Genomic DNA, 57,671 nt, shown 5'->3' with positions numbered 1-57,671 from the left:
GGGGTTTCGCATCGCAACGCGGCAGAGCAAGGCATTGCCCGACAGCGCTGGCGAGATGTTCGAGCTGCCCACTGATCGTGCCTGGCTGAGTTTCATCCTCGACGACTTGCCGCGGCTGCGCGCCGAGGGCTGGCAGATCGAGATGAGCGAAGATTTCGGTTTTGATGTCACGCCGGTGGATGACTGGTACGCCACTGTCACCGACGAGCCCGAGCGCGACTGGTTCGATCTGGAGCTGGGCATCATCGTCAACGGCGAGCGGCTGAGCCTGCTGCCGATCCTGATTAACCTGCTGCGCACCCATCCTGAATTGATGACCGCCAGCGGCATCGCCAAGCGCCGCGACGACGAGCAACTGCTGGTGCAGCTCAACCATTTCACCCAGCGCGGCGGCGTGCCGATTCAGGTCGCCCTGCCCTACGGTCGGCTGAAGCCGGTGCTGGCGACGCTTGGTGACTTTTATTGGCGTGAAGACGGCAACAACGCGATCCGCCTGAACACCGCTGACGCTGCAAGGCTGATGCAGCTCGATGACCTGCCGCTGATCTGGCAAGGCGGTGATCGGCTGCGCCAGTTCTCCGAACGGCTGGTGAACATCAAGGATGCCCGAGGTGAGGCGCCCCAGGGCCTTAACGCGACGTTGCGACCCTATCAGCTTGAAGGCCTGAGCTGGATGCAGGCGCTGCGCGAACTGGAGGTCGGCGGCGTGCTCGCCGATGACATGGGGCTGGGCAAGACACTGCAGACCCTGGCGCATCTGCTGGTGGAAAAGCAGGCCGGACGCCTTGATCGCCCTGCGCTGGTGGTAATGCCCACCAGCCTGATTCCCAACTGGATGGACGAAGCGAAGCATTTTACGCCGCAGCTCAAGGTACTGGCCCTGTTTGGGACCCAGCGCCATCAGGATTTCAAACACCTGCAGGATTACGACCTGATTCTGACCACCTATGCCCTGCTGCCGCGGGACGTGGAAGTCCTCAGCCAGCAGTTGCTGCATGTGTTGGTGCTCGACGAAGCGCAATACATCAAGAACCCCAACAGCAAAGCGGCGCAGGCGGCGCGTCAGCTGAATGCCCGTCAGCGCCTCTGCCTGAGCGGCACGCCGCTGGAAAACCACCTGGGCGAGCTGTGGTCGCTGTTCCATTTCCTGATGCCCGGCTGGCTGGGCGATGCCAAGCAGTTCAACAGCAACTACCGCAACCCGATCGAGAAGTTTGGCAATGAACAGCGCCTGGAGCACCTCAACGCGCGGATAAAGCCGTTTCTGCTGCGTCGGACCAAGGAACAGGTGGCGACCGAGTTGCCGCCCAAGACCGAGATCGTCCACTGGGTCGAGCTCAACGATGCCCAGCGCGACGTGTACGAAACCATGCGCCTGGCGATGGACAAGAAGGTCCGCGACGAGATTACCCTCAAGGGCGTGGGGCGTAGCCAGATCATCATCCTCGAGGCGTTGCTCAAGCTGCGTCAGGTCTGCTGTGACTTGCGGTTGGTGAAGAGCGCACCGCTCGGCCCGCGCCAGTCGAGCTCGGGCAAGCTCGACAGCCTGATGGAGATGCTGGAAGAGCTGTTTGCCGAAAACCGAAAGATCCTGCTGTTTTCGCAGTTCACTTCGATGCTGGAGTTGATAGAAGCGGAACTCAAACAGCGCGGGATTGCTTACTCCCTGCTGACCGGCAAGACCAAGGACCGGCGTGTCCCGGTGCAGGATTTCCAGAACGGCAAGCACTCGATCTTCCTGATCAGTCTGAAAGCGGGTGGCACGGGCCTGAACCTGACGGCAGCCGACACGGTGATTCACTACGACCCTTGGTGGAACCCGGCGGCAGAGAATCAGGCCACCGACCGTGCGTACCGAATCGGTCAGGACAAGCCGGTTTTCGTCTACAAGATGATCGCCCGTGGCACGGTGGAGGAGAAAATCCAGCACCTGCAGCAGGAAAAGTCTGCGTTGGCAGCCGGTGTGCTCGATGGCCGCACGGCCGGAGACTGGAAGCTGCAGGACGATGACATCGCTGCGCTGTTCGCGCCGTTGCCGGCAGCGCCGAAGAAGGCGAAGCGGTAAGGCGAAGCTGGCTGCGACGCGAATCTACAGGAGCCGGCGTGCAGGCGAACCGCGATAGCACCGCAACGTTGAGGGTGAATGGGATGACGCGTTCGCCAGCAAGCCGGCTCCTACAGATGGAGGTGTGTCAGCTACGGCGCGGTTGAACGGCATGACGCCGTTCGCCAGCAAGCCGGCTCCTACAGATGGAGGTGTTTCAGCTGCGGCGCGGTTGAACGGCTTGACCCGTTCGCCAAGCCGGCGAACGCGGTGGGTCAGGTTGGGCGATATCGCGGGCTGGTATTTTTCGCGGGCAAGCGCGCTCCTACAACAGATCCAGGCCGCCCAAGGAATCTGCGGCATATAGAAACCTGCGGCCTACACGAATCTGTAGGAGCCGGCTTGCTGGCGAACCGCAATAGCACCGCAACGGCGGGGTGACTGGCTTGACGCGTTCGCCAGCGAGCCGGCTCCTACAGATGAAGGTGTGTCAGCTGCGGCGAGGGTGACTGTCCGCCGGGTTCGCCAGCAAGCCGGCGATCATCCGGCGGGTTTATCCGGCTTCAACCGGCGGCGCGGGCTTCGTCTTCCGCCCATTTCACGTAGCACACCACCACAGGCATTTCGTGCTCGGCGCAGAAATCGATCCAGCGCAGCTGGTTGTCCTGCAGCCGATCGCCCGGGCCTTTGACTTCGATCATCCGATAGCGGCGTTGCTCGGGGTAGAACTGGATCAAATCGGGCATGCCGGTGCGGTTGGCTTTGATGTCTTGCAACAAACGTCGGAACCAACGTTTGAGGTGCTGCGCCGGCAAGCAGTGCAGCGCCTGATCCAGCAGTTCCGGGGTCAAGGTGCCCCAGAAAACAAAGGGGGATTGCAGGCCAAACTTGCTCGCATAGGTATCACGGATCGCTGCTTCGTAACCCTGATCGTCGAGCTTCGCCAGGCATTGATCGAACAAGGCCGCGCGCCGCTGGTAGAAATCCGGACTGTAAAGATCACTCGGCGCGCTGTGGAAGGGATGAAAAAACGCTCCCGGCAGCGGTGCAAAGATGGCCGGCCAACAGAGCAGCCCGAACAATGAATTGACCAGCGCGTTCTCGACGTAATGCACCTCGCTGCCCTCTTCCGCCAGGTGCTGCTGGATCAGCCGCTCGACGCTGTGATCCGGGAGTGGCAACACGCTCAAGTCGAGCCGGCTGACCGTGCGTTTGGCTCTTTTTTGCACGCTGCCCTCGCCCAACTTGCGTTTCAGGCGAGGTTCGATCCGCAACAAATGCTGGGTTTCCTCATCGTTTTCGGGGGTCGACCGCGCGTTGAGCAACAGCGTCATCGCTTCACTGAACTGCTCACTGCGCTCCAATACGCGGATACGGCGCACCCGGGCGCCGGGGTAGCTGGACTGGGCATAGACACTGAGCGCCAGGGGCCAGTCCTGCTCGCGCTCGGCCTGCTGTCCGATCTTGAACAACAGCTTGGCACGCCGCATGGCCAGCCAGGGATTGTCGGTCTGAACCGCCAGAGCCTGTTCGGCCAGCTCGGCCAGCGGCAGCCCCGCATCCAGCGCCTGACGGCAAGTGTGCAGGTGCACGCAGATGTCGATGTCAGCGCGCTGGTTGATGCCACGGGACTCGACTGAAAACTCTACTTTTTCGTAGCGATAAATGCCCAGGTCCGCCAGGACAAACTCCGACCATTCCTGATAGAGATTGCCGAAATACAGCAAGCGAAGCCGATCACACAGCGGCATCACCTGAAGCGCAAAGACCACTTCCTCGAACCCGGCAAACCATTCTTCCAGTCGCTGAGGCGACCCATACAGGGGCAGCAGGCGCTGCAACAGGTCGGATTTTTTCTCGGCGCTTTTGACGCCATGGGCCTTGAAACACTGGCCCAGTTCGTCTTTGCGCAACAAAGCGAACAACGCGTGCAAATCAAGCGGCGGCTGACCGTCGACCCAACCGGACGCCAGCAACGGAGCGGCAGCGAGCCGGACATCGCCAATCTCGGCGTAATCGAGTTTGCTGGCCCGAAACAGCGTGCCCTTGCGCATGACCATTCGCACCAACAGGGCCTGAGCCGGCTGCGGCAGCCGCGCAAAGTCGTTGATAAACCCACGCTCGTCATCATCAAGCAGGTCGTCGTAACGCTGGGCGATCCAGTTCAGCACCTGGCGGAAGTTTTCCAGGTAGTAAAACGGATTGTCGAGGGGAGAAATACTCACAGCGAGGTCACGTAGAGGCGGCCGAGAAAGGCCTCAGGATACTGGTTATCCGTACAGATTCCAGCCCTGCCCGGCTTAGGAGGCCGCTGGCCCGATCAACGGCGGCGCTGAGCAGTTAGACTTCGCCTACCCATTTTTGAGGAGGCAGCCATGCCAGTGCCCGAACAACCCCTGGTTTACCTCGCCGGTTTCGACGTGTTTCGCGCTGATGCCGTCGAACACGGTCGCTACCTGAAAAGCCTGTGTGAGCAGCACGGCCTGCTGGGTCTTTATCCCTTCGACAATGAGGTGCCGTCCGGGCTAAGGCCTGATGAAACGGCTGCGATCATCTGCAGCGCCAACATGGCGATGATCAGACGATGCGATGCGGTACTGGCTAATCTGAACGTATTCCGGGGTGCCGAGCCGGATTCAGGCACGGTGTTCGAGGTGGGCATGGCCGTGGCGTTGGGCAAGCCGGTCTGGGTTTACTTTGAGGGCAGCGGGTCGCTGCGCGAACAGATCGCCCACGACGCAGAGGGGTTCGATGCGCAGGGGTTTCAGGTGGAGGATTTCGGTCTGCCGCGCAACTTGATGCTGGCCTGCACCTGGACCGGCAGCAGCGCGACGCCAGAACAAGCGATTGCAGCGCTGGCTGCGTTTATGGCTGACGAGCGCAACATCCTGTAGAAGCGCGCTTGCCCGCGAAGACGGTGTGTCAGTTACGCATGTTTAGCTGACACGAAGCTTTCGCGGGCAAGCGCGGTTCTACAGTTGTCTGCGGCAACCGCTGGCTGCATAGCGCGTAGTTCTGCGCATTCAAAAGCAATAAGAGTGGGCGCGAGACTGACTAGCTCAAATTGGCCGACCCGATGTCCAGCTTGTCGGCGTCGGCGAAGCCGTCAAGGTCGAGCTCGGTCAGATCAAGCTCGCCCTCGGGGTCGCGGTCTTCGTCTGAATCGGCGTCATTGAGCGGCGATTGATCACCGCCGTGATGCAGGTCATCGTCACTCGCAGCATAAGGTCCAACGGGTGTTCCAAGCTGGATGTGTGGTTTCGGCATCTTGCTGCTCCGTGGATAAAGGGTCTCTGCGCAGGCTAACCCAGCTGACCGCCGAAAAGCACGGCTCGGGGCATTGTTCAGGACCAATTGAGGAACGAGCCGCCGTCATCGCGCAGCATCTGCACCATGGCGTGGGCGGCGGGCGACAGGTAGCCCTCGCGGCGCAACATCACGCAGATCGTCCTTGCCATGGTGGTCTGCTCCAGCACTACCTCGCGCAGGTCCTGCATGTTTTTGCCGAACTCGAGGGTTTCCCTGGCAATAAAACTCAGCAGGCTGGTCTGAGCGATGAGACGCGGCAGCAGCGAGATGGAATTGGCTTCAATCTGCACCTCCGGCAACGGCAAATCATGACGGGCAAAGGCGTCGTCGACCCAGATGCGTGAGGACACCCCGGCCGGCGGCAACACCCAGCGGTAGCGGCACAGATCTTTCATCTCAAACGGTGCCTTGAAGATGGGATGGTTTCGGCTGGCAATCACCACCGCCTCGTCCGTGAGAATCGGGTAAAACGTGAACTCCTCCTCGGCGCTGCGCTGGGCGCAAATGATCATGTCCAGATGCCCGGAGCGCAGTTGCTCGCGCAGCATGTCGTCCTGGCCGATGACCAGCTTCAGTGTGACCTGCGGCGAGCGCTTGAGCAGCGTATTGGTCAACTCCGGCAACAGGTATTCGGCCATGGTCGCCGCACAGCCCAGACGGATATCGCCTACCGCGCCACTGGCAAAATCGCGCACCTCACGCTGGGTCTGGGCGATGCTTTGCTGCAGCACCTTGCCCCGGGCCTGCAACAACTCGCCGACCGGCGTCAGTTTGATTCTGCGGCCATCGCGCTGAAACAGCTTGGTCCCGAAGGACTCCTCCAGTCGCTGAATGCTCTTGGTCAACGCCGGCTGGCTGCGATTGAGTCTTTCCGCTGCGCGCCCCAGATGACCAAGCTCGGCGATGGTTTCGAAGTAGGTGAGGTCACGCAGGTCCATATATCAACCAAAGTTATCGATTCATGATTATTAGAAAATAGACTTGATCGATTCAGCTGTCGATACTTCGGCTCATTGGAACTGCACCCGGCACGGAAGCACCGCTCAGGACTGTCCTTTCAGGAAAAGCCAATGCTCTGGAGATCCGCGTTGCCCCGCCCCGCCTCGTTCGCCCTCGCCCAACAGCCACCGCTCATACAATGGTTGTTGCTCATTCTGATGGCCGGTAGCGCTGGCCAGCTGTTCAAGTACTTCAACGTCCCCGCCGCGCTGTTTCTCGGCCCTATGCTGGTGGCGATCGGCTTGGGCGTCGCCGGGGCCAGCATTCGCTTGAACAAGCATGTGTTTCGTCTTGGGCAGGGCACGGTAGGCGTGCTGGTCGCCCACTCCATGACACTGGGCGTTCTGCTCACCGCGATGGAGTCCTGGCACGTCATGGTGTTTGCCACGGTGCTCACCGTTGCGTTAAGCGCGGTGGTGGGGATTGCCATGGCCCGCTGGGGCGGCATACAAAGCAGCACCGCCGCGTGGGGCACTTCGCCGGGCGCGGCGTCTGCCATGGTCGCGATGTCCGAGGACTATGGCGCGGACTCCCGGGTGGTGGCGACCATGCAGTACGTACGAGTGGTGTGCGTGGTGATGGTCGGTGCGCTGGTCAGCCGGTTGATCGGCGCAGACGCCGGCGGCTCGGACGCCCACAGCACCGAGGCGCTGCTGCACGGCATGAACCTGCTGAACCTCGGTTTGAGCCTGCTGGTGATCGCGGTCGGCGTAACACTTGGCAGTCGCTTGCCTGCCGGCGCCTTGCTCGTACCTTTGCTGCTCGGCGGCGCGCTGCAATTGAGCGGCCTGCTGCAGATCACCCTGCCCACCTGGTTGCTGGCCATTGCCTACGGCGCGATTGGCAGCTACATCGGCTTGCGCTTTGATCGCATCACCATCAACTACGTCTGGCGACGGCTGCCCGCGATGATTGCCGGTGCGCTGGTGCTGATTCTGTTGTGCGCACTGTCGGCCTGGGTCATCGCCGAGATGATGGGCAAGGATTTCCTCTCGGTGTATCTGGCCACCAGTCCGGGCGGGCTGGACGCGATGGCGATCATCGCCATCGATACTCACTCGGACGTGGGCTTTGTGCTGGCCATGCAGACGTTGCGGTTGTTCGGGGTGATTGTCAGCGGTGCGTATATCGCCCGACAGGTTATCCGGCTCTCGCAACGATTTGCGTGAGCGTGCCATCAGGCCTTGTGACGGGTCTGGCGTCTGGATTGAATCTTCAGCGCACCTGTGCCCTCCAACGCTTCACACGCATTGGAGGAGAACGCGATGGCCACGCTGAAAATCGCCACGTTCAATATCAACGGCATCCGCGCGCGTTTGCCGATTCTGCTGCAGTGGCTGGAAACCGAAAAACCCGACATCGTTTGCCTGCAGGAGCTGAAAGCGGCCGACTCGGCCTTCCCCGCGGATGACATTCGCAACGCCGGCTATGGGGTGATCTGGCAGGGGGAACCGTCCTGGAACGGCGTAGCCATTCTTTCCCGTGACAGTGACCCATTGGAGATTCGCCGGGGCTTGCCCGGGAATGAAAAAGACACTCACAGCCGCTACCTGGAAGCCGCGGTTCAGGGCGTGATCGTCGGCTGCCTGTACCTGCCCAATGGCAATCCTCGGCCGGGACCGAAATTCGACTACAAACTGGATTGGTTCGAGCACTTGATCAAGCACGCCGATTCCTTGCTTAACAGCGAGCATCCCGTGGTGCTGGCCGGTGACTACAATGTCATTCCCACCGACGAGGACATCTACAACACCCGCTCATGGCTCAAGGATGCGCTGCTGCAACCGGAAAGCCGGGAATGCTTTCAGCGGCTTCTCGACCAAGGCTGGACCGACGCCTTGCGCGCGAAATTCCCGGACGAGCGGATCTACACGTTCTGGGACTATTTCCGCAATCACTGGAAGACAAACTCAGGCTTGCGCATCGACCATCTGCTGCTGAGCAAGGGCCTGAAGCCCAAGCTCAAAAACGCGGGCGTAGACCGCTGGGTCCGTGACCTGCCCCACGCCAGCGACCATGCGCCGACGTGGATCGAGCTGAAGGTTTAATGGGGGCGTGCGGATTGAGCAACAACCCATGGTCTGTGGGAGCCAGCTTGTCGGCGAATTGCGGCGGGTCAGGCGCGATCAATGCCACGGGCACCATGCATTCGCGAGCAAGCTCACTCCTACAGCGACCGCGCCCGTTCAAGCGCATCGCCGTCGCCTGAAGAGCCGGTTCGCCAGCAAGCCGGCTCCTACAGTTAGCTTCGGTGCGCGTGAGCAACAGCGTTTTAGTGACCACCGCGCAACACCAGGCCATCGCAACACCTGTAGGAGCGCGCTTGCCCGCGAATCGTCGTCAGGATCAACAAAATAGTTACCTGACCCACCGCTGTTCGCGGGCAAGCGCGCTCCTACAGTGGAATTTCGGCAATACGGACCCTTCGCGGCGGACACGGCCTTGTAGGAGCCGGCTTGCTGGCGAACGCGGCCGTGCAGACGCATCGCCTTCTTCTGGCGAACGCGACCGGGCAGAAGCATCGCCTTTTTCTGGCAGAGCCGGTTTGCCAGCAAGCCGGCTCCTACAGTGGTTTTCGACCATGCGGATCAGGTGTGCGGATGCCGTTCCGCGAATGGGGGTTTAACCCACCCCGACATCTTGCGGCAGGCAAAGGCCTTGCAGGGCCCTTGCCGTTACGACCTGTTCGCCAACGCCGTCGCCAGGCTCTGTTCCAATGGCAAGACCGGCAACAGGGTCGCCTGGTAGGCGTGGTAGAGGTCCGGCTTGCCGGGCCAGATGTCGGCGCTGGGTTGGTTCTGCGGGTTCAATTCATGGCGCCAGCTGCCGTTCTCACGATCAATGAACAGCGTTTCGTTGAATTCCCAGAACGTGCGATACCAGTCCTCATAACCTTGCTCATGAGTGCGTTGCAGCAGCGCGGCGGCGGCTGCGGCGGCTTCGGCGTGGGTCCAGTGCAGGCGGTGACGGACCACTGGACGATTCTCCCAGTCGAGGGTGTAAACGATGCCCGGTGCGCCGTCGACGTCCCAGCCAAAGCGGCAGGCGTTTTCGAATAATCCGCGGGCGTCCTCCAGCAGCCAGGCCGGCGCATCAAGGCCGGCTTTGCGTCGCGCGGCCTCCAGATGCAACACCAGTCGCGCCCACTCGAAGGCATGACCGGGCGTGGTGCCATAGGGCCGGAAACCATCGTCGGGCTTGTCGACGTTGTAGTCCCGGACCGGTTGCCATTGCAGGGTGAAGTGCTCGATTACCTGATGCTGGTTGCCGGCGGCATGCTGGTGGATGACCCGCTCGACGATGCTCAGCGCCCGGTCCAGCCAGCGGGCATCGCCAGTGACATCGGCCAGGGCGAGAAAGGCTTCGGTGCTGTGCATGTTGCTGTTGGCACCGCGGTAGTGTTCTTCGTGGCTCCAGTCACGGTCGAAAGACTCGCGCATGGCGCCTTCTTCCTCGCTCCAGAAGCGCGTCGTAATCACATGAATGGCCTGCTCCAGCAGCGCCTGAGCGCCCGGGCGGCGTGCGACCACCGCCGAGCTGGCCGCCAGCGCGACAAAGGCGTGCAGGTAAGCAGCCTTGCCTTTGTCGGCGCTGTGCTCCAGGGGCTTGTCGAACCAGCCGCCATGCTCGGCATCACGCAATGGCCCGCTCAGCGCCGCGATGCCGTGATCGACCAGCGCGGCGCAACCGGGAATGCCGTTGATATGCGCCATGGCGAAACTGTGGGTCATGCGTGCGGTGTTCATGGTCTCGGCCACGGCATCTGCGGCGAGGCGGCCATGGTCGTCCAGATTGCCGAAGCCTTGAGGCAGCCTGGCAGCCTTGGCAAACATCAACAGCCGATCGCCCTCCTGCGCCAGCCAGGCTTTGTGGCCTGGGGAGCGCAGCCAGCCGCTGAAATCGCGATTCACATCATCCATTGCTCTTCACCTGTGTCGTCGGCAGGTTCGGCCCGCCAGGAATTATTAGTCGTGGCGAATGATGCAAGCCGAGGGCAGCCACAGGCAAGTGAATGAGGTGAAAGGGTGCCGTTTGCAGGAGCGGCTTTAGCGGGGAAGACGTCGTCGTCACACTGCAAAACCGAGGGTGTTCAAACCGGCCTCTTCCCGGCTAAAGCCGGTCCCACTCGCGCAGCATTACGGCGTGGGACCGGGTCTGGCCAGCCACTCGCGCTGCGTTACGCTGTGGAACCGGCTCTGGCCAGCTACTCACACAGCGTTGCGTGTGGGACCGGCTTTAGCCGGGAAGCTGTGTTGAAACCAGGGTCAGACGCGGAAGCGGGTGACGACCTGATTCAGTTCTGCCGCCAGCCGTGACAGCTCATTGCTTGACGCACTGATCTGGTTTGCGCCGGACGACGACTGCATCGACAGGTCACGGATGTTGACGATGTTGCGGTCCACTTCGCGGGCGACCTGGGCCTGCTGTTCGGCGGCGCTGGCGATGACCAGGTTGCGTTCGGATATCTCGTTGATCGACGAGGTGATGCGGTGCAGCGACTCACCAGCGCCTTGGGCCAACTCAAGGGTTTCAGTCGCACGTGACCGGCTGACCAACATCGATTCCAGCGCTTCGCTGGAGCCGGTGCGCATGGTCGACACCATCTTGTCGATTTCCAGCGTCGATTGCTGAGTGCGGTGGGCCAATGCGCGCACCTCATCTGCGACCACGGCAAAACCGCGCCCGGACTCACCCGCGCGCGCCGCTTCGATCGCGGCGTTGAGCGCCAGCAGATTGGTCTGCTCGGCGATCGAACGAATCACGTCGAGCACTTTGCCGATGTCCTTGGACTGATCGGCCAGGTTCTGCACCAGTGCGGAAGTGTGCTGCACGTTACCGGACAGCGTCTGGATCGAGTTGACCGTGTCGATGACGCGGCTCTGGCCGTCGCGGGCCGCAGTGTTTGATTCGCTCGACGCCTGGGAGGTCGAAACGGCGTTGCGCGCCACTTCCTCGACCGCCGAGGTCATCTCGTTGACCGCCGTGGCCGCCTGTTCGATTTCGGCATTTTGCTGGTGCAGGCCGCGATGGCTGTCTTCGGTGACCGAATTCAGCTCGGTGGCCGCCGACGCCAGCTGGCTCGCCGAGTTGCCGATCAGGCTCAAGGTCGAACGCAGGTTGTTTTGCATCTGTTGCAACGCGCTCAACAGCCGTGTGACTTCATCTTTGCCCTCAACGCGAATGTCGTGGGTCAGGTCGCCCTTGGCCACGTATTCGGCAGCGTCCACCGCTTCCTGCAGCGGCCGGATGATGCTGCGGGTCAGCCACAGCGCCAGCACGACGGTCGCCAGCGCGGCGATCAGCACGAACACCAGCACCACGTTGCGCGACTGGCCATATTGCGCTTCAGCGGCCTTGCCTTCGAGCTCGACCTGGTGCGAGTAGAAGTCGCCGAGGTCGCCCAGTTGCGAGCCGGAATTGTCGACAGCGGTTTTCATGTCCACAAGCAGCAGCTTGTTCAGCGCCTTGAGGTCGCCGCTTTCGGCCAGCACGAAAGATTGGGTCAAACCGCGCTGGTAATCAGCCAGGGTGGAGCGGAATTTGTCGTACAGCGCCTTCTCTTCCGGGGTGTCGATGAACGTGTCGAGGCTGGTGAGCTTCTCATTGAGGATCTTTGAACGCGCGTCCATCTGCCCTTTGTAGACGCTCACGTTTTTCGGGTCGGTGTCCAGGGCCATGCGCAACGAGATCGTGCGGATGCGCAGCATGGCTTCGCGAATGTCGTTGACCAGCCGCATGCTCGGCATCCAGTTGCTCTCGACCGCGACCTCACTTTGGCGAATCGTCGACATCTGGCTCAGCGCAAACCAGCCGAGCAATGCGACCAACAGGGAAATCAGGGTAAACCCAAGGCCGGCGCGGCGGGCGATGGTCAGATTGCGTAGGTTCATAGCTGTTGGCTCATTGTTATGGTGGCTGTATCGGTCGGCGCCGTGCGGGTCGGAATGTGTCGGCAGCGCTCAGGCAAAGTCGTCGTATGACTACCGCATATCGACGCCTCAGCGAGCTTCTTGAGTGTCTGACGATGAAGAATCCGAACAGCTGTTCGAGAAAACTTCGAACGCCGCCAGCTTGAGCGGTCTAGAACCCTGAGCCCGTTCGATTATTTTTGAGGAGGTTACTCATGCATCTGGAAGGTTCCTGCCATTGCGGCGCCGTTGAGTTCAGCCTGAGCAGCGCGCATCCCTATCCCTATCAGCGCTGCTACTGCTCCATCTGCCGCAAGACCCAGGGTGGCGGCGGCTACGCGATAAACCTTGGCGGCGACGCCAAGAGCCTTAATGTGAAAGGCAAAGACAGCATCGCCATCTATCACGCCAAAATGCGCGACGCAGACCACCATCAGACCCACACCAGCAGCGCCGAGCGGCATTTCTGCAAGCAGTGCGGCAGCGGACTGTGGCTGTTCAGCCCGGAGTGGCCCGAATTGATCCATCCGTTTGCGTCGGCCATCGACACCCCCTTGCCAACCCCACCGGAGCACACGCATCTGCTGCTGAACTCCAAAGCTTCGTGGGTGGAGGTGGCCGCGGGGCCTAATGACCAGCAGTTTGAAGAATTCCCCGAAGAGTCTATTGCAGACTGGCACGAGCGGCTCGGTCTGACGCGGTGAGGCTAGACCCGGCTCACTGACGGCCATGAGCGCGGATTTTGCAGCGCGCCGAGACGGCACAGGCGCTGCAACGCCCGTCCCGTGCGCCTGTAATTCGCTGAACCTCTCGCGCTACGGCCCACTCCCAATAAAAAGACCAAGAGGAAGTGCACATGCCACTGCATCGAGTCGCTCACCTGTCCGATCTCCAACGAGACCGCGGTTTGCAGGTGGAATTTGGCGAAACCCAGGCGCTGCTGGTTCTGCACGGCGATGACGTCCGCGCCTTCCAGGCGTTCTGCCCCCATGCCGGTGCCCCCCTGGCCGATGGCGCGATCTGCAACGGTCATCTGATCTGCCCCTGGCACAAGGCGGAATTCGCGGTCGATGACGGCCACCTGTGCGAGCCGCCCGCGCTGGACGCGTTAATTCGATATCCCACTCAAGTCATCGACGGTCAGATCCATGTTGATGACCAACGCATGGTTGCGCCTGAGCCCACGCAAACGAAAGATGCCAGGCGCTTTGTGATCATCGGTGCCGGGGCGGCCGGCACCGCTGCGGCGTGTGCGTTAAGGGAAAAAGGTTTCACCGGTGAGCTGTTGCTGATCGACAGAGAAGCAGCGCCAGGATACGACCGTACGGCGCTGAGCAAATTTGTGCTCTCGTCGGACATGGCACCGGATGAGGTGCCGGCCCTTCGCGAAGAAGATTTTTACCAGCACCAGCGAATCGAGCGGATTCATGGCGAAGTCATGAAGCTGGACGCACTCAATAAGCGCCTGACCCTGGCCGACGGCCGCCGCTTTGACTACGACGCGGCGCTGGTCACCACCGGCGGCGAACCGCGTGCGTTGTCTCTTCAGGGTGCGGATCTGCCTCAGGTGCTGACTCTGCGCTGCCGTGATGACGCCAGCCGGATACTTGCGACGATCAAGCCCGGCGATCATGCGTTGATCGTTGGCGACAGCTTTATAGGACTCGAAGCCGCATCGGCGCTGCGCACCCAGGGCGTGCGAGTGACCGTGCTTGCCCGCCATGAGGTGCCTTTCGCCAGCCAGCTGGGCGAGCGCATCGGCAAGGCGCTGCGCACGCTCCATGAGCAAAACGGCGTGCTGTTCCGCACCCATGTCGATGTCAGCCGATTTGAAGGGGACCAACAGGCTGGCAGCAACGTGCTGCGCACGGCGGTGTTGAGCAACGGAGAACAGTTACCGGTGGACCTGGCGTTGATCGGTGTGGGCGTGAACCCGGTGACGCACTTCATCGACGGCATCGAGCGACAAGACGACGGTTCACTGGCCGTTGATGGCGGCATGCGCGCCGGCAAAGACCTCTGGGCCGCGGGTGACATCGCCACCTTCCCGCTCAACGAGCGACCCTCGCGCATCGAACACTGGCGTCTGGCCCAGCAGCAGGCGCGTATCGCTGCAGGCAACATGCTGGGCGAGAAACAGCACTACCACGACGTACCGTATTTCTGGACCTACCACTTTGAAAAACGCATCGACTATTTGGGCCATGCCGAGGAATGGGACGAGATCCACTACCTCGGCGAACCTGAGCGCTTCGATTTTCTGGCGCTGGTGTGCAAGCAGGGCCTGGTCGCGGCCGTCATCAGCTGCGAACGGGAACGACCCACCGCGATGCTGGCCGAACGCTTGAAGCAACCCTTGTTCAAAGACGAAGCACTGATGCTGATCGAGCGGTTCGGGGCTTGAACCGCCGCTGCATCACACTGGCTTCAAACCATTCATTCATCCAAAACCGGAGGGCACCATGCCTAAAGAATCCACTCGTGAAGACCTTGACCACAAACCTGAAAACGCAGGCAAGGTGGGCGAGGAACACAAACAGGCCAATCAAAGCGGGGAGCAGCAGCGCCCGCCCGAGCGCGAACACCCGGCTGACGAAACCGACGACAAGCCATGAGTGCCTGATGGACCTGGCTAGCCGCGACTGGCGGCCTGCCGGGGGTGTTCTTGCTGCGGGTCTCGGCGGACGGACTCGGTCTGCGACGCTTTATCTACCTTCAGCCACCATGCCTCTCCGCGGCTGGGGTATTGAACGTAAAAAGGCTGCCCCATTTCGGGTGTCGTGATGGAAATGCTGCGGTCCCAGGCCAGCGCCAGAATCCGGTCGAAGGGTTCGTGCCAAGCGTGCATGGCCAGGTCGAATGTGCCGTTGTGGATCGGCAGCAGCCACTTGCCGCGCAGGTCGATGTGCGCCTGCAAGGTCTCTTCGGGTTGCATGTGCACATCTGGCCAGTCAACGTTATAGGCGCCGGTCTCCATCAGGGTCAGGTCGAATGGCCCGTATTGCTCGCCAATCAGCTTGAAGCCGTCGTGGTAGCCGGTATCGCCGCTAAAGAAGATGCGCTGCTCATCGGCGAGCATCACCCACGAGGCCCAGAGCGTCTGGTTGCCGTCGCGCAAGGTGCGGCCGGAGAAATGTTGGGCCGGCGTTGCCACGAACCGAATACCGTGGATGTCCGTCGACTCCCACCAGTTAAGCTGCTGGACCTTGTGGGCCGGTACACCCCACTCGATCAGCGCATCCCCAACCCCCAATGGCGTAATGAAATGCTCGGCCTTGTCCTTCAGGGCCAGGACGGTCATGTGGTCGAGATGGTCGTAGTGGTTGTGCGACAGGATCACGGCTTTGAGCGGCGGCAGGTCATACAGGCTGATTGGCGGCTGATGAAAACGCTGGGGGCCTGCCCATTGCACCGGCGAAGCACGCTCGGCAAACACCGGGTCAGTGAGGAAATAGGCACCGCGCAGTTTCAGCAAAACAGTGGAATGTCCCAGCCGATACACCGTGTTGTCCGGCGCTGCGAGCAATTGCTGACGCGACAACGGCTGCACCGGAATCTCCCCGGCCGGGCGCGTGTGACGTGGCTTGTTGAACAGGGCGTTCCAGAAGATGCGCAGGGTTTTGAGGGTGCCAGAGCGCGCCATTGGCTTGCGATTGAAATAACGGCCTTCCCGCTGAGTCAAAACAGGTAACGCAGGCGTGGTGTCGAGGTTTTTTTCAATCGTGGCCATGAGGCTGACTCCATGTAACGGGTGGGAGTGAAGAGCTAGAAGCTGCAAGCTGCAAGCTGCAAGCTGCAAGCTGCAAGTGCGAAGCGGGCAGCGTATGGATAATCGCTGCCACACGCTTCAAGCTTGAAGCTTGAAGCTCGGAACTGCACTTACACTACACAGTGTAGTTTCAAGCTTGCACGATCAGGAAAGGGAAGTAAACTGCTCGGTGTAATTTTCTTGCCGTGCCGTTGCGTCGCCCCGTCTTATCTCACAGAAGCGAATCCATGACTGTCCCATTGCGATTAACCGACCGAAAGCGCGAAGCCATTGTTCAGGCGGCGATTGCCGAATTCCGCGACAACGGGTTCGAGGTTACGAGCATGGACCGGATCGCCGCGCGTGCGGAAGTCTCCAAGCGTACCGTCTACAACCATTTTCCCAGCAAGGAAGAACTGTTTTCGGAAATGCTCCATCGTCTCTGGTCCACCGCTGCGGCTCAGGCCGATACCACCTACAAACCCGACGTCCCGCTGCGTGACCAGCTCCGTGAGTTGCTCGACGCCAAAATGAAAACCCTCGGCGACAGCAACTTCATCGACCTGGCGCGAGTGGCCATCGGCGCGACGATTCACTCCCCGGAACGCGCGCAAACATGGGTCAGCCGGCTCAATCAACGCGAAGAGACCTTTACCGTGTGGGTACGCGGCGCTCAACAGGACGGTCGCCTGAAGGCTGTCGAGCCCGTATTTGCCGCGTCACAGATTCACGCCTTGCTCAAGGCATTTGCCTTCTGGCCGCAAGTCACCCTCAACGAACCGCTGCTGCCCCCCGACAAACAACGGGAGGTGGTGGAATCAGCGCTGGACCTGTTTCTCTGTTGGTATGAAGTGAAGACGCCCCAGACTCGGGTTTAATCCATCGACGCCGTGACTCGCTCGACAATCTGGCGACGCGCCAGCAAACCCGGCATGGCACGATCAGTCGCAACGGCCAGCACATTGGCCGGTGCGGTGTCCGGACGGCCTGAATCAAAAGGCGGTGCCGGGGCGTATTCCAGCTGAAGCTGAATGGTCCGCGACTTGTCTGCATCGAACACTTCGCCGATCAAGGTCAGTGCGAAATCGATCCCTGCCGTGACACCCCCGCCCGTCATCAGATTTCCGTCACGGACCACACGCTCCTTCACCGGGATCGCGCCGAACTGCTCCAGCAGCGAATGAGACGCCCAGTGGGTTGTGGCGCGACGGCCCTTCAAGAGTCCGGCGGCGCCCAGCACCAGCGCACCGGTGCAGACCGATGTGACGTACTGGGCGGTAGAGGCCTGGTGCCGGATGAAGGCCAGGGTTTCCGGGTCCTCCATGAGGGCATCGACCCCTACCCCACCCGGTACGCAGATCACATCGAGGTCGGGGCAGTCGGCGAAGGTAACGGTTGGCACCATTGTCAGGCCTGTGCTGGACAGCAGCGGCTCAAGGTCCTTCCAGACCAGGTGCACGACCACGCCGGGCATGGTGGCGAAAACATCGTAAGGCCCGGTCAGGTCCAGTTGCTGGACTTTCGGGAAGACCAGCAGGCCGATATGCAGGGTCATGGCGTGTTCCTTGTTGTGAAGAGTGTGGTCTGAAAAGTGGTGAAAAGGTGCGGGTGAGCTCGGGCTCACCAGGCAGCCATTGGACGAATGCACTCTAACGAGCTAGCCTCTGGCGGATACGCCATAAAACCCACAATTCACGCCAATCTTCTGACCGAGGCCGTCATGCCCCATCAACCCAGGCCGGTACACGTGCTGGCGTTTCCCAACGTTCAGTTACTGGATGTCACCGGCCCGCTGCAGGTATTTGCCTCGGCCAATCAGCAGGCGCTTGAAGCCGGGATCAAAACGCCTTACCGGCCTGAAGTGATTGCCCGTGAAGACGGCAGCATCACGTCTTCGGCCGGCCTGGGCCTGGTGACTCATCCGCTCCCAACCAGCGCGTCGGATACGTTGATAATCGCGGGCGGCGGCGGGGTTCACGCTGCGTCGCTGGACCCGCAACTGCTGGAATGGATACGGAGTCAAGCGGCCAGTGCACGACGTGTGGCGTCAGTCTGTACCGGCGCTTTTTTGCTCGCCGCGGCCGGTGTTCTGGACGGCCATCGAGTGGTCACGCACTGGGACAGTTGCGACGTGCTGGCCCAGCGTTTCCCGGCCCTGCGCGTTGACCCGGACCCGATCTTTATCAATGAGGGCAGTCTGTGGACCTCGGCCGGGGTGACAGCGGGGATCGACCTGGCGCTGGCAATGGTCGAGGCGGACCTGGGACGCGACATCGCGCTGGCTGTCGCGCGGGACCTGGTGGTGTTTATGAAGCGCCCTGGTGGGCAGTCGCAATTCAGCACGGCACTTTCAATGCAGCACCAGACGCGGGATCAAAACAGCCGCTTCCGCGATCTTCACGCCTGGATCCTCGAAAACCTGACCAGCGACCTGTCGGTGGCCTCCCTGGCAGCACAGGTGGGGATGAGCGAGCGCAGCTTTGTCCGCCACTACCGCGCTCACACCGGCAACACCCCCGCGCGGGCCATCGAACAATTACGCGTCGAAGCGGCCCGGCGCCTGCTGGGCGACAGTACCCTGCCGATCAAGCGCATCGCCGATAGATGCGGATTTGGCACTGAAGAGACGTTGCGGCGCAGTTTCATGCGCGCCGTCTCGGTGACACCGCAGGCATATCGGGAGCGGTTCAGCACGCAATGACTCCGTGATCGTGATCCCTGTCTAGAAAATAACTTTCATAAATTGAAATCTCAAACCTGTTTCGTGTAAGTTAATTTCCACCACGAAATCAGAGATAACAATAATGACCTCCTGTGATCGTCCTGCCCCTGCACTTATTTCGCCGTTTATGGCGCTTGCGACACCCACTGCCGAGATCGTTTTCAACGTTTGCGTGCGCACCGGCTAGCCCCCGGCGCCGTTCAAGCCCTGACCTCTTCTTTCTCAGCAAGGAATCCGTTGCATGCCTCCGTCAACCGGCCTGTCTCTGTTGGTCTATGCCGTCGTCGCGATCATCGCCTTGATCGTGCTGATTGCGCGCTTTCGTCTTAATCCGTTCATTGTCATCACGCTGGTCTCGGTCGGCCTTGCGCTGGTCGCCGGGATGCCGGCCAATGCCGTCGTCGCCTCCTACGAGGGCGGCGTCGGCAAGACGCTGGGGCACATCGCCCTGGTCGTCGCCCTGGGCACCATGCTTGGCAAGATGATGGCCGAGTCCGGCGGTGCCGAGCAGGTGGCGCGCACGCTGATCGACCGCTTCGGCGAGCGCAATGCACACTGGGCCATGGTCTGCATCGCCTTTCTGGTGGGGCTGCCGCTGTTCTTCGAAGTCGGCTTCGTGCTGCTGGTGCCCATCGCGTTCACCGTCGCGCGCCGGGTCGGCGTGTCGATTCTGATGGTCGGCCTGCCGATGGTCGCCGGCCTCTCGGTGGTCCACGCGCTGGTCCCGCCCCACCCTGCCGCCATGCTCGCGGTGCAGGCCTACCAGGCGTCGGTCGGCCAGACCCTGTTCTACGCCATTCTCATCGGCATCCCGACGGCGATCATTGCCGGCCCGGTGTACGCGCGCTTTATCGTGCCGCGCATCCACTTGCCCGATGAAAACCCGTTGGCAAAGCAATTTCTCGACCGCGAACCCCGCGCGCAGTTGCCCGGCTTCGGCATCACCATGGCGACGATCCTGCTGCCCGTACTACTGATGCTGCTGGGTGGCTGGGCGAACCTGATTTCCACCCCGGGCAGTGGCTTCAACAGTTTCCTGCTGTTCATCGGCAACTCGGTTATCGCCCTGTTGCTGGCGACGTTGCTTAGCTTCTGGACGCTGGGCATCGCCCAGGGCTTCTCCCGAGACTCGATCCTCAAGTTCACCCAGGAGTGCCTGGCGCCCACGGCCAGCATCACCTTGCTGGTGGGCGCTGGCGGCGGTCTGAACCGTATTCTGGTAGACAGTGGCGTGACCAACGAGATTGTCGGCCTGGCGCAGGATTTTCATCTGTCGCCGCTGCTGATGGGCTGGCTGTTTGCGGCCTTGATGCGCATCGCCACCGGTTCTGCAACGGTGGCGATGACCACAGCGTCCGGCATCGTTGCCCCTGTGGCGCTGGGCCTCGGCTATCCCCACCCCGAACTGCTGGTGCTCGCGACCGGCGCGGGCTCGGTAATCTTTTCCCACGTCAACGACGGCGGATTCTGGCTGATCAAGGAGTACTTCAACATGACGGTGGCACAGACTTTCAAAACCTGGACCGTGCTGGAAACACTGATTTCAGTCATCGCCTTCGTGCTCACCCTCGGGCTGGCGCAGGTTATCTGAGTGGACATTCTTTACCAGATCCGCGCGCGTCAGGAGTCTTTCAGTGCCGGCGAAGGCCGCATCGCCAGGCTGATATTGAGTGACGTGGCGTTTGCGGCCAGCGCCAGTCTTGAGGACCTTGCCGCCCGTGCCGAGGTCAGCAGTGCGACGCTGTCGCGCTTTGCCCGTACGGTCGGCTGCAAGGACCTGCGCGATTTGCGCCTGCAACTGGCCCAGGCCAGCGCCGTGGGCAGCCGCTTTTTGGCCTCGGGGCAAGCGCCGGAGCAGTCCGCTTTTTTCACCCAGATTGTCGGCGATATCGAGACGACGCTGCGCCAGCACCTGGCCGGTTTCGATGAGTCGCGGTTCCAGGCCGCCGTGTCATTGCTGACGCCGGCGCGGATGATTCACAGCTTCGGGATGGGCGGCGCTTCCAGCCTGTGCAGCGAGGAACTGCAAACCCGCCTGGTGCGCCTCGGCTACCCGATAGCGGCGAGCCGCGATCCGGTAATGATGCGCCTGATTGCCGCGACCCTTGGCCCCGAGCACAGCATCATTGTCTGTTCGCTCAGCGGCCGCACCCCGGAATTGCTCGACGCCACGGAGCTGGCACGCAGCTACGGCGCGAAGATTCTCGCTATCACCCTGCCCGGCTCGCCTCTGGCTGCGTTGGCCGATGTGCTCTTGCCATTGCAGATCGCTGAAACCCAATTCATCTATAAACCCACGGCTGCCCGCTACGGCATGCTGCTGACCATCGACGTGCTGGCGACCGAACTGGCGCTGACCGCGCCGGACGCCAACCGCGAGCGGCTGCGGCGGATCAAGCTGGCGCTGGACGACTATCGCGGCGGCGACGACCTGCCCCTTGGAGACTGACCCCATGCTTTACGACCTGATCATTCGCGATGCGCTGGTGATCGACGGCAGTGATTCGCCGGGCTACCGAGCCGACGTGGCGATTCGCGACGGACGCATCCAGCGCATCGGCGACTTGCACGACGTCTCCGCCAGCGAAGAGCTCAACGCCGCCGGGCGGGTGCTGGCGCCGGGCTTCATTGACGTTCATACCCACGACGACACGGTGGTGATTCGTCAGCCTCAGATGCTGCCGAAGATCACCCAAGGGGTGACCACCGTGATTGTCGGCAACTGCGGCATCAGCGCGTCGCCGGTGTCACTGGCGGGCGACCCACCGGACCCGATGAACCTGCTCGGCCCTGCGGCGGCGTTCGCTTACCCGCGCTTCATCGACTACCGCAACGCGGTGGATGCGGCAAAGCCTGCGGTCAACGTGGCGGCACTGATCGGCCATACCGCGCTACGCAGTAATCACATGGATGACCTGATGCGCACGGCGCACCCGGAGGAAATCAGTGCCATGCGCGCGCAGTTGCGCGAGAGCCTGACCGACGGTGCCTTGGGGCTATCCACCGGGCTGGCTTACGCCTCGGCTTACTCGGCCGAAACCGATGAGGTCAAGCAACTGGCCGAGGAGCTGACGGCGTTCGGCGCGGTGTACACCACGCACTTGCGCAGCGAGTTCGAGCCGGTGCTGGAGGCCATGGACGAGGCATTCGAGATCGGCCGGCATGCAAAAGCTCCAGTGGTGATTTCCCACATGAAGTGCGCGGGCGCTGGCAACTGGGGCCGCAGCCCGCAACTGCTGGCCGCCCTGGAAAACGCCGCATTGACACACCCGGTAGGCTGCGACTGCTACCCCTATGCGGCCAGCTCTTCGACGCTGGATTTGAAACAGGTTACCGATGCGTTTCGGATCACCATCACCTGGTCGACGCCGCACCCGAATCAGGGAGGGCGTGACCTGAAGGACATCGCCGCTGAGTGGGGACTTTCACTGGTGGAGGCCGCGCGCAGAATGCAACCCGCTGGCGCGGTGTACTACGGCATGGACGAAAACGACGTACAGCGGATCATGAAGCATCCGCTGTCGATGATCGGCTCGGACGGACTGCCGGAGGATCCGTTTCCACACCCACGGCTGTGGGGGGCGTTCCCCCGAGTACTCGGGCATTTCAGTCGCGACCTTGGACTGTTTCCGCTGCACACCGCCGTGCACAAAATGACCGGGCTCACCGCCACGCGCTTCGGGCTGCACCAGCGCGGTTTGGTGCAGGAGGGCTACTGGGCGGACCTGGTGTTATTCAACCCGGAAACGGTACGTGACGTGGCTGATTTCAAAGAGCCCAAGCGTGCAGCCGAAGGTATCGATGCGGTGTGGGTCAATGGCCATTTGAGTTATGCAGAAGGCACCCCCCAGGGCGAGCGGCAAGGAAGGTTCCTGCCACGCAGCGGGTCGTTGGTGGAGGGGTTCGGGTTATCGAAATGATCTGCACACGATTGCCCGCGGTACGGGTCTATCGCCTGGATTAGACCTGTGGGAGCGCGCTTGCCCGCGATGCAATCTATCTGTTGTCGCTGCATGGCCTGACACAACCCATTCGCGGGCAAGCGCGCTCCTACACTGCATGAATGCGTTTGGATGAGCGGTTTCTACCCTATCCGAAAATCCCGGCCGAACACAGGTTCGTAGGAGCCGGCTTGCTGGCGAATGCAGTGTGTCAGGCGAGATCTTCCGGGTTGCCCCACCGCATTCGCCAGCAAGCCGGCTCCTACAGCTGGAATCCGGTGCGGAAATGCCCTATCGAGCCGAACCGCGAAGCCCCAATTCCGAATCCCGAATCCCGAACCCTGAGCCTCGAATGCCGAACCCGAATCACGATAAACGCCGAGCTTGCCCCCATCAGCCCACCACCTTCTTGATCGGCCAATAATCAGCCGAGCACTACCCCTCGGCACTCCCCAAACCCGATGCTGACTTCACCTTCCTTGCGGCAGCGAGCTTTGAGAATGATCTCGTCGCCGGCCTCAAGAAACGTCCGCGTTTCGCCGTTAGGCAACGCAATCGGGTGTTTCCCGCCCTCGGTCATTTCCAGCAAACTGCCGAACTGGCCTGGCTCGGGGCCTGAAAGCGTGCCGGTTCCGAACAGATCGCCCGCCTGCAACTTGCAGCCATTGACGCTGTGGTGGGCGACCATTTGCGCGACGGTCCAGTACATGTTCAGCGTGTTGCTCAAGGCAAGCCGGTGGGGCGGCGTGCCCTGCTCTTTCATCTGCACCGTGAGCAGGAACACCTCAAGATCGATGTCCATTGCGCCACCGTTTTGATCCGCCTCGTCGAGCAGATACGGCAACGGTTGCGGATCCCCCGCCGGACGCGTCGGCTGAGCCGAGCGAAACGGCGCCAATGCCTCGGCGGTCACCACCCAAGGCGAAATGCTGGTTGCGAAACTTTTCGACAGAAACGGTCCCAGCGGCTGATATTCCCACGCCTGAAGGTCGCGAGCTGACCAGTCGTTCAGCAGGCAGAACCCGGCGATGTGTTCGCCGGCCTTGCCAATGTGAATCGGTTCACCGGCCTCGTTGCCCTGGCCGATCCACACGCCCACTTCCAGTTCGTAATCCAGACGCTTGCTCGGACCGAAATCCGGGACTTCGGCACCTGGTTTCAGGGTCTGACCGCTGGGACGTCTGACCGGCATGCCGGAAACGCCCAGCGTTGACGCCCGACCGTGATAGGCAATAGGCACGTATTTGTAATTCGGGAGCAGCGGATTGTCAGGTCGAAAAAGTTTGCCGACGTTCATCGCGTGGTGAATGCCGACGTAAAAATCGGTGTAGTCGCCCACCTGCGCCGGCATGTGCATCTGGCAGTCGGCCATCGGCACCAGCAGCCGTGAGCCCATGGCCTGGAGACGTTCACGCTGCAGGCTTTTTTCATCCAGCAGGTGCAGCAACTCGGTGCGCAGGGCTTGCCGGGATGAGCCGCCAAGGGCGAAGAATTCGTTCAAGTGACCGCGGCTTGCAGCCTCCACGGCCACGCGCGCAGCGCCGTTGAACAGGCTGATCTCATGAGCGGTTTGCAGATCGAAAATGAAATCACCGATGGCGACACCGCCGCGCCTGCCGAAACCGGGACGGCTGAACACTCCGAACGGCAGATTTTGCAGCGGGAAGTCGGCGTGATCGTTCGCGCTGGTGACCCAGCTGCGGGGGTGAGAGGCTGTGTTCATCGGTGGCTGTCCGTGTCAAAAGGCTTGAAGGTTCTGGCGATACCCTCCCAGCAGGCATCGTAGTCGCTTTGCAGCTGCGGGCATTCCAGCGCGTGGTAACTGGGCCTGAGCACTTTGCCGGTCTCGAACATGAAGGCCATGGTGTGTTCGATCTTGTGCGGTTTGAGCTCGGCGGCCATGGCCTTCTCCGCGCTGGCATTGTCCGGGCCGTGGGCACTCATGCAGTTGTGCAGCGACGCCCCGCCAGGCATGAAACCCGCTGCCTTGGCGTCGTAGGCGCCATCGATCAGCCCCATGAATTCGTTCATCAGATTGCGGTGAAACCACGGCGGCCGGAAGGTATTTTCCGCCACCATCCAGCGCGGAGGAAAAATCACGAAGTCAACGTTGGCCTGGCCTTCCACCGCGCCCGGCGAGGTGAGCACGGTGAAGATCGACGGGTCAGGATGGTCGTAGCTGACTGTGCCAAGGGTGTTGAACAGGCGCAGGTCATAACGGTACGGAACGTTGTTGCCGTGCCAGGCCACCACATCGAAAGGTGAATGCGCCAGCTGCGTGCCCCACAGTTCGCCGAGAAATTTCTGCACCAGCACGGTGGGTTGCGCGCTGTCTTCGAAGTGCGCATGCGGGACCTGGAAGTCGCGCGGATTGGCCAGGCCGTTACTGCCAATGGGGCCGAGGTCCGGCAGGCGCAGTACACCGCCGTGGTTCTCGCAAATATAGCCGCGCGCCGTACCGTCGAGCAGCTCGACGCTGAATTTCAGGCCACGGGGCAGGACAACGATTTGCTGCGGTTCGACCTCCAGCAACCCCAGTTCGGTGGTGATGCGCAGTCGACCCTGTTGCGGCACCACCAGCCACTCGCCGTCGGCATTGAAGAATGCCCGCTGCATGGAGCGGTTGGCGGTGTAGACGTAGACGCTTACGCCCTCAGCCTGTTCGGCACAGGCAGTGCTGGCCAGGGCGTGCAGACCGTCGATGAAGTCAGTGGGTTCAGCCGGAATGTCGAACGCATTCCAGCGCAGGCGATTTGGGGTGACCGGGCCTTGCTGCTGGCCCGCGATCTGCCGCTCAAGGCGTTGATAACGCGGATGCGCGGCGGACGGCTGGATGCGGTAAAGCCAGGTGCGCCGGGCTTCGGCACGCGGTACGGTAAATGCGGTGCCGGAGAATTGCTCGGCGTACAAACCCAGTGGATGGCGCTGCGGTGAGTTCTGCCCGTGGGGCAAGCCGCCGGGCAGCGCCTCGCTGCTGAATTCATTGCCAAAGCCGCACTGGTAGCGCAAGGCACTGGAGACGGAGTTTGTCGGCATCGCGACCTCGTATTGTTATGTGACGCAGATTATGCGTAAACGGCTTACGCATAACGTAATTTGAGTTTGCAGGAGGGTCAAGCTATAAAGCAGCCTTTCCAGACCGGGGGCCTCCCTTCCATGACCGACGATTCCACCCCCGCAACAGCGCCCCGCCAGCAGAAGGTCCAGTCGGCGGAAGTCGGCGTCGGCATTCTCAAGGCCCTCGCCGAGTTGTCCCCAGCGACGTCGCTCTCGAAGCTGGCCGAGCACGTCGACATGCCCGCCAGCAAGGTGCATCGCTATCTTCAGGCACTGGTGGACAGCGGCTTTGCCGAGCAGGACCCGGCCAGCAATCACTACCGTCTGGGGCGCTCGGCCTTGCAGGTCGGCCTGGCGGCGCTGAACCAGCTGGATGTGCTGAAGACCTCTGCGCCAGCGCTTATTGCGCTGCGCGACGAACTCAACGAAACCTGCTTTCTCGCGGTCTGGGGCAACAAGGGACCGACGGTGGTGTATGTCGAGCAGTCATTGGGCGCCGTCACCCTGGTCACCCAGATCGGCTCGGTGTTGCCATTGCTCAGCTCGTCCACGGGGCTGGTGTTTGACACCTTCCTCTCGGCATCCGAAACCGCGTCCTTGAGAAAGGCCGAGTCGGCCGCGTTGACCGTTGCGCAGTTGAAGGAGATTGATCGGCACGTTCGAGAGATCCGCAGCACTGGCGTGCATCAGATCCACGGCCTGCTGATGGCGGGCGTCAACGCCGTGTCGTCGCCGGTGTTCGCCATGGGCAACAAGTTGGTGGGCGTAGTGACCGTTGTTGGCTCGGCGTCGGTGTTCACCGATCAACGCCAGGCCATCGCCGCGCAGAAACTGCTGCAGACGGCGCAGGCCATCAGCCTGCGGATGGGCGGGGAAATGCCGCAGTTGGAATGATCCGTCAGAATCAGAATGGCAGGACCGTGTGCATCTGGCAGGACCGGCTTTAGCCGGGAAGGCGTCGGCGGTTACGCCACAAAATTGATGGTGTTCAAACGGGCCTCTTCCGCAAATGGCCTGAGCGCGACCACCGATGCCGGTCGGTCAAGGCAGCGGGTGTGACACACATTTGTAGGAGCCGGCTTGCTGGCGAACGCGGTTTACCTGACGTCGTCATTAGCGTCCAACCGGGTTCGCCAGCAAGCTGGCTCCTACAAGGTGTGCGGACCTTTGAACTCAGGTCAATCTGCGGTCAATACCCCGCGCCGCACCTGGTCGCGTTCGATCGATTCAAACAGCGCCTTGAAATTGCCCTCCCCGAATCCATCGTCGCCCTTGCGTTGGATGAACTCGAAGAACACCGGCCCCATCAGGGTTTCCGAGAATATCTGCAGGAGCAAGCGCTGGCTGCTCCCTTCCGAATTGCCGTCCAGCAAGATGCCCCGCGCTTTCAGCTCATGCTCGGGTTCACCGTGGTTGGGCAGTCGCCCTTCCAGCATTTCGTAGTAGGTATCAGGCGGTGGCGTCATGAAGCGCATGCCCAGCGCTTTCAGCCGGTCCCAGGTATCGATCAGGTTTTCGGTGAAGAACGCGACGTGCTGAATCCCCTCGCCGTTGAACTTCATCAAGAACTCTTCGATCTGCCCAGCCCCCCTGGACGATTCCTCGTTCAAGGGGATGCGGATCATGCCGTCCGGTGCGGTCATCGCCTTGGAGGTCAGCCCGGTGTACTCGCCCTTGATGTCGAAATAGCGAAGTTCGCGGAAGTTGAACAGCTTCTCGTAGAAGTTCGCCCAATAGGCCATCCGGCCGCGATAAACGTTATGAGTCAGGTGGTCGATGAACTGCAAGCCCGCGCCTTTCGGATGGCGGTCGATGCCGTCGATGAACACGAAGTCAATGTCATAGATCGACGTGCCTTCGCCGAAACGGTCAATCAGGTACAACGGCGCGCCGCCAATGCCCTTGATGGCCGGCAAGCGCAGCTCCATGGGCCCGGTGCCGATTTCGACAGGCTGCGCGCCCAGCTCAAGGGCGCGCTTGTAGGCCAGTTGCGAATCCTTGACGCGGAATGCCATGCCACACACGGAAGGACCATGCTCGGCGGCAAAGTAAGACGCTTCACTGTTGGGTTCGTTGTTGAGGATGATGTTGATCGCCCCCTGCCGGTACAGGGACACGTTTTTGGAGCGGTGATGGGCGACTTTGGTGAAGCCCATTATCTGGAACACCGGCTCAAGGACATTGGGCACGGGCGAGGCGAATTCAATGAATTCGAAGCCCATCAGGCCCATCGGGTTTTCGTAGAGATCGGTCATGGTCTTGCTCCTGCTGAATAGTGAGAGGCACAGCGGCTCGGATCACGATTCAGCGGGTGGCGCGCAGGGAATCCCCCGCACGCTGCGGGCAAGGAAGTCGCCAAAGATTAACTGCAGACCGAAGCTTTTCATGGGGGAAGGTTACTCCGGCTTGTCCGATTGCGCATCGGGATGGGCAATCCGAAATGCCGGGTGCTGCAACGCCAGCGCTTCAACCCGGCAGACGCGCGGGAAGGCGCTCAGGTCCACATTGAAGCGCCGGGCGGCGTATACCTGAGGCAGCAGATACACATCGGCCATGCCCACAGCCCCAAAACAAAAGCCGCTGTTGCCGATCAAGGCTTCGACGGCCGTGAATCCTTCCGTGATCCAGTGACCGATCCACGCCGTCACGTCGCCGTCGTCATGGCCCATTCCGCGCAAGCGATTGAGCACCGCGACGTTGTGCAGCGGATGGATGTCGCACCCGATCAAGGCGGCGACCTGCCGATGCCGGGCACGCGCAAGCAAGCCGGCGGGCAGCAAGGCGGGTTCAGGGGAAAGTTCTTCGAGGTATTCGATGATCGCCATCGACTGAATGATGACTGCGCCCTCGTCGAGCCGCAGCGAGGGCACCCGGCCCTGAGGGTTAAGCGCCAGGTAATCGGGCTGACGATGCTCGCCCCCGTCACGGATCAGGTTGACCGCGATCGCATCAAACGCCAGGCCCTTCAGCGCCAGAGCAATGCGCACCCGGTAGGACGAGGTCGAACGGTAATAGGTGAAAAGATCCACGGGCAGGGCCTGTCATTGTTGTTGTTTTGGTCGTCGCTGGGGTGGAGCTCGCGTAAAAGACTTACGCAATGCGTAAACTGCGGTAATGCGTGAGGGCTGTCAAGTTCAAGTCCAGCCCTCCAGCCGCAGGGTGGCGCGCACCAGGCGCTGCTCCTCACTCTCGATCTCGCGCAGGTTTTCACAGATGTTCTGGATATGCGCCACCGCCGCCTTGCGCGCCTGCTCCGGCAGGCGTCCGGTCACCGCGTTGTAGAGCCGCGCATGGTGACGGTCGATCTGGCGCTTCTGGGCGTCACGGTGATAGAGGTTGTTGACCGAGGCGAACACGGTATTGAGCAACAGGTCTGTCAGCGATCGCAGGGTCTGCACCAGCACCGGGTTGTGAGAGGCCTCGCAGATGGCCAGATGAAACGCATGGTCGAGACGCGCGTGCTCGGATGCTGCCAGCGGGTGATCGTGGGCCGCCACCAACGCCTCGTAAGCGCGGGTGATCAACACGAAATCGGCGTCGGTGCCGCGCAATGCTGCCAGGCGCGCCGATTCGCCTTCGAGCAGGCTGCGCACTTCGAACAGGTCGTAGAGGGTCCGCGGCTGGGAGGCAAACAGGTGCATCAGGGGCGAAGCCGCTGTCAGACCCAGGCCACCCATCTGCGCAACAAACGAGCCCTTGCCGTGGCGTGTTTCGATGATCCCTCTGGCGCGCAGCAAGTGCAGCCCCTCGCGCAGGGCCGTGCGCGACACGCTCAGTTTTTCAGTCAGCCGCCGCTCGGAGGGCAACAGCTGGCCGACCTTCAGTACCCCGTCGACGATCAGCCGCTCAATCCGCTCACTGACCACATCGGCCACCTGTTGCGGGCGTCGGGATGGGTTGCTTTCCATGGTGATTTCCTCGGTTAAAGCCGGCCGGCCCCGCCGCGTCGGCGCAAGACCCGATCTGTTAAAACCCGCGTGATGGTGAGTGCGGTTTGTTATCCACCGCCGATGTAGCTGACCAGATTTGTCATGCATCGCCAATGGACCTGACCAACCACACCCCTCTGTAGGAGCCGGCTTGCTGGCGAACGCGATTCCTCATCCACCGCCGATGGAGCTGACCAGGTTTGGCATGCACCGCCAATGGACTCGACCAACCACATCCCTCTGTAGGAGCCGGCTTGCTGGCGAACGCGATTCCTCATCCACCGCCGATGGAGCTGACCAGGTTTGTCATTCACCGCCAATGGACCTGACCAACCACATCCCTCTGTATGACCCGGATGGAGCTGACCAAACGCATTCCTCTGTAGGAGCCGGCTTGCTGGCGAATGCGATTATTCCGCCACCACCGTGCCGAATGCCAGACTGCATTCGCCAGCAAGCCGGCTCCTACGAACGCGGTTATTCCGCCACCACCGTGCCGAATGACAGACCGGGTTCGCCAGCAAGCCGGCTCCTACGAACGCGATTATTCAGCCGACACCGTGGCGAATGACAGATCGGATTCGCCAGCAAGCCGGCTCCTACGAACGCGGTTATTCCGCCACCACCGTGCCGAATGACAGATCGGATTCGCCAGCAAGCCGGCTCCTACGAACGCGGTTATTCCGCCACCACCGTGCCGAATGACAGATCGGGCTCGCCAGCAAGCCGGCTCCTACGAACGCGATTATTCAGCCGACACCGTGCCGTATGGCAGATCGGGTTCGCCAGCAAGCCGGCTCCTTCAAATTGTGCGGCTACAACGCCTACATTGCCTTAAGAGCGAGAGTGCGCCTGCGGCGAACTGGTAAGACCATCCACGCCGGCTAAATCGCAGGGTTGGCAAGCTGGAGGCATTTCCCTGAAAAATATGGAGAATTACGCAACAACCCAAGTATCAGCCCCAAGAAACTGGTTCGACCAGTACTCCACGCGGTAGACACTAAGCCCCGCCGAGCCAATGATGCAAGTCAGCCACTCAGGTTCCGAAACCGGGTTCCGATGAGTACGGCCTCCAATAAAAACAAGACAGGGTTGCAGACCCATCATGAATATCCTGTACGACGAACGCGTCGACGGCGTCTTGCCGACCATCGACAAACAGCAATTGCTCCAGGCCCTGCAAGCGCGCCTGCCCGATCTGGACATCCTGCACCGCGAGGAAGAGCTGCGCCCCTACGAGTGTGATGGCCTCTCCGCCTACCGCACCACGCCAATGCTGGTGGTGCTGCCGCAACGCGTCGAGCAGGTGCAAACCTTGCTCAAGGTCTGCCACGAGCGCGGCGTGCCAGTGGTTGCGCGCGGTGCCGGAACCGGGCTTTCAGGCGGCGCCCTGCCGCTGGAAAAAGGCGTACTGCTGGTCATGGCGCGGTTCAACAAAATTCTTCACATCGATCCGGCCGGGAGATACGCCCGTGTGCAGCCCGGCGTGCGCAACCTGGCCATCTCACAGGCCGCCGCGCCGCACGATCTTTACTACGCGCCTGACCCTTCTTCACAGATCGCCTGCTCGATCGGCGGCAATGTCGCCGAGAACGCAGGCGGCGTGCATTGCCTGAAATACGGCCTGACCGTACACAACCTGCTCAAGGTCGACATCCTGACCGTTGAAGGCGAGCACATGGTGTTGGGGTCCGATGCGCTGGATTCGCCGGGCTTCGATCTGTTGGCGCTGTTCACAGGCTCCGAAGGCATGCTCGGCGTGATCACCGAAGTAACGGTCAAACTGCTGCCCAAACCGCAAGTGGCGCGGGTACTGCTGGCCGCCTTCGATTCGGTGGAAAAAGCCGGGCGCGCTGTCGCCGACATCATTGCCGAAGGCATCATTCCCGGCGGCCTGGAAATGATGGACAACCTGGCCATTCGCGCTGCCGAAGATTTCATCCACGCGGGCTACCCCGTCGAGGCCGAAGCCATCCTGCTGTGTGAGCTGGACGGTGTGGAAGCGGATGTCCACGACGATTGCGACCGGGTCCGCGCCGTGCTGCAGCGCGCCGGTGCGACCGAAATTCGCCAGGCGAAGGACGAAGCCGAACGCGTGCGCTTCTGGGCCGGACGCAAGAACGCGTTCCCCGCCGTCGGCAGGTTGTCGCCGGATTACTACTGCATGGACGGCACCATCCCGCGTCGGGAATTGCCGGGCGTGTTGAAAGGCATTTCCGCGCTCTCGGAGGAATACGGCCTGCGCGTCGCCAACGTGTTCCACGCCGGGGACGGCAACATGCACCCGCTGATTCTGTTTGATGCCAACCAGCCGGGCGAGCTCGATCGCGCCGAAGCGTTGGGCGGCAAAATTCTCGAACTGTGCGTGAAGGTCGGCGGCAGCATCACCGGCGAGCACGGCGTCGGGCGCGAGAAAATCAACCAGATGTGCGCGCAGTTCAACAGCGATGAGCTGACGCTGTTTCATGCGGTAAAGGCCGCCTTCGATCCCGCCGGCACCCTCAACCCCGGCAAGAATATTCCGACGCTGCATCGCTGTGCCGAATTTGGTGCCATGCACGTGCACATGGGCAAAGTGCCTTTCCCTGAACTGGAGCGCTTTTGATGGATGCTCAACGCCTGTCACCCCTTGTGACCCAGGACCGCGACGCCAGCGACGCGCTGCTCGAACAGGTCAACCAAGCGATTCAGCTGGCCCTGCCGCTGCGCATTCAGGGCGCCAACAGCAAGGCCTTTCTGGGCCGCGAGGTGGCCGGTGAAAGGCTCGACACCCGCGCCCATTGCGGCATCGTCAGCTACGACCCGACCGAACTGGTCATCACCGCACGTGCCGGCACGCCCTTGTCAGTGCTGAATACTGCGTTGGAGCAAGCCGGCCAGATGCTCCCATGCGAGCCACCCACGTACAGCGATGGCGGGGCTGGCGACGCAACGGTTGGCGGCATGGTCGCCGCAGGTTTGTCCGGGCCGCGCAGGCCGTGGTCCGGCTCGGTGCGGGACTTCGTCCTCGGTACGCGAGTGATCACCGGTCTGGGCAAGCACTTACGTTTCGGTGGCGAGGTGATGAAGAACGTCGCGGGCTACGACGTGTCGCGCCTGATGGCCGGCAGCTTCGGTTGCCTGGGCTTGATCACCGAAGTCTCGCTGAAAGTCCTGCCACGGCCGCGACTGTGCACCAGCATCACCCTGGAAATGGACAGCACCACCGCCCTCGCCCGTCTTGCGCAATGGGGGCAGGAGCCCTTGCCGATCAGCGCGGCCAGCCACGACGGCCGCGTATTGCGGTTGCGCCTTGAAGGCGGCGAAGGCTCGGTGGCAGCGGCTCATGATCGGCTGGGTGGCGAATCCATCGACCCGGCTTATTGGCGCGCGCTCAATGAGCACCGGCTGGATTTTTTCACCGACGGCCGTCCGTTGTGGCGCCTGTCGCTGCCGGTCAGCACCGGGGCGCTGAATCTGCCGGGCGACCAGTTGATTGACTGGGCGGGCGCGCAGCGCTGGCTGAAATCCGACGCCAGTGCCAGCGAGATACGCCGGATCGTCAGTGCCGCGGGCGGTCACGCCACCGGCTACAGCCACGGCCTGGACGACAGCCCGTTTCACCCCTTGGCCACGCCGCTGCTGCGCTACCACCGCCAGCTCAAGGCGCAACTTGACCCGCACGGAATTTTCAATCCGGGCCGGATGTACGCGGAGATCTGAACCATGCAGACGACCCTGAGCGACCACGCCAAAAGCCTGCCGCGTGGCGAAGAAGCCGAAAGCATCCTGCGTAGCTGCGTACATTGCGGCTTCTGCAATGCCACCTGCCCGACCTATCAATTGCTGGGCGATGAGCTGGATGGCCCGCGCGGGCGTATCTACCTGATCAAACAGGTGCTGGAAGGCCACGAAGTCACGGAGAAAACCCAGCTGCATCTGGACCGCTGCCTGTCCTGCCGCAATTGCGAGACGACCTGCCCTTCCGGCGTCGATTACCACAACCTGCTGGACATCGGCCGGGCGGTGGTCGACGCCGCCGTGCCGCGCCCGCTTGGCCAGCGGCTGTTGCGTGAGGGCTTGCGCGCGGTGGTGCCGAACGCCGCTCTGTTTAAAACGCTCACTCAGTTGGGCCATTCATTCAAGCCGCTGTTGCCAGGCGCGCTTAAAACGAAACTGCCGGACACCATCCGTCCCGCCAAGGCTCGGCCAATGGCGCAACATGCGCGGCAGATGCTCATGCTCGAAGGCTGCGTGCAGCCGGGTTTGTCCCCGAATACCAATGCGGCCACGGCGCGGGTACTCGACCGCCTCGGCATCAGCACTGTCTCGATCGCCCAGGCAGGGTGCTGCGGCGCGGTGGATTACCACTTGAATGCCCAGGAACAGGGCTTGCAGCGCGCCCGTCGCAACATCGATGCATGGTGGCCCAGCGTGCAAGCCGGTGCGGAAGCGATCGTGCAGACAGCCAGCGGCTGCGGCGCCTTCGTCAAGGACTACGGTCACCTGCTGCGCGACGATCCGGCTTATGCACAAAAAGCCGCCGTAATCAGCGAGCGCACCAAAGACCTGGTGGAAATTCTGCGCGCCGAACCGCTGGAACAGCTTGGCGGTTGCACCCGCCAGACCCTCGCCTTCCACTGCCCGTGTACGCTGCAGCACGCACAGAAGCTTGGCGGCGCCGTCGAATCGGTACTGACTCGGCTGGGCTTCAACCTTACACCGGTGCCCGACAGTCACTTATGCTGTGGCTCGGCGGGTACTTACTCGGTCACCCAGCCCGTGTTGGCAACGCAGTTGCGCGACAACAAGATGAACGCGCTGGAAAGCGGCAACCCGGACGTCATCGCGACGGCCAACATTGGCTGCCAGACGCACCTGGCCAGCGCAAACCGCACGCCGGTGATGCACTGGATCGAACTCGTCGAGGACGCACTGCCTCCAACCTGATTGCCCCGCGCACCCGCGCCACGGAACATGACGCTGCTGACCCCTTTCAAGTCCAGGAGAACCGCATGAAAACCAAATCCGTACTGACGCAGACCGAAGTCACCCAGATCCTTGCCGCCGCCCGCACCGAGGCTCAGAACAACGGCTGGGCGGTGTCGATTGCCGTGACCGACGACGGCGGCCACCTGCTGGGCTTCGAGCGTCTGGACGGCTGCGCGCCGATTGGCGGTTACATCGCCATCGAGAAAGCCCGCACCTCAGCGCTGGGCCGCCGCGAATCCAAAGGCTACGAAGAAATGGTCAATGGCGGGCGCACCGCATTCGTGACGGCGCCGCTGCTGACTTCGCTGGAAGGCGGCGTGCCGATCATTGTCGATGGCCAGACCATCGGCGCCGTGGGTGTGTCCGGCGTCAAGGCCGACCAGGATGCACAAGTGGCCAAGGCCGGCGTTGCCGTGGTGAGCGCTCAGTAGAGCGGTTGCGAGAACCTGCTCGCGCCCGCACCTGAACGTGCCAACTTAATTCATGATGGAGACCGAGATGACCGAGTTCGTCAATTGCCACAACCTCAAGGTGGCCGCCAGCCTCAAGCGCTTTGTCGACGAGGAGGTGATCCCCGGCACAGGTTTGACCCCCGAACTGTTCTGGGCCGATTTCGATTCACTGGTCCATGACCTTGCGCCCGTCAACCGAGAGCTGCTCAAAGAGCGTGATCGCCTGCAGGCGCAACTCGACAAGTGGCACAAGTCCAACGCCGGCCCGGTGACCGACATGCCGGCGTACATCGCGTTTCTTGACAGCATCGGCTACCTGAAGGCGGTGCCCGAGCAGGTCGCGGTCTCCACCAACAAGGTGGACATCGAAGTCAGCGAACAGGCCGGTCCGCAACTGGTCGTGCCAGCGGCCAATGCCCGCTACGCACTGAACGCTGCGAATGCGCGCTGGGGGTCGTTGTACGATGCGCTCTACGGCACCGACGCAATCCCTACCGCCAACGGCGCCGAGATCAAGGCCGGTTACAACCCGCTGCGTGGCGAGAAGGTCATCGCTTTCGCCCGTGCGTTTCTGGATGAAGCGGCGCCATTGGCCTCAGGCTCCCACGTTGGCGCCAAAGCGTATGCCGTCGACAGTGGCGAGCTGCTGGTCACCCTGGCCGATGGCAGCCAGTCGCGTCTGGCCCAGCCGGAAAAATACGTCGGCTACCAGGGCGAGCCGCTTAAGCCCCAGGCCATCCTGCTGAAGAACAACGGCCTGCACATCGAGATCCAGATCGACCCCGCCAGCCCCATCGGTGGCACGGACCCGGCCGGAATCAAGGACCTGCTGCTGGAAGCAGCGCTGTCGACCATCATTGACTGCGAGGACTCGGTGGCCGCGGTGGATGCCGAAGACAAGCTGGTGATTTACCGCAACTGGCTGGGCCTGATGAAGGGCGACCTGACCGAAGCACTCGTCAAGGGCGGCAAGACCATCACGCGGCGCCTGAACGCCGACCGCCAGTACACCGCAGCCGACGGCAGCGAAATGACATTGCACGGGCGCTCGCTGCTGTTCATCCGCAACGTCGGCCATCTGATGACCAACCCGGCGATTCTTTACGACGGCGACAGGGAAATCCCGGAAGGCATCCTTGACGGCGTCATCACCAGTCTGATCGCCCTGCACGACCTGCACCATCGCACCAACTCCCGTGCCGGCAGCGTCTATATCGTCAAACCGAAGATGCACGGACCTGACGAAGTTGCGTTCGCCAACACGCTGTTCAGCCGTATCGAAGATGTGCTCAAGATCCCGCGCAACACGTTGAAGATGGGCATCATGGACGAAGAGCGGCGCACCAGCGTCAACCTCAAGGCGTGCATCGAAGCTGCTTCTTCACGGGTGGCGTTCATCAACACCGGATTCCTCGACCGCACCGGCGACGAGATGCACAGCTCCATGGAAGCTGGCCCGATGCTGCGCAAGGGCGACATGAAAGCCACGCCGTGGATCAAGGCATACGAGCGCAACAACGTGCTGGTCGGTCTTGCCTGCGGGCTGCGTGGTCGCGCGCAGATCGGCAAGGGCATGTGGGCGATGCCGGACCTGATGGCCGACATGCTGGAACAAAAGATTGGCCATCCCAAATCCGGGGCCACTACCGCCTGGGTCCCCTCCCCGACCGCGGCCACGCTGCATGCGTTGCACTACCACAAAGTGGATGTCAAAGCCGTGCAGCAGGAGCTGGAGCAGGTCGATCTGGACAGCATCAGCGAGGACATCCTGCTCGATCTGCTCAGCATCCCCGTCGTCGACGAGGCCAAGTGGAACGAGGATCAGATTCGCGAAGAGGTGGAGAACAACGCTCAGGGGTTGCTTGGCTACGTGGTGCGCTGGGTGGAGCAAGGCGTGGGCTGCTCGAAGGTGCCGGACATTCACAACGTAGGGCTGATGGAAGACCGCGCGACACTGCGCATTTCCAGCCAGCACATCGCTAACTGGCTGCGTCACGGGGTGGTCTCCGAGGACTACGTGAAAGACGCTTTGAAGCGCATGGCGAAGGTGGTCGACCGGCAGAATGCCGGCGATTCGGCCTACACGCCGATGGCGGGCAACTTTGAAAAGTCGGTGGCGTTCCAGGCCGCGTGTGCATTGGTGTTCAAAGGCCGCGAGCAGCCGAGCGGGTATACCGAACCGCTGCTGCACGAGTTCCGGCTGGCGTTCAAGAAAGCGCATTGATCGCCAGGCTGCCTGCCTCCCCCGACGCCGGGGCGGTAGGCGCTGCCAGTGCCTCATATTCTGGCGAACGACGGGGTACCCCAGACACCGCGTTCGCCAGCAAGCCGGCTCCTACAGATTATGCGTTCGCCGCAAAACCACTGTAGGAGCGCGCTTGCCCGCGAAAAGGTTTTAAAGCCCGACACTCATCCGGCTGGCCAACCCGTCAGGTGCTTTCCCGCACCACCAATTCAAACCCCAAATCCACCTGCGCCTGCTGAACGGTGCCGTCCAGCAAACCGAGGAGCAATTGCGCGGCGCGCTGTCCGACTTGTTCACGCGGGGTGCGGATAGAGGTCAGCCGGGGGACCATGTGCGCCGAGCCCGGCAGGTCGTTGAAGCCGATCAACGACACCTGCTGCGGAATCCGGATGCCCCGCCGCAGCGCCTCCAGCGTCGCCCCCTGGGCCAGGTCGTCGTTGCAGAAAAACACGCCGTCCACGTCCGGGTGTTCTTCGATAAGACGGCCAAACAGTTCGCTGCCCAAACCGATGGACGACGGCAGCGGCGAGGCCACTTGCAGCGTTTCGTCATACAGCCCCTGGTCTTCCAGCGCGCTGCGAAAGCCCACCCCGCGCTGAAGCACACGAGGGTCCAGTTGCGCCGCGACATAGGCCAGACGCCGCCGGCCTCGGCTCAACAAATGCCGCGCCGCCTCAGCCCCCGCCTGTTGCTGGGAAAATCCCACGCACGGCTCGGCACGAGACGGGTCCAGTTCCATCATATGCACGCAGGGCAAACCGCTCGCAGCCAGCAACTGCTGCGCCGCCGCACTGCGGTCAAAGCCGGTCAGCAAGATGCCGCGCGGTCGCTGGGAAAGATGACTGCGCAACAGGTTCTCTTCTTCTATGGGCGAGTAGTGATAGTTGCCGATCACCACTTCGAGCCCGCGGGGCCGCAGCACGGTTTGAATGGCCTCAAGGGTTTCGATAAACAGCTGGTTGGACAGCGACGGCACCAGCACCACAACCGACTGGCTTTGCGACGATGCCAGAGCCCGCGCAGCAGGATTGGCGACATAGCCTAGACTCAACGCAGCAGCGCGGACTTTTTCAACCAGCTCCGGCGCCACCGTGGCCACGCCGCGCAAGGCACGGGAGGCAGTAATCGGCGACACAGCGGCGAGTTTTGCGACTTCATTCAGGGTGGGACGACCGGTGGAACGGGAACCAATTCGTGTCATGCTTTGCCAACTGATTGGAAGAAAGCGGCGGGGGTTGCGATTGTCTCGGATGGGCTCTAAGGTAGCGCTATCTCACGGAGGCCCGCAACTTTTCGATCGCTCCAACGACTGGATCGGTGCATCTCATGGATCAGCGAGATACCCATAACAATGACTACACCTGGAAACAGTCTTGCCGGACTTGCACACCATTCGGCGAAGACAGCGCTGTCTCCGGGACGAGGTTTTTATGACTACTGCTCCACAAGCTATTTCCGCCATCGTGGTAATGGGTGTTTCCGGCTGCGGCAAGAGTGCCGTCGGTGCTGCCATCGCTGAGAACAGCGGCGGCCGCCTGATCGAGGGTGATGCGTTCCATCCTCCTGCCAACATCAAAAAGATGAGCGACGGCCATCCGCTCAACGACGAAGACCGTGCCGGCTGGCTCACCCGCCTCGGCGAGGAAGTCGCCGCAGCACTGGCCAATGGCGAAAAGCCTGTCCTGACCTGCTCCTCCCTCAAGCTCATCTACCGCGACCGTCTGCGTGCAGCCGTGCCGGGTCTGGGTTTCGTGTTTCTGGAGCTGACCCGGGAACTGGCCACCGAACGGTGCGCTCACCGCCCCGGGCATTTCATGCCGGCCAGCCTGGTCGACAGCCAGTTCGCCACCCTCGAGCCTCCGTACAACGAAGACCGCACGTTGGTCGTGGATGCCACAAAGCCGATCGAGACCATCGGTGTTGAGGCAGCCAGCTGGTGGCGCGATTCGCAACTCCAATCTGCCAGTGCTCTCACCGGCTCTTGATCACTGATCAGGCGTGAGCGACAAAGATAGCGCTGTCTCTGACGGACCTGCCCGGTCAACAGGCAGGCCCCCAACCAACGGCGCTGAGCAGTAGCTCCAAAAAAACAAAATACAACGGAGAGACACCCCCATGTTTGGTATGACTCAAGAGACGTATCTGCTGGTCGATGCGTTGGTGACGATCATCGGCCTTGTGCTGTTGATCACCAAGTTCAAAGTCCACCCTTTCATCGCCTTGACCATTGCCGCAGGTTTTCTCGGGCTGACCTCCGGGATGCCAGTGGAAAAAGTGATGAAGTCGTTCCAGGACGGCTTCGGCGGCGTGCTGGGCTTCGTCGGTATCATCCTCGGCCTGGGCACCATGCTCGGCAAGCTGATGGCCGACTCCGGCGGCGCCGACCAGATTGCCCAGACGCTGATTCGTCGCTTCGGCAAGGATCGCGTCCACTGGGCCATGATGTTTTCGGCGTTTCTAGTGGGTATCCCGCTGTTCTTCGAAATCGGCTTCGTGCTGCTGATCCCGCTGGTGTTCATCGTTGCCCGCCGCAGCGGCGTGTCGATCGTCAAGATTGGGATCCCGTTGCTGGCAGGCCTGTCTGCTGTTCACGGCCTGGTGCCGCCGCACCCGGGCCCGCTGCTGGCTATCGGCATCTTTAACGCGGACATCGGCAAGACGATTTTCTACGGCCTGATCGTAGCGTTCCCGACAGCCATCATTGCCGGCCCGATCTTCGGCAAGTGGATTGCCAAGCGCATCCCGGGCAATCCTTCGCAGGAGCTGATGGACCAGATTGCAAAGGAGTCGACCAACGAAAACCTGCCAAGCTTCGCCATCACCCTGGTGACGATCCTGTTGCCGGTGTTCCTGATGCTGCTCAAGACGTTTGCAGACGTTGCCCTGCCAGCCGGTCATATCTTCCGCATCTGGATGGACTTCATCGGTCACCCGATTTCGGCCCTGCTCTTCGCCCTGCTGCTGGCTTTCTACACCTTCGGTTCGGCACGCGGCTTCAGCCGTGAACACGTCATGAAGCTGCTGGACCAGAGCCTGGCACCGGTCGCAGCCATCGTGCTGATCGTCGGTGCTGGCGGTGGCTTCAAGCAGATGCTGGTGGACAGCGGTGTGGGCAACCTGATCGGCCACATGGCGGTTCAGGCCCAGATCTCGCCGATTTTGCTGGCGTGGCTGGTGGCTGCGGTGATCCGGGTTGCCACAGGTTCGGCAACGGTCGCGACCATCACCGGTGCGGGTATTGTCGCACCGGTGGTTGGCATGGTGCCCGGCGTCAACCGCGAACTGCTGGTCCTGGCGACAGGCGCAGGTTCGCTGATTCTGTCCCACGTGAACGACGCAGGCTTCTGGCTGGTGAAGCAGTACTTCAACATGACCGTGGTTGAAACGCTGAAGACGTGGACCGTGATGGAAACCATCCTGTCGGTCGTTGGCATCATCCTGATCATGCTGTTGTCGCTCGTGGTCTGATGCGCTGATCGCAGCCTTCTGCTGCTGCGATCCTGCTCGCCGCACCCCATGCCCACCCTCGCGGTGGGCATGTCGTTTCTGACGCCGGGTGAATCCAAAACGGCCTCTTCGGCGAACCTGCTTCAACCGGCGAGCTTGCGTGAATCCTCGCAGATACAAAACCGTTCACACATCCGGTCATCAATTGGATTAAAGTTACGCCGTTTTGCCGATATCAATCGGGAAGTCTCCTACACTCCTTCCAGAAAACTCACACAAAGCAACCTAATGAAAATTTCATTGCCGCGTGGCACGAGTTCTTTGCAATAAAGCCCAAAGGAGTGTGGAATAGGCGCCGCGCGGGGTCGGCTATCGATGTGATAGCCAATTCGCACAGGAATTCACCGCCAGCATCAGGCAACATTCGCATGCCGGTCGGCCCCGGGAACGACGCCAACTGTGTCAAAGCCGCGCACCTGGGGAATTAAAATCGTACCAATGGCGTCATACTGATGAACGCATTTGGATGCATCCGGCATTTACCACCACCCAAAGGCTCACGCCAGCCTCCCGGCAGAGGCGCTTCATGAGGCCATCAAGGAAAAGATTATGTTGATACTTACCCGTAAAGTCGGCGAAAGCATAAACATTGGTGACGACATCACCGTTACCATTCTGGGCGTTCAGGGCCTTCAAGTCCGTCTCGGCATCAACGCTCCGAAAGATGTTTCAGTGCACCGCGAAGAAATCTACAAGCGCATCAAGGCCGAGACTGCACCGGACCAGGATCCGCAATAAGCCGACCGGCTTATGCTTATTCGATCACTGTCAGCCACCACCCGGTGCTGACAGGTCGGCGACGGCGACTGACCAGACGCCGTTTTTTTCGTCCGAACTTTGGATCCATAGTTGTTTGCCAGCGCTAACTAAGCCCGGCACAACAACGTGATTGATCCCGGCCGAAGATGAACTTCCTGAAAGTCTGGCTAGTTGTCAGACAACAGGAGACGCCAACTAAAAACGGCCGACCTCCATAAGAGGTCGGCCGTTTTAGTTGCTGCGGCATTAAACCGGATCAGCTGGCTTCGCTTAACTGTCTGGCAATCTTGTCTTTGGCCAGCAGGCGCTTTTCCTTGAGCGTGCGCAGCTCGTCGTCGGAAGCATCGCCCTTGTCTTCGATACCGACGATCTGGGCGTCCAGCTCATCGTATTGATCGACCAGTGCGTTGAGCTTCGCGTCCCCACCCCGGCGCTTGCCGAGTTCTTCCTTGGTGACGCCCAAGTCTGCGTACAAATCGTGCTTAACCGGCATGAGTGGCTCTCCTCGACTGACTAATGTAGGAATGTTGAGGGTAGCTCAGCGCAAAGGTTCGGCGTTTTTGCCAAAGCGAACAGCGTTTTTTGCGATGCGTTGTGCCGGGCAACGGGCTACGGTAGGGGTGGAGACCCTTTCATGCCATCCAAGGACCGACCATGACATTGACCCTCACCCGCTCTCTTCTTGCCAGTGCGCTGACGCTTGGCATCGCCGTCTGCGCAGTAGCGCCCGCTTGCGCGGCCGAACCGAACAAAAACGTCCAGACCAGCGCCGACCAGTACAAGGACGAAGCCCTGAAACTGCTGGAGCAACTGGTCAATATAGATTCCGGCTCCGGTTACGAGTCGGGCCTGACGCAAGTACGCGACATTGTCGTCGAGCAGCTCAAAGCCCTCGGCGCGACCATCGAAATGTTCCCCAATACAGCACCCGATAAAAGCCAGCATGTGGTGGCTACGCTCAAGGGCACCGGCAAAGCCAAAATTCTGTTGATGGCGCACATGGACACTGTTTTCAAAGAAGGGTCGGCTGCCGCGCGTCCCTTCCATATCAAGGATGGCCGGGCATACGGCCCCGGCGTGATGGATGACAAAGGCGGTATCGTGGCCGGCATCTACGCACTGAAAATCCTCAAGAAACTCGACTTCAAGGATTACGCACAAATCTCCTTCCTTCTGGATGCCAGCGAGGAAACCGGCTCGGCTGCCGCCACTGCGCTGATTCAGAAGGTCGCCAAACAGCATGACGTGACGCTGAACCTTGAGCCGGGGCGCCCCGCCGACGGCCTGGTCATCTGGCGCAAGGGCAGCGCAACCGCGGTGGTCGACGTCAAGGGCAAGGCCTCCCACGCTGGCGTCGCGCCAGAACTGGGGCGTAACGCAGCCATGGAGGTTGCGCACCAGATCCTGCAGCTGGGCAAACTCGGCGACGCCGACAAAAAGACCACCATCAACTTCACCGTGCTCGACGCAGGCGACCGCACCAACGTGATCCCGGACCACGCCACTGCCAAGGCGGACGTGCGTGCCGCCGTACCGGAAGAATTCGACCGCATCGAGAAAGACCTGGTGCGCGTTTCGGCTGACAAATTGATACCGGACACCGAAGTGACCACCCGCCTTGAGCGCGGCCTCCCGCCGATGCCGCAGACACCCGAAACCGACAAACTCGTCGACATGGCTCAGGGCATTTACGCAGAGCTGGGCCGCAAGCTGACTGTCGAGGGCAGCGGCGGCGCGGCGGACGCCAGCTTGTCGGCAGGCGTAGGCGTGCCAACGCTGGACGGCTTCGGCATTGTTGGCGGCAACATCCATACGCCCGAGGAGTACGCAGAGGTCGAGAGCGTGTCCCCGCGCATCTACCTGCTGACGCGGATGATCATGGAGCTGGCGAGCAAGACGCCGGCCAGGTAAACGCGTTACACCTCAACTGCGGGCAAAAAAAATCCCGGCCACCGTTAGGGCGCCGGGATTCAGGTACTGCAAGCAGCGTCAGGATTGCGCGCCAGCCAGTACGGGCCAGAGGAATGGCAGCCGTTCTTCGGTACGGCTGGAGACCAGCCGCGGGACAGCCATGGCCGGGTGCATCGCGGGCGTCTGCAAGCGGGTCAGGACCGAATCGATAACCACGCCGCTGGCGTCGTTATGGAACTGCCAGACGCCGTAGATACGGCCGTCGAAAGACGCTTCGCTGCCCAGTCGTGGATCAACCCCCAGCCCAGCCCCCAGACCAAAAAGGTGCAAGCCGTGCAGCCGCTGACCCGTGGCGTCCAAGGGACACCCGGTAGGATCGGAATCAAGCCCGCCTTTGACCTCAATCAGCCGGATAGCCTCGCCGTCGGCATGACGAAGAGTCGGCAGCAAAGGCTGGTACCCGGTGGACTGCACCACGATGTGGGCTTCGGCCAGGGCCTGACGGGCACGCTCGAATTGATCGCCTGCACCATGGCCGGTCTGCAGCAACTCCACGCGTACGCCGGTTTTGCCGATCCGTCCTTTGGACAGCGCTTCACGGCCAACGTCCAGTGCTCGATAACGCAGGCCTCCCGAGCGATTGACGCGACCTGAAACGGGACAAACGTCCTTGGCTTCATCAAATGCATAGCCGGCGTCGAGCGCGGCCTGAGCGGTCTCGTAGAACAGGCGAATGGGCGAGCGATGGACAAGCGTGACCTCTTCCAGGCCGGCGAACTCCAGCGCGTCCGCAAGATTCTCAAGCACCGAGAACGCGCTGTGCGACCCGCCGACCACACAAACCTTGCCCTTGGCAGCCAGTGCCTTGGCGAACAGGTGACGCAGTTGCACTGCATTCATCCTCAACAGGGCATCGGCGCTCTGGATCTGCGCCGAGGGGGGCACTGCCAGGCCCTGATCCGCCAGGCTGTCGAGCAAGTGTTGCGGGTTTTGCCAGCCGCCCAGGTTGAGGACAACTGCACGGCTGCGTATGCGTCGCGTGCGGCCCTCGGATTCGACCCACACCTGATAATCGTCGCCATCGCGAACGATCTCGGTAATGGTCGTGGCGGTCCATAACTGCACGCCATAGCGTTCGACGATAAAATCGAGCACCAGCTTTGAGGCTTCGGCCAGCAGTTCGGCGACATCGGCCAGCTGAGGTGCGCTCTGCGCCTGATGGCGGATGCGCCAATAGGCTGGTGATTGTTCCAGGGGTTCGAACACGTCGCGCAGGGCAGGATCGCGCAGACAATCCAGGAACACATCGCCGACCGAGTTGGCCGTGATGCGGTAATCACCCAAACGACCCGTGCCCGGCGTGGGACTCGCGTCGACGATGATTAAGCCTTCCTTGGCGAGTTCTGGCATGGCGCCACTTTTCAGTGCATTGAAAAGCAGTCCCATTCCCGCAGGTCCTGCACCTCCCACTACGCAACCGCAAACGGTTTCCAGATGATCTCCTTGCATAACTGTTACTCCACGCTGGGTCGTTACCGTATCGCCGCTGTCGTTATAAACGCCCACGATGAGGTGCGCGGTTTACTGGCGTTTGGCTGACGCGATGTTTTGACGTTCAAGTTAAATCAACTAAGTGCCGTAATGGCGTGCTGCCTGGCAGGCATGACTACCGCAGTGACAAATGTGCCGTCACACGTATCTGAGGATCGAAATCAGCGCATAACCGCTCATGACGGCCAGCGTTCGGGTTTGGTGTTTCCAGCGACACAACGGTCGCAGACAGGACCCAAATGCCCGACAGATGCGACAAAAGCCGCGGCCTCTGTGTCGAGACGCTACCGTCAACTCGCTCCGCGCCTGCACTCATGGCCCGCTGGCACGAAAGCTCAGCGCTTGATAGGTGCGGCCGTTTTTAGAAATTGAAAACGTGAAGCGATAGTTACAAAGAACCCATGGAGTGTCAATTTTTTGAGAAAGAATGAAAAACTGACCTCTATGCTCATAAGCCGTTGATTTAAAATGCTTATTTATTATTGACGCCATTTTAACCACGCTCTATCGGCGTGTCATTTGTTTATAAAATAGGTTTAACCTTCTGTTGGGTAGTTGGAGCCAGTCCATTTCTTAATTTAGCGATGTGATTGTCGCGCACTAACTCGCTTTCCGATCCGCAGTTTTAACATCATCTAGTTTTTCAACTTCCTCGAACCATTATTGGCGCCAAAATTCAACTAACAGGTTTCCAGAAAAGGCGGCTCATTAATCGCGACTTCCGTGCATCGATCCGATGGGCGGCGGCAGATGCCGATAGATGATGAGAACTATTTAGACCGTGAATGCCTCCATTGTCATGACCCGCCACTGTGACAGGGACAGAGAGGTGACTTCCCGTGAACACTGACAATGACAACGCTTTCAGCATCGCTGAAATTGACTATTCGCGTGACACGCTGTTTGGGCCCATTCCGATGCAGGCAACGTGCAGGGTGCAGCTGGCCAGCGTGGAGCATGGCGGCCATCGTCTGCGCGAGCTGACCATCTTTGGTGACGTGCCGGAGTACCTGCCCAAATCAACCGTGATTCGGGTTGCCATGGAAGGACGTATAGAGGCAGGTCCTGTGCGTGAGCACTATGTTGTTCGTGACAATGGCGAGCAGCACTTCAAGGTGGTGTTTGAAAACGAGCACCACCAGGTGCACTGATTTCGGATCAGAGCTATTGCGCAGTGCCGTGCACATGCACGGCCTGAGCAACGCCGAGTGGAGCCGCAGGAGGACTGCGCAAAGGACTGGGCGGGGGCACTTGAAAAGGCGACGCTGCCAGCGCGGAATGCGCCGGGGAATTCTGATCATCGACAGCAGAGGGCTGAGCGACCGGATTGCCAGCGCCATAACGCAGGCCGTCCACCTGAGGCTTGACCTCAAGGACCGGCTCGGGAGGCAGCAGCTGCTCACGTTCCAGCGACGTCATGGGCGGCTGAAAGTTGGCATTGCGCGTCTCAAGCCGCTGCAACATCGTGCTGATGGTCGTCCCGCCTATCACCGCAATACACACCAGCCCGCCAATTCCAAGAACGACCTTGCGGCGCCGGTCGGACGGCTTCAACGGCAACTCATCCGCAAGCACAGGCTCGTCCGGGCGGGCCTGTTCCAGCCCCGTCCGGGATAACTCATCAACGTTGGGTTGCGTATGCGGCATGCAGATCCTCAATGTCCCGCCTGGCCTGATCGCGGCCTGAGCACATCAACATAAAGTGGAACGGCGATTATTGCTAGAGCCCCTCTCTGCCGTTCTGCGCCGCGAACCGTCAATGTCGGGTCTTCTCGAGTTCAGCTTGCAGCTCCCGGATAAGCACACACAGGGCATGACTGTTGTCGAGCGTGTCCAGAGCAATGTTGGATGCCACCAGCTCGACGCGTTCGGTGGCGGGGTCTATGACCTCCATCGTCATGACATCCTCCATGACGGTGCAATTGCAGCGCAGCGGAAGAAATGCACTTTCTATAATTCCGCGCAGCTCCAGGTTGGAAAGTGTGCAGGCAATCATCTTCAATCCTCCACAGGCAGGACTGTTATGACGCGCTCAGCCACTCGCCTGACTTCAATAAACCCAGTGCCGTGTCAACGGCCTTTTGCCGCCCTGCCGCCATCCGGCTGAGCAGCCTATATCAGGTTATACGCCGCGCCCCAAAGTGGCGCAAACGCCCAGGGGCGCCGCTCTGATGCAGAGCGATAAAGGGCAGCCGGTTGCTTGAGACAGGACGTGACAGAGGAGTGCGCGTTAATCGTTTCAGGCCGAGGAAATCGGATCCGAAAACGCGAAATTGCCAGATGGGCTGAGATAGCGTAAGCGCAGCGCCACTCGTCGGAGGGCGCTGCGCGCCGACGAGTGACATCGGATTATCAGCTGCGCGGAAGTTTCAAGTGGATCAGCGCGACACGAGCGCCTTTTTTGTCCTGACGCTCTTCGATGGCGAATGGCTTGAAACCCAGCTTGGGATAAAAGAGAAGGCCGGGGACATTGTGATTGAAGCAGGAGGCCGTCAGTTCTGCGGCTTCGTGCTTGCCGAATGCAAGCTCCATCATGCAGCCGATCATGTACCGCCCTACCCCTTTGGAGCGAAAACGCGGATCGATGATCACATTGCCCATCGAACAGCGGCCGCGGAAGTCATACCGGGAGAAGTTGGCGAACCCGACCACTTGCCCGTCCAGTTCGATCACGGTGTTATCGGAGCGCTGCTCAATGGACTCGTTGAGCTGCTCTGGGGTCAGCGGATAGACCGCTTTGGGAAACATATAGAAGAGCTCATCAATGCTCTGTGGCATTTCGCATATGAAAGGAACGTCTTTTTCTTCCAGGGGGCGATGAAGAAACATGCGGGTTAACCTCTCGAAGAAAGTGGAGCCGTGAGCGGACTATAGCTGCAGACGCCGTGCGTCGACGTCATAAGACACCATCCCGAACAGAATGTGCCTGAATGTTACAAGTTTGCCGAGCCGCTGTTAACCAGGCCTCGCAACCCTTTGACGCGCCAGTGATTCCGCTGACCGGGCAGAACGCCCATGCCTTAGAGCTACGTCATGCATTTTGCATGACCAAAGCGCAGCGTCAAATCGCATAAGCCAATGATTTAAAAAGCTTTTATACCCGCTTCCAGAACTGGCACAAGCGGTGCAACTTTTTGGGGAGAAGCACAAAATCATTCGCACGGAGCAGCACCATGAACGTCACACCTGATTCCTATCCTGCCGCTGTTGAGGAAACCACCTCGGTCTCGGGCGTGTCCTGGGGCGCCATCTTCGCAGGCGCCGCGGGCGCTGCTGCGTTGTCTCTCATTTTGGTGCTGTTGGGGTCCGGTCTCGGATTCTCGGCCATGTCGCCCTGGGCGAATGAAGGCGCCAGTGCCAAGACCATTGGCATTTCAACCGTTGTCTGGCTGGCGCTGACGCAGATCGTTGCGTCGGGCCTTGGTGGATACCTCGCCGGTCGTCTGCGCGTCAAGTGGTCCAACATGCATGGCGATGAAGTCTACTTCCGTGATACCGCGCATGGCTTCCTGTCGTGGGCAGTCGCCACCCTCGTTGCTGCGGTGCTGATCGTAGGCTCGGTCAGCGGCATCGTTGGCAGCGGCGTCAAAGCCGGCGCAACCGCAGCAGCGGGCGTCGCAGGCACAGCTGCTACAGCCGCAGGCTCTGCTGCCGGCAATACCAGCAGCGACCAGTACGGTTATTTTGTTGATTCACTGTTCCGCGACGACCGCCCTGCTGCCGTCAGCGACGATGCTGCACGTGGCGTGGTGGTGCGTATCTTCACCAAAACCATGGCCAATGACGGTCAGCTGGCTCCGGAAGACCGCACCTACCTTGCACAACTGGTCGCTCAACGTACCAACATGAGCCAGGCCGATGCACAGGCCCGCGTTGATCAGGTTTACGGCCAAGCCAAGCAAGCCGTAGCCGATGCCAAGCTGAAAGGTCAACAAGCCGCTGACGCTGCTGCGAAAGTTGCTGCAATGAGCGCGCTGTGGACCTTCGTTGCCCTGCTGTGTGGTGCTTTCGTAGCCAGCCTCGCCGCTATCTGGGGTGGCCGTCGCCGTGATGCAGTGACTTATGTCGACACCCGCACCTATACCAATACTTCCAGCATCCGCTGATTAAGGAGAGTCATCATGCGTTCATTACTTCTTTGGTTCCTCGGCATCCCAATCCCGATCATTATTTTAATTGCACTGTTTGTGCATTGATCTAGTGGTCTAGAAACCGCGCTGGTCTCCATGAGAGACGGCGCGGTTTTTTTTGGCTTGGGGTTTATAGATGTTGGCGGCGAGAACAGATATTAGGTGTGCTGTGTTCTTCTTGTGCTTTGGGCGGGCTTACCAGCTTCCATAGGGAATACCGTGCTGGTCGATGTAGGCTTTGTTCTCAGGCTCAAGTGGTATGTACTTGCCTTTGCTGGCTCCGCGGTAAGGACCACGCGGCTCTACTTCGGCCTGAAAACGACCGATTTCGGTGAAACCCAGGCAGGAGCCGCCGACCCAGATTTTTACAATTCCTCCGGGTGCCATGCCAAGCGAGATTGTTTCCCGATAGTCGATCTTCCATTGCTGATTCCACTGGCATAGAACCCGTTCGGGCCTAACCATCTCATCGCGTACCCACTGCGGAATTTGAATTTTGAGCTTATAAGTCTGCGGCTCGACCAAAGACTGCCAGCGCAGGAAGATCTGGTCAGGGAGATCGACGTTATTGATAGGTTTCCCTCCTGAACCCCCTCGGTGCCAGCCCTCGGTTTTTCCGGTATAGCTGGCAACACCGCCATGTACCCGGTAGAAAGCCAGTCCACGCTTATCCAGTACATCGACAGTTTCCACCCATACCTCCATATGCTTGGGCGCAGCTAAGCCGATGTACCAAGCCGAATACGGCAGCTTGGGCGTTGGCGGCAATCTCGGCCCACCGCCGCACGCACTTAAGCTGCATAACATAAGTACCGCACAAGCCAGGCGCTTCATCCTCGATACACAGTCGGCCTCAGATTGCCCATGCGGGCGCCGTGGGCTTGGCGGCACCACGCGACTATTGAACCGAAAGTCCTTGTGAGCGGCCATGGCAGGATTACCAGCTTCCATAGGGGATACCATGCTGATCGATCCAGGCTTGGGCCTTTGGATTAGGCGCTCGGTAAAACAACCCTTTTCCGTTTCGGTAAGGGCCAAGAGGCTCTACCTTGGCTTGGTAACGGCCAACTTCTTTGAAGCCTAGACAGGATCCACCCACCCACACCTTCACGATTCCGCCCGGAGCCATTCCTAAGGTTACGGTGCCGCGATAATCCTCTTGCCACTCACCTGCCCACTGGCAAAACCCTTGCTCTGGCTTAAGCATCTCATCGCGCACCCACTGTGGTATCCGAATACTGATTTTGTAAGCTTGAGGTTCTACGAGTGACTGCCAGCGCAGGAAGATCTGGTCAGGGAGATCGACGTTATTGATAGGTTTCCCTCCTGAACCCCCTCGGTGCCAGCCCTCGGTTTTTCCGGTATAGCTGGCAACACCACCATGTACCCGATAGAAAGCAAGTCCGCGCTTGTCCAGCACATCGACGGTCTCCACCCACACCTCCATGTGCTTGGGTGCAGCGAAGCCCACATACCAAGCCGGGTACGGCAGCTTGGGCGTCGGCGGCAATCTCGGCCCATTCGCACACGCGCTTAGGCTGCACAACAAAACTACCGCACAGGCCAGGCGCTTCATTCTCGATACACAGTCGGCCTCAGATTGCCCATGCGGGCGCCGTGGGCTTGGCGGCACCACACGACTATTGAACCGAAAGTCCTTGTGAGCGGCCATGGCAGGATTACCAGCTTCCATAGGGAATACCGTGCTGGTCGATATAGGCTTTGTTCTCAGGTTCAAGTGGTACGTACTTGCCTTTGCTGGCACCGCGGTAAGGACCACGCGGCTCTACTTCGGCCTGAAAACGACCGATTTCGGTGAAACCCAGGCAGGCGCCCCCGACCCAAACTTTTACGATGCCTCCGGGGGCCATGCCAAGCGCGATGATGTCGCGATAATCGGTTTTCCATCGCTGTTTAAACTTGCAAAGGACTCGTTCGGGCCTAACCATCTCATCGCGTACCCACTGCGGAATTTGAATTTTGAGCTTATAAGTCTGCGGCTCGACCAAAGACTGCCAGCGCAGGAAGATCTGGTCAGGGAGATCGACGTTATTGATAGGTTTCCCTCCTGAACCCCCTCGGTGCCAGCCCTCGGTTTTTCCGGTATAGCTGGCAACACCACCATGTACCCGATAGAAAGCAAGTCCGCGCTTGTCCAGCACATCGACGGTCTCCACCCACACCTCCATATGTTTGGGTGCAGCGAAGCCCACATACCAAGCCGGATACGGCAGATTAGGCGTCGGCGGCAATCTCGGCCCATTCGCGCACGCACTTAGGCTGCATAACATAAGTACCGCAGAAGCCAGGCGCCTCATGCTGGATAACCTTCTTGCGGACGATTGAGGTGCACGTTACGGCGGTTCAATGCCGCCGGTTTGCTCAGTAGGAAGGGCCCTTTGGGAGTCCAGTGCGCGGACATGTGAATGTAACGCGCGCTGAGCAATGCCTTTTGCGCGGGTTCAAGTCCCACGACCCCGTCCGCAAAGACCTGCTGCAGGATTCGCTCGTTGATAGGCTTGAGTTCATCTGGCAATTCGAGCTCAGGCCGCTCTTCCAGCCCTTTGAAAGGTACGCCATGGCGCATGCCCAACTCCCGCATTACGCGAAGCGCAATCAGGGCCAATTCGCCGCGCACCTGTCGCTCCAGGGTGACGGTAATCCAGTAATCCTGCGTAACCGACTCAGCCCTGCCACGAGGACTGGTCGGTGCAGGCCAGGCCTTGACCACAACAGTCCCTTCGCGCGCCGCGCCTGATTCACGTAGCACCTTGGCCTGGCCGTCCGCGCTGAGCCACATCGGATGGGATTCGATTCTCTGATGCTCGCCGACACTGGCCTTGCGCGGCCGTATCATCCATAACTTTTCTCGGGCACGAGGCAGGTAGCCGCCACCGATATCCGAATGCGCGCCGGGCAGGCCGATTTGCAGGTGGGTGGAGTGCACGGCCTTAAGAGAGTAATCAGCCCGATATTCGTCAAGAGCGTGCAGCTGGATAACTTGTCGGGCGCAGTCAGGTGGAAGGTAAAGATTGACGCCACGATTGACGTCATTACCGGGACTGAAGTCGCCATGCAACGGGTCTGAGATCGCAGCAACGGTGTCGAAAAGACCGATCAGGTTGATACAGACATCAGATACCGAATTAACATGTTTCAATAGGCCTGCCGAGCCTCCGGCAAGCAGTTCGCGGAACAACCCACGACCCGGCTTAAGCACTTCATTAGCGCAATGGCGAGCCGCGGCCGCGCCACGGCTGAAGCCAAAAATGTCGAACTCAATTTTCTGGACAGCAATGTCCGAATTTGTTTCTTGCAGAAGATCTATTTGTTTCAGGAGCAGATTTGGCACCTGCCCAACTCGCGCCACCACACCCGTTTCCCCCTGTCCAAGACCTTGGCCAATCAGCGTTGCATCTGCACCACCGCTTCGAGTACCAATACCTTCGACGTAAACCCTGACGTACCCAATCTCGGCATCTTCGCTTAACGGCGTAGCAGTGTTATCCGGATACAAGTCATACAAATGCGCCACATTGCTCGGCGCATTCCCGTAACTGTTATCCGGCGCGCTGTTGAACCCGCTCCCGTCAAACTCGCCAAACCCGTATTGCTCGCATGTTGCCGCAATGCTCTCCAGTTCCTCAGCCGTGAAACTGTTCAGATCCTGACGTCGGCATTGCTCCGTCGCCGCCGCATTGCTCTGGTTGTTGCCGGTGCCGTCGAAGAACAGGCCAATCCTCAGGGTGATGCCCTCGGTGAGCCCTTCGGTGATCTCCTCTTCCTCCTCTTCCTCTTCCAATGGCTCGGGCTCTAGCTTAGGCCCGGTATCGCCCGTCGCGCTCTGCTCGGAGTGGGTGTTACTGCCGCGAAGGCTGGGTCCAAGCCCATGCAGGTTCGATGGAGCCTCCAGCCCCGCCGGCAAGACGGGCAGAATTGCCGCCTGTGTGGCTTTTGGTCTGAAGTCGAAGTGCGCGGCCTTGATCAGGTAGTCGCCGGCGGTGCCGGATTCGATGCTGCATTGCTCAATGGCGAGGTAGCTGCCGCCTGCATTGAGGACGATGCGTTTCTTGGCGGTGATGTGAATTTCGTCTCCGGTGCTGGTGATGTTCAGGCCTTGGCGGGCCAGCAGCTCCAGACGATCATTTTGCGCCTGGATACTCACCGGTCCCTGGTTGGCGATCAGTTTGATCCCGAGCTTGCGCACGAACACGCTCAGCCCCTGGCCGATGCCCATGAACATTTTCTTCACCACGCTGATGTCGGCCGCGCCGCCCGCGTTGAGCATCAGGTTGTCTTGCGAGGCCAGCTGCAGATGCCCGCCGCTGGTCAGCGCAATGCCCTGCGGGGCGCTGAGCAGAAGGACGGATTGCTGCAGTGCCTTGAGCTTGTCTGTCAGCAGATCGAGCTGCGCCTGTACATCCGCTGGATCTGCCTGGCTGAGAGCGGCGTCGGCCGATAGCCGTTCGAGCTGTTCGCCGGCGTGCTGCAAGCGGCCCACTGCTGCATCCATGTCCAGCTGCTTGCCTTGGGCTTTGGTCTGTTCATCCGCACTGATAAACAACCCATTCCCGGCCCGAATCGCACCCCGGCCATCGGTGCGCAGCTCAAACCCTTCGCCGCGTTTTAGCTTCTCGTCATCCACCAGATGCCCAAGATTCAGCTGGCTCTTGCCGCTGTGTTCGGTGCTGAGCTTGATGTGCTCTTTGCCGCGCTCATCCTCCATCCGCAGTTTGTTGTTGGCCGGAGTGCGCAGCACATTGCGCGTGTAGTCCCGGCGCAACAACGTAACGTGGTCGGGATGTCGGCTGTCGTGCAAAGCGTGGGCGATGTACGGCCGGTCGGGGTCGCCTTGTTCAAACGCAATCGCCACTTCGGTGCCGCAGATCAGCGGCAGGTGCAGGCCGTGGGTATCTCCGGCGTACGGCCTGGCCAAACGCAACCACAGGCTCTCCTGACCCAGCTTCCAGCTGTCGCGGTCGAATAAGAAGCTGACCTTGTAGCGGCCTTCACTGTCGATGTGGCTGTACGGATCGTTGGCCAGCGAGCTAGTCACGCGGGCCGGAACAGTCCCGGCCATCTTCGGTTTTTCCAGCAACGGCGGTCGGAAGCACAGGCTTTCCGAATAGGGAATCGCCTCAAAGCTCAGCTCGAAACTGCGGTCCCGCGCGGCACGCAGTAGCAATCGAGTAACAACCGCACCCGGCTCAAACGCCTGCGGCGCGCCGCCTGAAATCTGCAGCACCTGCGCCAGTCCCAAAGAAGCACTGCTACAAACACCGCTGAGCAACGTCTGCCCATTCAGATACTGTTCATGCCGAAGCCGGGCATAGAAAAACCCGCTTTCCCCCAGCAGGTCCTCATCCTGATCGAGCTTGTCACCCAGCGCGGTATAAGGTTCGGCGTAGTGATACGCCTCACCATAAGTCGTCGTGTCACCCCGGGTCTGATCCACCGACCCGTCCAGCCATGCACGGGCATCGCGATGGTGATAAGCCCGAAAGTGGATGCTTTTTTCGACCACCTCATGACTCGCCTGCAACTGCCAGACGCCGTCCTCGCCACTGCTTCCCAAACCGGACTGAGGGCGATACGGAAGACTGATCCGCGGCTTGACGTAGTGGCGCTGATCGTCGTGAAACTCGACCACCGCAAGACCCAATCGCTCGTCGTTGGTGAACCGGTACCAGATCCCCACTTCCGCCAGCAGCCGCGAAATAAAGGCCAGGTCACTCTCGCCGTACTGCATCACCTGCTCGCGCCGCGGGTAGTCGCGCACCAGGGTGAACCGGAAATCCTGCCCCTCGAAATCATGCCGAGTGCGCAAAACGCTCTCGACGATCTCCGGCACCGACTGGTGCTGGTAGATCCGGTATTGCTTGCCACGCCCGAGCAAGGCCAGCAGCGGCTGCAGCGTCACTTCGTAGCGCGCTTCATCCACTGAACCCGAGAGCCGCTTGAAACCGGTAATGACGCCATGCAGCGTGCGCAGCGCTTCGACCTTCGGCACCGGCAAGCCCCGAATGGCTCTGGGCAAGGTATGCGGGGCAGCATGCAGGCTGAACTGGGCGCTCTTGCCCAGGATTTGATCGGCCGCGATGTCGCGATCAAGGGAGGTGAATTCGATGCGGTAAAGAAACGGCTGACTCAGCTGTTCTTCGCCTTCAAAAGCCAGAACATCGAGCGAGACAGGCAAGCTATGGACAACGAGCGTGTGGCGGCTGTGATCGAAGAAAGGTGGCAGTGCGGTGAGCATGGATGAGCGTCCCTGGCAGGAAAAGGCGCCCCTGACCGGTCAGGCAAAACCGGATCAACTCGTCCATGAGAGAGGGCTGAAGCGGGCGAAGATGCGGCATTTCAAAGCCCCATTCCATAGCCAAAACACGAAGAAGAAGCGTCCTAATAAAAGTCAGGAATCGCCCTACACAGTCGGCCAAAAGGCCAACCCGGCACCAACCACTTCAACCCGATCAAGCGTACAGATCAGCTGTTTTCTCGCCAGCACTGCACCCTTGCGCACTGGAAATATCGGGCACAAAAAAGCCCCCGAAGACATGCGTCATCGGGGGCAAAGGCACTGTGCTCACAGTTCGGTTGAATCGCTCACGCTGTCATGGCATGCCCAGCCAGTTAGGCAGCGCGAGCGAGATGAAGGGCACGTAAGTCACCAGCAGCAGAAACACCAGCAGAATCGACAGCCACGGCAAGGCAGCGCGAATGGTCTGCCCCAGCGTCAGGCCAGTCACGGCGGAGGTCACGAACAGGTTGAGCCCGACCGGTGGGTGGACCAGACCGATTTCCATGTTGACCACCATGACGATGCCCAGGTGGATGGGATCAATCCCCAGCTTCATGGCAATCGGGAAGAAGATCGGCGCAAGGATCAGGATGATTGCCGAAGGCTCCATGAAGCTGCCCGCAATCAACAGCACGATGTTGACCATGATCAGGAAGCCGATCGGCGTCAGCCCTTCGGAGATGACCCACGCGGTGATCTGTTGGGGGATCTGCTCGGTGGTCAGCACATGGGCGAACAGCATCGCATTGGCGATGATGAACATCAGCATGATCGACAGCCGTCCCGATTCCAGCAGGACCTTCGGGCAGTCCTTGAAGCTCATGTCCTTGTACACAAACAACGCGATGAACGCCGAATAGACGGCTGCCACGGCCGCCGCTTCGGTGGGGGTAAACATGCCGCTGTAGATCCCGCCGAGGATGATCACCAGCAGCATCAGGCCCCAGAATGCGCGTTGCGCGGTGTGTAGCCACTGACGGAAAGTCACCCGTGGCTGGGCCGGAAGTTTCTTGACCCGGGCCACAATGTAGATCACCACCATCAGCGCCAGACCCAGCAGGATGCCGGGAATCACGCCTGCGATGAACAGCTTGCCGACCGAGGTCTCGGTGGCTGCGGCGTACACCACCATCACGATGGACGGCGGAATCAGAATGCCCAAAGTACCGGCGTTGCAGATGATCCCGGCGCCGAACTCCTTCGGGTAACCGGAACGCACCATGCCGGCAACGGCGATCGAACCGACGGCTGCGACCGTTGCAGGCGAGGAACCGGACAACGCCGCGAAGAGCATGCAGGCCAGCACTGCGGCAATTGCAAGGCCGCCACGAATGTGGCCGACGCAGGCATTTGCAAAGTCGATCAGACGCTGGGCGACGCCACCCGTGGTCATGAAGGCGCCGGACAACAGGAAGAACGGGATCGCTAGAAAGGTGTAGCTGTCGGACGTTTCAAACAGCTTGATCGCCAGCGAGCTCAGCGAATCCTGACTGAACATGAGGATCGAAACAGCACCGGACAATCCGAGGGAAATCGCGATGGGCACGCCCAGAAACATGAAAACGAATAGCAACAGGAACAGGCAGATAACGGTCATCAGTGCTGCTCCTCGGCAGGGTTGGCCAGCTTGCTCGCTTCGGCCGCTTCGTCAGCCAGACCCAGCCCGGTCTGCCGGTGCGTCCAGATGCGGTAGAGGATTTCCAGGTAACGCGCTATCACCAGGCCAAAGCCGATCGGCACGATGATCGCGATGTACGCCACCTCGATGCCGAACCGGTCGAGGTCTTCGGCACCGATGCCGGCCACGAACAGCGCCGACACCCACTTGTAGCTGGCGACGAGAAACAGACCCGCGTAGGCAAGGCAGCAGGCACACGCCAGCATGGCGAGCACGCGCTGCACCGGTTTGCTGGTTTTCTTGACCAGCGCATCGACGCCCAGGTGGCCCGCGGTGCGCACGCCATAGGAAATGCCGAAAAAGATCAGCCAGCCAAACAGCGCCTTGGTCAGCGCCACGCTCCAGGTCATCGCTTGCGCATAGCCCATGAGGTGATCGCCGATGCCGGCGAAAAAGTCACTGCTGACCGCCCATTGATCGCTGAGGGAATAAAACAGGGTGTAAATGTTGTTCAACGCCACGTAGACGAATGTCACGAGGGTCATGGCAGCCAGCAGGAAGGCAATCATGC

At 60.7% G+C, this 57,671-nt stretch carries 47 protein-coding genes and 3 pseudogenes (2 of these 50 only partly in view); 24 read left to right on the top strand and 26 right to left on the bottom strand.

Features of this window, described 5'->3' with window-relative positions; genetic code table 11:
• Window positions 1–2,065, top strand: partial view of a DEAD/DEAH box helicase gene (locus tag LT42_RS01255; RefSeq protein WP_037009240.1) — the 3' portion only. Its footprint begins 641 nt before the window's first position; 2,065 of the gene's 2,706 nt are visible here — the last part of the coding sequence; its start codon lies beyond the left edge, outside the window; the stop codon is at window positions 2,063–2,065.
• Between the two features lie 542 nt (window positions 2,066–2,607).
• Here the strand turns inward: LT42_RS01255 and LT42_RS01250 are convergent.
• Window positions 2,608–4,269: a VRR-NUC domain-containing protein gene (locus LT42_RS01250; protein ID WP_037009238.1), complete on the bottom strand. Its 1,662-nt coding sequence runs from the start codon at window positions 4,267–4,269 to the stop codon at window positions 2,608–2,610.
• A gap of 150 nt (window positions 4,270–4,419) precedes the next feature.
• Here LT42_RS01250 and LT42_RS01245 point away from each other — a divergent pair, with 150 nt between their 5' ends.
• Window positions 4,420–4,938, top strand: coding sequence for a nucleoside 2-deoxyribosyltransferase (locus LT42_RS01245; protein WP_037009237.1), 519 nt, complete (start codon window positions 4,420–4,422; stop codon window positions 4,936–4,938).
• A gap of 160 nt (window positions 4,939–5,098) precedes the next feature.
• On the opposite strand, the gene LT42_RS01240 is transcribed toward LT42_RS01245, so the two are convergent.
• Together LT42_RS01240 and LT42_RS01235 are read right to left on the bottom strand one after the other, a co-directional pair.
• Window positions 5,099–5,311, bottom strand: a complete 213-nt coding sequence (locus tag LT42_RS01240) for a hypothetical protein (protein WP_037009235.1) — start codon at window positions 5,309–5,311, stop codon at window positions 5,099–5,101.
• A gap of 77 nt (window positions 5,312–5,388) precedes the next feature.
• Window positions 5,389–6,291: a LysR family transcriptional regulator gene (locus LT42_RS01235; RefSeq protein WP_037009233.1), complete on the bottom strand. Its 903-nt coding sequence runs from the start codon at window positions 6,289–6,291 to the stop codon at window positions 5,389–5,391.
• A gap of 132 nt (window positions 6,292–6,423) precedes the next feature.
• On the opposite strand from LT42_RS01235, the gene LT42_RS01230 reads away from it, so the two are divergent.
• The gene (locus tag LT42_RS01230; protein WP_037009231.1) at window positions 6,424–7,521 is read left to right on the top strand and encodes an AbrB family transcriptional regulator; all 1,098 of its coding nucleotides are present in this window, start codon (window positions 6,424–6,426) and stop codon (window positions 7,519–7,521) included.
• A 96-nt stretch (window positions 7,522–7,617) separates the two neighbouring features.
• On the top strand, window positions 7,618–8,400 hold the full coding sequence (locus LT42_RS01225) for an exodeoxyribonuclease III (RefSeq protein ID WP_037009230.1): 783 nt from the start codon (window positions 7,618–7,620) through the stop codon (window positions 8,398–8,400).
• A gap of 627 nt (window positions 8,401–9,027) precedes the next feature.
• Here LT42_RS01225 and LT42_RS01220 read toward each other — a convergent pair.
• The 3 genes and pseudogenes from LT42_RS01220 to LT42_RS26370 all read right to left on the bottom strand — a co-directional run.
• Window positions 9,028–10,272 carry a D-mannose isomerase gene (locus tag LT42_RS01220; RefSeq protein ID WP_037009228.1) on the bottom strand — a complete coding sequence of 415 codons (1,245 nt, stop codon included), beginning with the start codon at window positions 10,270–10,272 and terminating at the stop codon, window positions 9,028–9,030.
• Window positions 10,273–10,617: 345 nt separating this feature from the next.
• On the bottom strand, window positions 10,618–11,481 hold the full coding sequence (locus LT42_RS26375; protein ID WP_420806882.1) for a methyl-accepting chemotaxis protein: 864 nt from the start codon (window positions 11,479–11,481) through the stop codon (window positions 10,618–10,620).
• A pseudogene (locus LT42_RS26370) lies at window positions 11,476–12,243 on the bottom strand (MCP four helix bundle domain-containing protein); the annotation flags it as partial. The gene LT42_RS26375 and the pseudogene LT42_RS26370, both read right to left, overlap by 6 nt.
• A gap of 233 nt (window positions 12,244–12,476) precedes the next feature.
• Between LT42_RS26370 and LT42_RS01210 the strand changes: the two are divergent.
• From LT42_RS01210 to LT42_RS25965, 3 genes are all read left to right on the top strand, one after another.
• Complete coding sequence (locus tag LT42_RS01210) at window positions 12,477–12,965, top strand: GFA family protein (RefSeq protein ID WP_037009224.1); 489 nt, start codon at window positions 12,477–12,479, stop codon at window positions 12,963–12,965.
• 152 nt (window positions 12,966–13,117) lie between these two features.
• Entirely contained in the window at window positions 13,118–14,665 is a 1,548-nt protein-coding gene (locus LT42_RS01205; protein ID WP_037009222.1) for an FAD-dependent oxidoreductase, read from the top strand.
• Window positions 14,666–14,723: 58 nt separating this feature from the next.
• Complete coding sequence (locus LT42_RS25965; RefSeq protein WP_162835385.1) at window positions 14,724–14,876, top strand: hypothetical protein; 153 nt, start codon at window positions 14,724–14,726, stop codon at window positions 14,874–14,876.
• Between the two features lie 17 nt (window positions 14,877–14,893).
• Here LT42_RS25965 and LT42_RS01200 read toward each other — a convergent pair whose 3' ends face one another.
• A complete protein-coding gene (locus LT42_RS01200) occupies window positions 14,894–15,991 on the bottom strand; it encodes an MBL fold metallo-hydrolase (RefSeq protein ID WP_037009220.1) in 1,098 nt (365 codons plus the stop codon).
• Window positions 15,992–16,257: 266 nt separating this feature from the next.
• On the opposite strand from LT42_RS01200, the gene LT42_RS01195 reads away from it, so the two are divergent.
• Window positions 16,258–16,887 carry a TetR/AcrR family transcriptional regulator gene (locus LT42_RS01195; RefSeq protein WP_037009217.1) on the top strand — a complete coding sequence of 210 codons (630 nt, stop codon included), beginning with the start codon at window positions 16,258–16,260 and terminating at the stop codon, window positions 16,885–16,887.
• Here LT42_RS01195 and LT42_RS01190 read toward each other — a convergent pair.
• Complete coding sequence (locus tag LT42_RS01190; RefSeq protein WP_037009215.1) at window positions 16,884–17,564, bottom strand: DJ-1/PfpI family protein; 681 nt, start codon at window positions 17,562–17,564, stop codon at window positions 16,884–16,886. The genes LT42_RS01195 and LT42_RS01190 overlap by 4 nt on opposite strands.
• Before the next feature lie 165 nt (window positions 17,565–17,729).
• Between LT42_RS01190 and LT42_RS01185 the strand changes: the two genes are divergently transcribed.
• From LT42_RS01185 to LT42_RS01170, 4 genes are all read left to right on the top strand, one after another.
• Window positions 17,730–18,710, top strand: a complete 981-nt coding sequence (locus LT42_RS01185; protein ID WP_037009212.1) for a GlxA family transcriptional regulator — start codon at window positions 17,730–17,732, stop codon at window positions 18,708–18,710.
• 262 nt (window positions 18,711–18,972) lie between these two features.
• Entirely contained in the window at window positions 18,973–20,322 is a 1,350-nt protein-coding gene (locus LT42_RS01180) for a GntT/GntP/DsdX family permease (RefSeq protein WP_037009209.1), read from the top strand.
• The gene (locus LT42_RS01175; RefSeq protein ID WP_037009207.1) at window positions 20,323–21,180 is read left to right on the top strand and encodes a MurR/RpiR family transcriptional regulator; all 858 of its coding nucleotides are present in this window, start codon (window positions 20,323–20,325) and stop codon (window positions 21,178–21,180) included.
• A 4-nt stretch (window positions 21,181–21,184) separates the two neighbouring features.
• Window positions 21,185–22,651, top strand: coding sequence for an N-acyl-D-amino-acid deacylase family protein (locus LT42_RS01170; RefSeq protein ID WP_037009205.1), 1,467 nt, complete (start codon window positions 21,185–21,187; stop codon window positions 22,649–22,651).
• Window positions 22,652–23,096: 445 nt separating this feature from the next.
• Here LT42_RS01170 and fahA read toward each other — a convergent pair whose 3' ends face one another.
• Together fahA and hmgA are read right to left on the bottom strand one after the other, a co-directional pair.
• Window positions 23,097–24,395 (bottom strand): fumarylacetoacetase, encoded by a 1,299-nt coding sequence (fahA, locus tag LT42_RS01165; RefSeq protein ID WP_037009202.1) that lies wholly within the window; start codon window positions 24,393–24,395, stop codon window positions 23,097–23,099.
• Window positions 24,392–25,708 carry a homogentisate 1,2-dioxygenase gene (hmgA, locus tag LT42_RS01160; protein ID WP_037009199.1) on the bottom strand — a complete coding sequence of 439 codons (1,317 nt, stop codon included), beginning with the start codon at window positions 25,706–25,708 and terminating at the stop codon, window positions 24,392–24,394. Before hmgA ends, fahA begins: the two co-directional genes overlap by 4 nt.
• Before the next feature lie 120 nt (window positions 25,709–25,828).
• Here hmgA and LT42_RS01155 point away from each other — a divergent pair, with 120 nt between their 5' ends.
• Complete coding sequence (locus LT42_RS01155) at window positions 25,829–26,623, top strand: IclR family transcriptional regulator (RefSeq protein ID WP_037009196.1); 795 nt, start codon at window positions 25,829–25,831, stop codon at window positions 26,621–26,623.
• A gap of 284 nt (window positions 26,624–26,907) precedes the next feature.
• On the opposite strand, the gene hppD is transcribed toward LT42_RS01155, so the two are convergent.
• The 3 genes from hppD to glcC all read right to left on the bottom strand — a co-directional run bounded on the left by hppD (window position 26,908) and on the right by glcC (window position 29,637).
• A complete protein-coding gene (hppD, locus tag LT42_RS01150; protein WP_037009193.1) occupies window positions 26,908–27,984 on the bottom strand; it encodes a 4-hydroxyphenylpyruvate dioxygenase in 1,077 nt (358 codons plus the stop codon).
• 141 nt (window positions 27,985–28,125) lie between these two features.
• Window positions 28,126–28,758: a maleylacetoacetate isomerase gene (gene maiA / locus LT42_RS01145; RefSeq protein ID WP_037009190.1), complete on the bottom strand. Its 633-nt coding sequence runs from the start codon at window positions 28,756–28,758 to the stop codon at window positions 28,126–28,128.
• A 105-nt stretch (window positions 28,759–28,863) separates the two neighbouring features.
• The gene (gene glcC, locus LT42_RS01140) at window positions 28,864–29,637 is read right to left on the bottom strand and encodes a transcriptional regulator GlcC (RefSeq protein WP_037009188.1); all 774 of its coding nucleotides are present in this window, start codon (window positions 29,635–29,637) and stop codon (window positions 28,864–28,866) included.
• 1,126 nt (window positions 29,638–30,763) lie between these two features.
• On the opposite strand from glcC, the gene glcD reads away from it, so the two are divergent.
• From glcD to LT42_RS01115, 5 genes are all read left to right on the top strand, one after another.
• Window positions 30,764–32,263, top strand: coding sequence for a glycolate oxidase subunit GlcD (glcD, locus tag LT42_RS01135; RefSeq protein ID WP_037009186.1), 1,500 nt, complete (start codon window positions 30,764–30,766; stop codon window positions 32,261–32,263).
• Entirely contained in the window at window positions 32,263–33,360 is a 1,098-nt protein-coding gene (gene glcE / locus LT42_RS01130) for a glycolate oxidase subunit GlcE (protein ID WP_037009184.1), read from the top strand. The genes glcD and glcE overlap by 1 nt, the downstream gene beginning before the upstream one ends.
• A 3-nt stretch (window positions 33,361–33,363) precedes the next feature.
• Window positions 33,364–34,587 carry a glycolate oxidase subunit GlcF gene (gene glcF / locus LT42_RS01125; RefSeq protein ID WP_037009182.1) on the top strand — a complete coding sequence of 408 codons (1,224 nt, stop codon included), beginning with the start codon at window positions 33,364–33,366 and terminating at the stop codon, window positions 34,585–34,587.
• Between the two features lie 65 nt (window positions 34,588–34,652).
• Window positions 34,653–35,060, top strand: coding sequence for a heme-binding protein (locus LT42_RS01120; RefSeq protein WP_037009180.1), 408 nt, complete (start codon window positions 34,653–34,655; stop codon window positions 35,058–35,060).
• Window positions 35,061–35,127: 67 nt separating this feature from the next.
• The gene (locus LT42_RS01115) at window positions 35,128–37,305 is read left to right on the top strand and encodes a malate synthase G (protein ID WP_037009178.1); all 2,178 of its coding nucleotides are present in this window, start codon (window positions 35,128–35,130) and stop codon (window positions 37,303–37,305) included.
• Between the two features lie 205 nt (window positions 37,306–37,510).
• Here the strand turns inward: LT42_RS01115 and gntR are convergent, their stop codons facing one another.
• Window positions 37,511–38,527 (bottom strand): HTH-type transcriptional regulator GntR, encoded by a 1,017-nt coding sequence (gntR, locus tag LT42_RS01110; protein WP_037009177.1) that lies wholly within the window; start codon window positions 38,525–38,527, stop codon window positions 37,511–37,513.
• A 268-nt stretch (window positions 38,528–38,795) separates the two neighbouring features.
• On the opposite strand from gntR, the gene LT42_RS01105 reads away from it, so the two are divergent.
• The 3 genes from LT42_RS01105 (at window position 38,796) to csrA (ending at window position 41,571) form a co-directional block, all read left to right on the top strand.
• Window positions 38,796–39,311, top strand: coding sequence for a gluconokinase (locus LT42_RS01105; RefSeq protein WP_162835397.1), 516 nt, complete (start codon window positions 38,796–38,798; stop codon window positions 39,309–39,311).
• Window positions 39,312–39,441: 130 nt separating this feature from the next.
• Window positions 39,442–40,794, top strand: a complete 1,353-nt coding sequence (locus LT42_RS01100) for a GntP family permease (RefSeq protein WP_037009175.1) — start codon at window positions 39,442–39,444, stop codon at window positions 40,792–40,794.
• Window positions 40,795–41,382: 588 nt separating this feature from the next.
• Window positions 41,383–41,571 carry a carbon storage regulator CsrA gene (csrA, locus tag LT42_RS01095; RefSeq protein ID WP_037012727.1) on the top strand — a complete coding sequence of 63 codons (189 nt, stop codon included), beginning with the start codon at window positions 41,383–41,385 and terminating at the stop codon, window positions 41,569–41,571.
• A gap of 277 nt (window positions 41,572–41,848) precedes the next feature.
• On the opposite strand, the gene LT42_RS01090 is transcribed toward csrA, so the two are convergent.
• Window positions 41,849–42,085: an HP1242/YdcH family protein gene (locus LT42_RS01090; RefSeq protein ID WP_037009174.1), complete on the bottom strand. Its 237-nt coding sequence runs from the start codon at window positions 42,083–42,085 to the stop codon at window positions 41,849–41,851.
• A gap of 161 nt (window positions 42,086–42,246) precedes the next feature.
• Between LT42_RS01090 and LT42_RS01085 the strand changes: the two genes are divergently transcribed.
• Window positions 42,247–43,503, top strand: a complete 1,257-nt coding sequence (locus tag LT42_RS01085) for a M20/M25/M40 family metallo-hydrolase (RefSeq protein WP_037009173.1) — start codon at window positions 42,247–42,249, stop codon at window positions 43,501–43,503.
• Window positions 43,504–43,581: 78 nt separating this feature from the next.
• Here LT42_RS01085 and LT42_RS01080 read toward each other — a convergent pair whose 3' ends face one another.
• Window positions 43,582–44,949 (bottom strand): pyridine nucleotide-disulfide oxidoreductase, encoded by a 1,368-nt coding sequence (locus LT42_RS01080; protein WP_420806871.1) that lies wholly within the window; start codon window positions 44,947–44,949, stop codon window positions 43,582–43,584.
• 944 nt (window positions 44,950–45,893) lie between these two features.
• On the opposite strand from LT42_RS01080, the gene LT42_RS01075 reads away from it, so the two are divergent.
• Entirely contained in the window at window positions 45,894–46,205 is a 312-nt protein-coding gene (locus LT42_RS01075; protein ID WP_037009170.1) for a hypothetical protein, read from the top strand.
• 13 nt (window positions 46,206–46,218) lie between these two features.
• Here the strand turns inward: LT42_RS01075 and LT42_RS01070 are convergent, their stop codons facing one another.
• From LT42_RS01070 to LT42_RS01060, 3 genes are all read right to left on the bottom strand, one after another.
• Window positions 46,219–46,701, bottom strand: coding sequence for a hypothetical protein (locus LT42_RS01070; protein WP_037009168.1), 483 nt, complete (start codon window positions 46,699–46,701; stop codon window positions 46,219–46,221).
• 109 nt (window positions 46,702–46,810) lie between these two features.
• The gene (locus LT42_RS01065) at window positions 46,811–47,050 is read right to left on the bottom strand and encodes a DUF1652 domain-containing protein (RefSeq protein ID WP_037009165.1); all 240 of its coding nucleotides are present in this window, start codon (window positions 47,048–47,050) and stop codon (window positions 46,811–46,813) included.
• A gap of 356 nt (window positions 47,051–47,406) precedes the next feature.
• Complete coding sequence (locus tag LT42_RS01060; RefSeq protein WP_037009164.1) at window positions 47,407–47,883, bottom strand: GNAT family N-acetyltransferase; 477 nt, start codon at window positions 47,881–47,883, stop codon at window positions 47,407–47,409.
• A gap of 344 nt (window positions 47,884–48,227) precedes the next feature.
• On the opposite strand from LT42_RS01060, the gene LT42_RS01055 reads away from it, so the two are divergent.
• Window positions 48,228–49,160, top strand: coding sequence for a hypothetical protein (locus LT42_RS01055; RefSeq protein ID WP_037009163.1), 933 nt, complete (start codon window positions 48,228–48,230; stop codon window positions 49,158–49,160).
• A 219-nt stretch (window positions 49,161–49,379) separates the two neighbouring features.
• Here the strand turns inward: LT42_RS01055 and LT42_RS01050 are convergent, their stop codons facing one another.
• From LT42_RS01050 to LT42_RS01025, 7 genes and pseudogenes are all read right to left on the bottom strand, one after another.
• Window positions 49,380–49,991: a DUF2931 family protein gene (locus tag LT42_RS01050; protein ID WP_276209518.1), complete on the bottom strand. Its 612-nt coding sequence runs from the start codon at window positions 49,989–49,991 to the stop codon at window positions 49,380–49,382.
• A 130-nt stretch (window positions 49,992–50,121) separates the two neighbouring features.
• Entirely contained in the window at window positions 50,122–50,760 is a 639-nt protein-coding gene (locus LT42_RS01045) for a DUF2931 family protein (RefSeq protein ID WP_037009162.1), read from the bottom strand.
• Window positions 50,761–50,863: 103 nt separating this feature from the next.
• Complete coding sequence (locus LT42_RS01040) at window positions 50,864–51,475, bottom strand: DUF2931 family protein (protein ID WP_276209517.1); 612 nt, start codon at window positions 51,473–51,475, stop codon at window positions 50,864–50,866.
• A 23-nt stretch (window positions 51,476–51,498) separates the two neighbouring features.
• Window positions 51,499–52,323 (bottom strand): annotated as a pseudogene (locus LT42_RS26320) (phospholipase effector Tle1 domain-containing protein); the annotation flags it as partial.
• Between the two features lie 854 nt (window positions 52,324–53,177).
• Window positions 53,178–55,440 (bottom strand): annotated as a pseudogene (locus LT42_RS26110) (type VI secretion system Vgr family protein); the annotation flags it as partial.
• Window positions 55,441–55,795: 355 nt separating this feature from the next.
• A complete protein-coding gene (dctM, locus tag LT42_RS01030) occupies window positions 55,796–57,079 on the bottom strand; it encodes a C4-dicarboxylate TRAP transporter large permease protein DctM (RefSeq protein WP_037009159.1) in 1,284 nt (427 codons plus the stop codon).
• Window positions 57,079–57,671, bottom strand: partial view of a TRAP transporter small permease gene (locus LT42_RS01025; protein ID WP_037009158.1) — the 3' portion only. The gene runs 40 nt beyond the window's last position; only the last 593 of its 633 coding nucleotides appear in the window; its start codon lies off the right edge, out of view; its stop codon occupies window positions 57,079–57,081. The genes dctM and LT42_RS01025 overlap by 1 nt, the downstream gene beginning before the upstream one ends.

It is taken from the genome of Pseudomonas lutea (genome assembly GCF_000759445.1).
Lineage (GTDB): Bacteria > Pseudomonadota > Gammaproteobacteria > Pseudomonadales > Pseudomonadaceae > Aquipseudomonas > Aquipseudomonas lutea.
Note: the sequence above shows the minus strand (reverse complement) of the source record. Positions and strands in the feature narration are given on the sequence as shown.

Bases quoted from the DNA above. Each gene is read 5' to 3' on its own strand.
- LT42_RS01225 (WP_037009230.1), top strand. From the start codon at position 7,618: ATGGCCACGCTGAAAATCGCCACGTTCAATATCAACGGCATCCGCGCG.
- LT42_RS01245 (WP_037009237.1), top strand. From the start codon at position 4,420: ATGCCAGTGCCCGAACAACCCCTGGTTTACCTCGCCGGTTTCGACGTG.
- LT42_RS01115 (WP_037009178.1), top strand. From the start codon at position 35,128: ATGACCGAGTTCGTCAATTGCCACAACCTCAAGGTGGCCGCCAGCCTC.
- LT42_RS01185 (WP_037009212.1), top strand. From the start codon at position 17,730: ATGCCCCATCAACCCAGGCCGGTACACGTGCTGGCGTTTCCCAACGTT.
- LT42_RS26375 (WP_420806882.1), bottom strand. From the start codon at position 11,481: ATGCAAAACAACCTGCGTTCGACCTTGAGCCTGATCGGCAACTCGGCG.
- LT42_RS01100 (WP_037009175.1), top strand. From the start codon at position 39,442: ATGTTTGGTATGACTCAAGAGACGTATCTGCTGGTCGATGCGTTGGTG.
- LT42_RS01170 (WP_037009205.1), top strand. From the start codon at position 21,185: ATGCTTTACGACCTGATCATTCGCGATGCGCTGGTGATCGACGGCAGT.
- LT42_RS01050 (WP_276209518.1), bottom strand. From the start codon at position 49,991: ATGTTATGCAGCTTAAGTGCGTGCGGCGGTGGGCCGAGATTGCCGCCA.
- LT42_RS01180 (WP_037009209.1), top strand. From the start codon at position 18,973: ATGCCTCCGTCAACCGGCCTGTCTCTGTTGGTCTATGCCGTCGTCGCG.
- fahA (WP_037009202.1), bottom strand. From the start codon at position 24,395: ATGAACACAGCCTCTCACCCCCGCAGCTGGGTCACCAGCGCGAACGAT.
- LT42_RS01085 (WP_037009173.1), top strand. From the start codon at position 42,247: ATGACATTGACCCTCACCCGCTCTCTTCTTGCCAGTGCGCTGACGCTT.
- LT42_RS01105 (WP_162835397.1), top strand. From the start codon at position 38,796: ATGGGTGTTTCCGGCTGCGGCAAGAGTGCCGTCGGTGCTGCCATCGCT.
- LT42_RS01205 (WP_037009222.1), top strand. From the start codon at position 13,118: ATGCCACTGCATCGAGTCGCTCACCTGTCCGATCTCCAACGAGACCGC.
- glcD (WP_037009186.1), top strand. From the start codon at position 30,764: ATGAATATCCTGTACGACGAACGCGTCGACGGCGTCTTGCCGACCATC.
- LT42_RS01065 (WP_037009165.1), bottom strand. From the start codon at position 47,050: ATGATTGCCTGCACACTTTCCAACCTGGAGCTGCGCGGAATTATAGAA.
- LT42_RS01080 (WP_420806871.1), bottom strand. From the start codon at position 44,949: ATGGGACTGCTTTTCAATGCACTGAAAAGTGGCGCCATGCCAGAACTC.
- LT42_RS01195 (WP_037009217.1), top strand. From the start codon at position 16,258: ATGACTGTCCCATTGCGATTAACCGACCGAAAGCGCGAAGCCATTGTT.
- glcE (WP_037009184.1), top strand. From the start codon at position 32,263: ATGGATGCTCAACGCCTGTCACCCCTTGTGACCCAGGACCGCGACGCC.
- LT42_RS01045 (WP_037009162.1), bottom strand. From the start codon at position 50,760: ATGAAGCGCCTGGCCTGTGCGGTAGTTTTGTTGTGCAGCCTAAGCGCG.
- LT42_RS01040 (WP_276209517.1), bottom strand. From the start codon at position 51,475: ATGTTATGCAGCCTAAGTGCGTGCGCGAATGGGCCGAGATTGCCGCCG.
- LT42_RS01055 (WP_037009163.1), top strand. From the start codon at position 48,228: ATGAACGTCACACCTGATTCCTATCCTGCCGCTGTTGAGGAAACCACC.
- LT42_RS25965 (WP_162835385.1), top strand. From the start codon at position 14,724: ATGCCTAAAGAATCCACTCGTGAAGACCTTGACCACAAACCTGAAAAC.
- LT42_RS01240 (WP_037009235.1), bottom strand. From the start codon at position 5,311: ATGCCGAAACCACACATCCAGCTTGGAACACCCGTTGGACCTTATGCT.
- hmgA (WP_037009199.1), bottom strand. From the start codon at position 25,708: ATGCCGACAAACTCCGTCTCCAGTGCCTTGCGCTACCAGTGCGGCTTT.
- glcC (WP_037009188.1), bottom strand. From the start codon at position 29,637: ATGGAAAGCAACCCATCCCGACGCCCGCAACAGGTGGCCGATGTGGTC.
- LT42_RS01120 (WP_037009180.1), top strand. From the start codon at position 34,653: ATGAAAACCAAATCCGTACTGACGCAGACCGAAGTCACCCAGATCCTT.
- csrA (WP_037012727.1), top strand. From the start codon at position 41,383: ATGTTGATACTTACCCGTAAAGTCGGCGAAAGCATAAACATTGGTGAC.
- gntR (WP_037009177.1), bottom strand. From the start codon at position 38,527: ATGACACGAATTGGTTCCCGTTCCACCGGTCGTCCCACCCTGAATGAA.
- LT42_RS01060 (WP_037009164.1), bottom strand. From the start codon at position 47,883: ATGTTTCTTCATCGCCCCCTGGAAGAAAAAGACGTTCCTTTCATATGC.
- LT42_RS01200 (WP_037009220.1), bottom strand. From the start codon at position 15,991: ATGGCCACGATTGAAAAAAACCTCGACACCACGCCTGCGTTACCTGTT.
- LT42_RS01070 (WP_037009168.1), bottom strand. From the start codon at position 46,701: ATGCCGCATACGCAACCCAACGTTGATGAGTTATCCCGGACGGGGCTG.
- LT42_RS01090 (WP_037009174.1), bottom strand. From the start codon at position 42,085: ATGCCGGTTAAGCACGATTTGTACGCAGACTTGGGCGTCACCAAGGAA.
- LT42_RS01190 (WP_037009215.1), bottom strand. From the start codon at position 17,564: ATGACCCTGCATATCGGCCTGCTGGTCTTCCCGAAAGTCCAGCAACTG.
- LT42_RS01235 (WP_037009233.1), bottom strand. From the start codon at position 6,291: ATGGACCTGCGTGACCTCACCTACTTCGAAACCATCGCCGAGCTTGGT.
- glcF (WP_037009182.1), top strand. From the start codon at position 33,364: ATGCAGACGACCCTGAGCGACCACGCCAAAAGCCTGCCGCGTGGCGAA.
- LT42_RS01210 (WP_037009224.1), top strand. From the start codon at position 12,477: ATGCATCTGGAAGGTTCCTGCCATTGCGGCGCCGTTGAGTTCAGCCTG.
- hppD (WP_037009193.1), bottom strand. From the start codon at position 27,984: ATGACCGATCTCTACGAAAACCCGATGGGCCTGATGGGCTTCGAATTC.
- LT42_RS01230 (WP_037009231.1), top strand. From the start codon at position 6,424: ATGCTCTGGAGATCCGCGTTGCCCCGCCCCGCCTCGTTCGCCCTCGCC.
- LT42_RS01220 (WP_037009228.1), bottom strand. From the start codon at position 10,272: ATGGATGATGTGAATCGCGATTTCAGCGGCTGGCTGCGCTCCCCAGGC.
- dctM (WP_037009159.1), bottom strand. From the start codon at position 57,079: ATGACCGTTATCTGCCTGTTCCTGTTGCTATTCGTTTTCATGTTTCTG.
- LT42_RS01155 (WP_037009196.1), top strand. From the start codon at position 25,829: ATGACCGACGATTCCACCCCCGCAACAGCGCCCCGCCAGCAGAAGGTC.